Consider the following 57,671-nt stretch of genomic DNA (forward strand, 5'->3'; position numbering starts at 1 on the left):
AAGAAAAGCGCAAGGCGCCCGTTTATCGGCGACAGGCATAAGACGAGCCGACTTGAAGGTTGTTCTTTAACCTTCTAGACGGATTGGCTTATGACCCCGAGCCGATGGCGCCTGGAGCTAGACACTAAAACTGAGTTCGAATTTACTTATTTTTAAGGAAAAAAAGAAAACTCTAACCTAGCGGTTAGAGTTTTCAATGAATTAAGCTTCTTGAGCTGTTGGATATACACTCACTTGCTTACGGTCACGACCTAGACGCTCAAACTTAACAACACCGTCAACTTTAGCGAATAGAGTATCGTCACCACCACGGCCTACGTTCTCACCTGGATAAATTTTTGTACCGCGTTGACGGTAAAGAATTGATCCACCTGTAACGAATTGACCATCAGCACGTTTTGCACCAAGACGTTTCGAGATTGAATCACGACCGTTTTTAGTACTACCTACCCCTTTTTTAGAAGCGAAGAACTGAAGATCTAATCTTAACATGATATGCACCTCCTGCTATTTAGTAATTTTTATATACTGTCCATAATCTCTTTCAATTGTCTCTAATGATATGAGCATACCTTCAAGAAGCAATTGTACCTTCTCTGCAATCTCTTGTTCTAATCCTACTGGAATATCACAGCGGAGAAAGCCAGTTTTACCACCTTGCTCAATTCCTGGAACAACACCTGTGAGTGCTTCAATCGCATTGACTGTTCCAAACGAAACAGCTGATGCTCCGGCACAAACAATATCTTGACCACGCTTTGCAAAGTTGGCATGTCCACTCATCGTAAACGACTCAATCAAACCTTGAGGTGATCGTATAATCGTTACTTTAATCATCCATCAAACCTTAAGCGTTAATCTTTTCGATTACAACTTTAGTGTATGGTTGACGGTGACCTTGCTTTTTACGGTAGTTCTTTTTCGCTTTATATTTGAAAACAACGATCTTTTTTGCGCGACCTTGTTTTTCAACTTTAGCTGTTACAGTTGCACCTTCAACAGTTGGGCTTCCAACTTGAACGTTTTCGCCACCAACGAATAATACTTTGTCAAAAGTAACTGTTTCGCCTTGCTCTCCGTTTAATTTCTCAACGTAGATTGCTTGGCCTTCTTCAACCTTGATTTGTTTACCACCAGTTTCAATAATTGCGTACATAATTGCACCTCCTATATTTCTAAGACTCGCCATCGTCAGGTGCTTTAGAGAACATATGTAATCTAAAAACTTAATACCTAGTCTGTGCGGTTGTAGCATGGGTGCTACAAACAATAACATACAAATATTATCACATGGATACTAGAGTGTCAATATTAAATTATGATAGATACCTGTTCAATCGATCCTTTACCTCTTCTTCTGTCCCGATATGTCGAATAAGATAACTCCGATTCATTTCTTTGCCTTCTGTGAAATAAATTGAAAGCTTACTTCTTTCTTGTAACAATTTATGGTTTTCATCATCAATTAAAGCCTTTAAATCGGAGGAAATATCAACCCATACTGCTTCTGTATCTGTTCTTTCGTATTCCATCAGATCCCGCTCTAATTGGTAATATACACTCATTGCACTATTAACTAAGCCTGTTGCGTCACAATGAAGACATGGTGAAAGCAACGTCTCTGCCAGACTATGTCGCGTTCTTCTCCTTGTTACCTCTAAGATACCAAGTCTCGTAAATCCATGAACCATAGAAGGATAAAAGTCTGCTTTTACATTTTTCTTAAAAACCGAAATAACCTTTTCCTGATCTTTCGAACTCTTCATGTCAATAAAATCGATTAAAATCATCCCTGCAAGGTCGCGCAGCCTTATTTGTCGTGCAATTTCTTTCGCAGCTTCCATATTTATCTTCAGTACTGTTTCTTGTTGATTGGACTTTCCTTGAAATTTACCTGAATTTACATCAATCACCGTACACGCTTCCGTGTTCTCAATAACAAGATAAGCTCCATTATCTAAAGTGACTACTTTGTTTAATGTCTTCTCTATTTCTTGTTCAAGCTGATACCTATTGAATATATTCTCTTTCCCGTTATATCGCTTAACTGAACAAGTCAACTTTTCTGTTAAAATCTGAAAAGAATCAAAGTCATCAACAATTACTTCATCTGAGGTTTCTATACGAGTTTCCTGTAATAATTGATCAATCATCGTTTCTGCCTCAAATAAAAGTGACGGCTTTTTTGCACTCTTCTTTTTCTCTAAAATGGACTTATAGTCTTTTCTCTGTCTATTCAACTCAGCTAAAACCATTTCAACTGAATGTTCTTCACATAATGTTCGAAAAATCGCACCTTCTCCTGGGTGTGACACTTCCTGCCCAAACTCTCTCCATTTCTCTCTTTCCTCTTCATTTCTCATTTTTCGGCTAACAGCTACAGAAGCTTCTAGCGGCAAATACACAAGAAATTGACCAGGCAATTCAATGATCTCAGTTAATTTTGGGCCTTTGCTACCTATTCCTTCTTTTACAATCTGGACTAACACTTCCTGACCTTGATGAATAAAGCTTGAAATACTTTTAGATTCTTTTTGCTTGATGTCACTATTTTGATATGAGAGCAATTGATCTCTATGTAAATACCCACTTTTCTCAGTTCCAATATCAACGAAAGCCGCCTGGATTCCAGGTAGGACATCAGTAATTCGTCCAACATAAATATCTCCTACATGTTCACGTTTAGACGGCTGAACCATTTTTAATTGCACGACTTTTCCTTCTTCAATAACAGCCATTCGCTTTTCACTCGTTCTCACATTTAACACAATCTTCTTCAATTCATATAGCCTCACTTTGACGTCTTCTTTCTAGCAATTATACCCTACGTCCATGAGTAAAACACTTCTCCAATTGACTCTGTCGTCTTTTTTTCGGAAAAATAAGCATGTAGAAGTTCATTTTCGTCAATTTGAGGTTGCTTTCTTCCGTTCTTATGAATAATAATGGGGTGCTTGTAGCCTCTTTGAAACATCCAAAGCACCTCTTGGATTGTCACTGACTCATCGACCATCAGTGGTTTTAACATACTAATGCTACGATGTTTGCCATAATAGCGTTCTAAGAGGAAACGCATTAACACAAAATGCCTGTTTTTGAACTCAAGAGCAATCGAGTAAATTAAGAAAGTGACTATAATCCATAAGTTTAATTGTGTTGGATTAATCAGGATTAATCCTACTATAAATAAGAAAATAGCAATAATTGATGAGGTTAACATGAATTGATGTGATTTATAAAATGAGAAACGCCATGAAAAAAGAGTAAATAGAAGCTTGCCACCATCTAATGGCCAAATCGGCAATAAATTAAATCCTAGAATCATCAAATTTTGAAAAATAAATAGGTCCAGTGTTTCTTGTGATATTAATGAGATTGAAAATAAACCATATCCTAATCCAATCATCCATAGATGTTGAATTGGTCCTGCAAGTACAACTAGCACTTCCTCCTTCAATGGGCGATTACCGTGCTCTTCCATCTCTGCTACTCCACCAAACGGTAGAAGTAAGATTCTCCGAATTCTCCAAGAAAAAAAATGGGCACATAATGCGTGACCCATTTCATGGACAAAAACAATAACAAATAGCATTAGTAGTTCTCTAAAATGAGCAGTAATAATTGCTAGTCCAATTAATACCCATAATAATGGATGTATATGAATTTTTGATAAAAGTTTAATCAAATTTGATCACCTGTATTGGATCAATAAATGTCTCACCCTGCTTAATTGCAAAATAAAACATCCCTTTCTCATTTTCAGTATCGGTCACCTGACCAACTTCATCCCCTGTTTTGATAAAGGTATACAGAGGAACTTTGATTGATTCAAGATTCCCATACCAAGTCTGACTTCCATCACCGTGTTGAATAATCACTGTTTTCCCTAGATTATCTTTCGTACCAGCAAATGTTACAGTCCCACTGTTCATCGCCTCTACAGCCGAGTTACTGCCCGTTTCAACCATTACTCCTTGACCATTATCTTGAAAACTTTCAGTAACAGTACCTATCGCTGGGACGGCATAATGTGGACGATTCTCTACCTTAGCATCAGCTGTTTCAGTATCTTTATTATCTGATGTCGGGAAGAAAGCTAGTGGATTTCCGAACTGTTCCTCGTACCATGCGGATACAGCAGTAAATTGAAAGTCATTTTCCATTGTCTTCGTTACGAAGTTTCTCGCTGGATCGAGATCAGCGGATCCGTTTTTAAATAAGATGGCAACAACTAGGACAAGACAAACAGATAATAAAACTTTAAACATAAATACTTCTTTTCGAAATAGCGGATGTCCGTTTTCACCCGAACTGCCACCTTCATAGCTTGAAAAATGATCATATCCGTATTTTTCTTCATCTTTAACGAGAAAGGAGGATGGTTCTCTTTTCTTGTCTGGTAGATTAGTAGGTAGTCGTTCTCGTTTTCTTTTGGCGATTCTTCTTTTTATTTCATCTGCACGATGACTCATAGCTACACCATTCCCTTTAACGAAGTTTGTACAATTTTATGACTTGTCCGGGTGTGATATGACTATTATTGTTAATTTTATTGGATTTTGAAGGATGAATGCGTTTTTGCGGTTGGGGGTTGTTACCTTTTCACTGTGCTTCGGCTCGCTTTGGGGAACTTATCTTGGGTTTGGTTCCCTTGCCTTGGGCTTCGATTCGATTTGGGGAACCTTTCCCGGCTTTGGTTACCTTTTCCTTGGCTTCGGCTCGATTTGGGGAACCTATCTCTGCTTTAGTTACCTTTTCCTTGGCTTCGGATTGATTTGGGGAACTTATCTCGGCTTTAGTTACCTTTCCCTGGGCTTCAAACCTATCTCGGCTTTAGTTACCTTGACCTGGGCTTAACCTCACTTTGGGGAACCTATCTCGACTTTAGTTACCTTTCCCATCACATCACCTAGTTTTGACCATATAAAAAAGAGTTAAATCTCTGTTACTTTCAAAGATTTAACTCTTTTTTAGTTTGATCTATCAATCAAACATTATGAAACTATCTTCTAAACTACTAAAATTCGAGTCCGTCCAATTAACGTACTCCGAAGAATTTCTTTAGTTTGGTGAAAACACCTTTATCATCATCTTCTAGTGATTGAAGTGGAATGCTTTCGCCTAAGATTCGACGTGCGATATTACGGTATGCGATTCCTGATTTGCTATTACCATCTAATGCAATTGGTTCACCACTGTTTGATGCTTTAATGACGGAATCGTCATCAGCTACAATACCAATCAAGTCAATGGACAGATGTGTAACAATATCATCTACATCTAGCATATCTCCATTTTTCACCATATGATTACGAATACGATTGATGATTAATCGAGGTGGTTCGATATCTTCCTTCTCTAGTAGTCCGATAATACGGTCTGCATCTCGAACAGCAGATATTTCAGGAGTTGTCACAACTAATGCGCGATCTGCACCTGCAATTGCATTCTGAAATCCTTGTTCAATTCCCGCTGGGCAATCTATCACGATATAATCAAAGTCCTGTTTAAGCTCATCAATCAGCTTCTTCATTTGATCTGGCGTTACAGCTGTTTTGTCACTCGTCTGTGCAGCAGGAAGCAAATATAAATGATCATCAAAACGCTTGTCCTTCACAAGTGCTTGATGAAGCTTACAACGCTTTTGGACAACATCAACTAAATCATAAATGATTCGGTTTTCGAGGCCCATTACAACGTCTAAATTTCTTAGACCAATATCTGTATCCACTAAGCAGACTCGTTTACCTGCTAGCGCAAGAGCAGTCCCTACATTGGCTGATGTCGTTGTTTTCCCGACACCACCTTTTCCTGATGTGATAACTATTGCCTCTCCCACAGCTAGATTCCCCCTTCTAACCTCGTCAAATTCGGTCTCAAATGCATTAACTGTTGTAACCGATCAATAACAATCGTTTCATTTTCGTCAACATATGCACATTCCATCTCGTTTTGTTCGTCTTCTTTATGATTGTCAGGAGCTCTATTCATAATATTACTTATTCTTAATTGTGAAGGCTTCATTAATGATGCAGCAATAACAGCTTCGTTATTTCCATGAAATCCAGCATGTGCAATTCCTCTTAATGAACCAAGCACGAAGATATTTCCTTCGGCTATAACAGTTCCTCCAGGATTAACATCACCGATTAAAAGTAGATCTCCATCTACCTTAAGTACTTGCCCAGACCGAACAATTTTAGTAACAGAAACGATTTCATTTTTCTGTTTAATCTCTTTTGCTTCCTTTTTTGAAATCACATTACTTTCAATTGAATCAACGATCAAGTGCTTTTTACTTCTAATGATTGTTCGTAGCTCTTCTTCCTGTATCTTGGTCAAGTAACGATTACCTACTTTTAATCGTACAGCTAACAATGGACTATCTTCACCATGGCTATGATTTAAAGCTAACTTATCTGTTAATTCTCCGACAAGCTCTCGAAATGAACATTGATCATCGAGATGTAATGTTAATCCATCTTTTGTCCCTTTTATTGTAACAAGTTGTTGTTTTTGCCCCTTCACGATGTTCACCTCAATGCTTTATATTTCAACAAAAGACATGTATTATCCTCTTTTAAAGCGAAGTTTTTTACATTTGACACAATTAATCACTTATTCTACAACAGAAAGTTTGTCTATTAATTTCGCTAACGGGTATGACAGCAAAATAACAAAGATTCCATTCAAAATAGCCGTAGATATCAGTCTACGTTCAATAAATGTATTCATTGTGATCGTTGTATAACCGATTAAACTATTCACACCGAAAACAAAAAATTCTAAAATGACAACACTGACAATTGATAAAATCGAAATGATGACAATATGGTTTTGAAGAATACCGGCAAGCTTTGAAATAACATAAGCGATAAGTGGAAAGGAAAATAAATAAAGACCGAGTATTCCAGTATAAACAATATCAAACATTAGCCCATATATGGCACCAAGGAGCATACCTTCATTTCTATTGCCTCTAATCGAAATGAACACAATTGTCACAAAGAGAAAATGAGGCACTAATAAATGATCTTCCATGATAAAAGATGCAGGTAAGACGTCAACGAAAATACTTTCTAGTATAAATAAAAATAGTAGGATGATAGGAAGGATCAGACGTTTCATCATTCCTCTTCACCTTCACCTTCAACTTCTTCCACCACATCCATTTTTCGATCAACGATAATAACGTGATTGATTTCATAAAAATCGGCAGCAGGTTTGACATAAGCAGTTTTAGTTAACCCATAGTTGTCGGCAACAACTTCTGTCACCTCTCCTATAAGTAAATTCTTGGGAAACACCCCACCTAAACCTGATGTGAGCACAGACTGCCCTTCCTTAACTTCAACCTCAAACGGAATCTCTTTTAACAACAACGATTCTTCTTCCTGATCATAACCTTCAATCACAAAGAATTGATTTTGAACATCCTGAACATAAGCTGAAATTCGATTTTTCCGATCTGGAGAGCTTAATAATTGAATGGTTGAATGATAGGCAGACACGCTTTTCACCTTACCAATCAAGCCCTGTGAGGTAATGACTGCCATATTAGCTTTAACACCATGCTGACTCCCTCGGTTTACGGTTAAAAGATCATACCAAAGTGTTGGATCACGATTGATGACCGTTGCTTGAATACTATCATAATCATCCAAGCTCTCTGTCTTTTCGAGAACTGCCTTTAATTCTTCATTCTCTTTTTTTAGAATTTGGGCTTCTGTCTCAAGTATCACATATTGATCAAGCTTTTCTTTCAAGAGCTTGTTCTCTTCATATGTATTTTGTATATCATGTATATTGTTAAAAAAACCCGCTAAGGATTGGGAGGGCTTATGAAACAGGGATTGCACCCAGCCCACCGAATCCTTAACAAATTGTTCTGGCCATGTTAATTTATCTCGGTCTTGTAATGAAAAGCCAATCAATGCCACTAAGATGATAATACTAACAAGCAACAAGATAAGTCTTTTATTTAGAAAAAATTGTGGCACGACCTACACCTCTTATATCCTTATTTCCATTTGCTATTTTCGTTAATGGTTGCTAATTAAAACATAGTAGTCAATTCCACTCCAGGTGTAATCTTTCCGCGGGGTGGGCGATGAGCCTCCTCGTCGTTTTGCTCCTGTGGGGTCTCATCTGTCCCACAAATCCCGCAGGAGTCTCACACCTTCCGTTCCATCAACTTGTACCTATAAAAATGTTATATCTTATACACAACAATTTAACGATTAAAAACAGCCTTCCATATTAACGATGATCTCTTGACTTATTTTTAAATAAATCGATATGATCTAATGCTTTCCCAGTTCCAATTGCCACACAATCAAGTGGATCTTCTGCAATTAAGACTGGCATACTTGTTTCTTCACTAATCACTTTATCTAGGTTACGCAATAATGCGCCCCCACCTGTTAAAACGATCCCACGATCCATAATGTCCGCAGCCAGTTCTGGTGGCGTTTTTTCAAGCGTATTCTTCACCGATTCGACAATCGCATACACAGTATCATGAAGAGCTCCTGAAATTTCTTCAGCAGTTATTTCTATGGTTTTTGGAAGTCCAGTTAATAAATCACGGCCACGAATCTCCATGTTATCAACACCTTCAGGTGAACCAGCAGAACCAATTTCAACCTTAATAGCCTCTGATGTACGATCACCAATCATCAGGTTATAGGTTTTACGGATATACTGAATGATTGATTCATCCATTTCATCACCAGCAACACGGATGGATTGACTTGTCACAATACCTCCAAGAGAAATAATTGCTACCTCAGTCGTTCCACCACCAATATCAACAACCATACTTCCAGTTGGTTCCCAAACTGGTAAATTAGCTCCGATTGCAGCTGCAAATGGTTCTTCAATTGTATAAGCATCTCTTGCACCTGCTTGTCTAGTCGCATCAATGACCGCACGTTCTTCAACTGCTGTAATTCCTGATGGTACGCAGATCATCACATACGGCTTACGAGCAAAATAACCTTTTTTAACAGCTTGTCTTATGTAATATTTCATCATCGTTGCTGTTGTTTCATAGTCAGCGATTACGCCATCCTTCATCGGACGAAGAGCGACAACATTTCCTGGTGTACGACCAATCATATTTTTCGCATCATTTCCAACAGCGACAATATTTTTTGTGTCTGTTTGAAGAGCAACAACTGACGGCTCTCTTACAACAATACCTCTTCCTTTAACAAATACTAATGTGTTAGCAGTTCCTAAATCTATACCAAGGTCCTTTGTACCTATTCCAAACATAAAATGTATCTTCCTTTCTGATACGAAAATCCTAAAAAGTGATTTTTCATTCATTACATACTCTCAAAAACCCATAACCATTATTATATCGTAACCCTCTGAAAAAAAATAGGGGTTATAAATACCCTTTTTCTTTTAAGCTAACATATTTATGTTCACCGATGATGATATGATCTAATACTTCAATACCAATTATTTTACCACATTCAACAAGTCTTTTTGTCACATCAATATCTTCTCGGCTTGGGGTGGGATCCCCTGAGGGGTGGTTATGCAGTGCAATAATCGATGCAGCAGAGCGTTTAAAAGCTTCTTTGAACACCTCGCGCGGGTGTACTATGGAGGCATTTAAGCTACCTATAAAGATGGTCTGTTTAGCAAGCACTTGATTCTTTGTGTTTAAATATAAACAAACGAAATGCTCCTGTGTGAGAAATCGCATTTCTTCCATCAGATAGTTAGCACCGTCTTCTGGAGATCTAATCACATATCGATCTTCATACTGAAGTCGCCCAATCCTTCTGCCTAATTCAACCGAGGCCATAATTTGAATGGCCTTTGCTGGGCCAATCCCTTTAATGCTTGTAATTTCTTCAACAGTCGCTTCCTTAAGTAGTCTCAACCCTTCAAATTGATTTAATAATCGATTTGAAAGCTGTAGCACACTTTCCTCTTTCGTTCCTGTGCGAAGAATAATTGCAAGCAGTTCGTGATTTGATAGACTTTCTGGTCCTTCTGATAACAGTCTTTCCCGTGGTCGTTCATCAATAGGAAAATCGCGGATCATTAATGAAGATGAATTCAAGATTTGTTCCTCCCTTTTAAAAATAAAAAAGGTTAAGGAATTTGAGAAATTTCATGTATTGCAACAAACTAGATAATGTAGCCTGCTTTTTTTAATTCGCGAATGGTACGTGAAATAGGAAGTCCAACCACTGAGAAATAATCACCGTTGATGCCTTTAACGAGTACCGAGCCTAATTCTTGAATTCCGTATGAACCTGCTTTATCCTTCGGCTCACCACTACTAATATAAGCAGCTATTTCCGATTCTGATAACTCCCAAAACGTCACATCTGTTCGTTCAAAAAAAGTCACCCTGGATGTTCCAGTTAATATGGCAACCCCTGTATATACCTGATGTGTCTGATTTGAAAGCATTCTAAGCATTCGGAATGAGTCTTCTTCATTTTTAGGCTTTCCCAAAACCTCATTTTGAAAAACAACAACCGTGTCTGAACCTATGACAAAAGCATCACGATGATGTCTAGCAACATCCTCTGCTTTTTGTAGGGCCAAAGACATGACAATTTTTTCTGGAGTCATCGTGTTGTCTACGATTTCCTCAATTTCACTAACGATTACATCAAATTCAAGCTGAAGATTACTAAGAAGTTCTTTTCTTCGTGGAGAACCTGAGGCTAAGATGAGGCGTTGTTGCATTTAAATCACCCTTTATTATTTTTTTCGAAAGAATGGAAGATACTCCAATATCGTATCAAATTACGTGTAACTAGACAATTTTGGAAAACCCATTTTTCACAGATGTTTCTATTGTAAAACATTCACGAGTTTTTATCCGTAAAAAAGGAACTATTGCTAGTCCCTTTTTTATTTACTATTTAATTAAGACAGAGAAAGTTTCCATTCTTGATAAAACTGAAAAGCATTAAGTAGTTCTTGTTGTGATTTCATTAACGCAGCCTCATCATTTGATTTCTTATAAGCATTTAATTGATCATACGCATTGGTTAATGATGTTGAGAATGATTTCATACTAGCGCTCATGTCATCATTCACTTTTCCTTTCAACCCATCTTGAAGTTTGGAGATTGATGTCCATTGATCATCTGAAATGGACTTAGCTGTAAATGCAGTTGATGATAGTGCTGATAATTGTGTGAATAAGGCTTGGCCTTCTTTAATATAAGTAGCATCATTTTCATTGACCTTTGAATAACTTCCCCCCGCCACCTCTACAACCTTATGATAGGGTTCTTTCCCTGACTCAGCTTGATAAAGAGTACCAATCGGCTTAATAACTTCTTTATCAGTTCCAATCCCAACTACCACTGTATAAGAACCGTCTATTTCGACCGAAGAAGCTGGAAATCCGCTTTGCTTAATCTTAGCAACTAAATCATTTACGCCCTCTTTATTTTGGTAAACACCTTCTTGAGCATAAGCTATATTCAAAGGTGGAAGCTCAATGGCCGCATTTCCTGCTGTGTTACCATTCCCTTGTTCACCATCAGACGCTGAAGCATCACCACTATCAGCTGGTGCTACTGTAGGCGTTCCAATCGCTTGTTGATGTTCATCTCCTGACATAAGATTCAGAATCATCGCACCTAATCCTAAACCAACAATTACTGCTAGAAAGATGGATAATAATAGCGTTTTTATTGCAGAAGAAGGACCTCGATTAAAGCTAGATGTTTTCGGAGTTGCCTTTTTAAAATAAGGATTTCCTTTTTTTGATTTATTTCGAACATCTTCAATTTGCACAACCTTTATAGGATCAGCACTTTTTGAAGCTTGACTCTCATCTGGTAGTACCCATGAAAATTCGTCATTTTCTTCCTCTTCCTTCGCAGCTGCCGTTTCTTTCTTATAAGTAAATGGTCGAAGAATTTCCTCTTCAGTAGAATTACTAGAATCAACATCTTGCTTCATTCCACTGTCAGCTTCATCTCCAAATCTTCGTTCATTTCCATTAATCTTAATCGATATCCGATTATTCCCCTTGTCCATTTCTTCACCGCCCTTAAAATACTAGAACCCTCTAACACTTTCTATCATCCTAGCATACTCAGAAAAAAAAATAACAAGACATTTGTCGACTTAAGTGTGAAGGTTTTCGTCAAATTTTTTAAGAGGCACAAGAAAAGCGCAAGCGCCTTGTTCAGCCCCGACAGGCATAAGGCGAATCACGCAGGAAGTCTTGACTTCTGAAGTGATTTGACTTATGACCCCGAGGGGCTAGGCGCTGGAGCTAGACACAAAAACTAGTTCAAATTTGTTAAATATTCTTATCTATTAAAAAAAGAGACCCATATTTAGGGGTCTCCTGCAAGTGTATTTTATTCATCTTCTTCAGATGTATTAACGAACAATGGATTTTTCTTTTCACTTGGGTCCGGGTAGTTCACTTTTGGTGCTTCTACGGCAAGCTCTGGATATGCTGGCATATAGAAGGTTGATAGTGTAACCGTATAAGTTAATGGCTCATCAATGTCTTCTTGTGCGACCGAGACCACTTCGCTTTTACCCGTGAAATTAAGAGAATCCACTTTTGCAATTCTTGTTTGGTGTTCAATTAATGATAAGAACTTTTCTAATTCATAATAGCCAGGTGATTTGATCGCTATTGTGACTGTGACTTGTTTAAGTCCTTCTACTATCGTTGGATCAAACACTTCAACTTGTTCCTCGACTACTTCAGTTGTTGTTTCATTATTTTGAGGTTGTTCTTCAGTTGTTGCCTCTGCCTGTTCAGTTGTTGCAGTCGTTTGGTTTGGCTCTACTGGTGCTGGAAGTGAAAAGTCAGCTTCACTAAATGCCAAGTTTACAATCTCACTATTTGACACTGCTTCAGCTTGCTCTATATCCAGGATCAGCTGTTCTACTAGCGGAATAACTGGTATCTTTTTTTGGATTTCGGTAGAACTAACTACAGGAGTATCTGCATTAGATTGTTTTTGCTTTAATGTATCAATAAGTTTCTCCTGCATCACTACGTTTGATTCTAAACGATCAATTTCTAATTCAATAGGGTCAATTAATAGAATACTTGTTAAATAGGTCGCACCTACTATTATTACCATACTAAAAATAAGTGTTATAATGTGTTTCTTTGTAAATCGGAGAGTCACTTATTCCCCCTCCTTTTGTAATTTCTTTAACTCTTCTTCATTTAACTTTAATTCAAATTGAGCTAAATAACGTGGTAGAACAACTTCATCTGTTTCTTCAACAGGAATGATCGTAGTCATTAAGGTTTCTAAACCAGTAAAGGGATCAATGATTGTTTCCTCAGTAATAGTTGGAGCAGTATCCTGTAGCTCAGTTGACGTAATACTATTTACCTTTGAATCTTGCAAATAAGATGATTGGTTTAAAGTTGCTAAATAATGCGCAACTTCGGTTGTAGAATCAAACTGAACAATATAACTTACACTTGTACCACCTGTGTATGTAAATGATTGAATGAATCCACGTTCTGGTAAAAGGTTTGATAAGTGCTTAATTAATGGAACTGTTTCAACAAAATAATCATCTGCCCATTTAACAGTACGGTCTAATTTAATCACACTATTAGATTCTTCACCCTGTGAAATGGATTGCTCTAACTTAATTCTGTCAGCCTCTAGTGTTGCTATTGAAGTTGCTAATCGTTGCTTTTCTGCATTAAGTTTGTTTTGCTCTGAAAGAATAAATGTTGCACATCCAAAAGTAACTAAAATCGCAAGTAAGATGACAGCAAACATTGCACGATTCTTTATTTGTTTTTTGGGTAAAAGATTAATTTCGACTAACATTATTGCACCTCTTTTAGTGCCAAACCTAATGGTAAATAATAATTAGGTGGAAGTTTTTCAATTGAATCAATGGTTGATACAGGAATCTCATATCTCTCTATTACACGAGAAAACACATCATTACTATAAGGATGATCACCACTAAAAAGGATCTTAGTTACAGATTCTTTCCCCTTCATTAGAGAATATTGATAAAAATTTAACACATGATCAATTTCACGATAAATTTCCTCAATAATGCCTTCTAATGAGCGTTCAGAATTCCCCCATTTAATTTCAGCATTTGAACCTGCTCGATTTTGTTGTATCTCCCAATCCTCAATCGTTGTCTCCAGTGGTAAATGTCTCATAAAGATTGGAATATGCTGATAAAAAATACTTAAATTTACAGTTTGTAAATCAAATTGTATAAGAAGGATATGATCTTTCAAATTTGTTTTATCACTATAATCAAATAATCGATACATACATAGTGGTGAAATATCAGCCGCTATTGGTTTAAGTGAGACCTCTTGTAATAATGCTGAATAAGCATTAGCTAAATCTTCAGGAGCAGCAAAAAGAAGGATTTCTTTTTTGTCATCATTCTCCGATAATTTCTTTATATCAAGAACAGGCTCATCGAAAGGCAAGTGTATAGTGGATCCTAGTTCAGAATATAAATAACCGACAATCTCGTCATCCTTTATATCAATTGGAACCACAATTTTCCGGATAACTACAGAAGAATCCGGAATTGTAAAGCGAACCTGACGCTTAGAAATTCCCCATTCAGAAACACATTCCTCTAAAATCAATTTAAGTGTATCACGCTCAATAATTTTCCCCTCATCAATAATACCCGATGGTAAATAATGTTCACGGTATTTCTGAACAACTAGTGGTGAAGACTGTTTAACTCCGACATAACGGATTACATGGTCTTTGATGATGATGTTTGCAATTTGATTTGAAGTAAAAAGTTCAAAAGCCATTATGATAACCCCTTATAGTAAAATCATGAAACAACAATTGTTATATACCAGTTAATAATATCTTGTCCGAAATAATAGGCTAATAGAGTACCTAACACAATTGCTGGTCCAAAAGGCATTGGTTTTCCTCGTTTGACCTTCCCTGTCACCATTCCAATTAATCCTATTAAAGTACCGATAATAGTAGCTAAGAAAAATGAGAGGAGGGTTAACTTCCAGCCTAAAACTAGACCTAGAACTGCATAAAGTTTTATATCTCCACCACCCATACCACCTCTACTAACAAGTGCAATAATAAAAAGTAATGTGAAGCCCACCAAACTGCCTAAAAGCATATCCCACCATGGAGTTAAAGGGATAAATACTCTCTCAATTAAAAAGAGTGGTGCAAAAAACAATAAAACTTTATCTGGTATAATCATGTATTTAAGATCTGACACAAAAATGATCATTAACAATGAAACCAATGTCCATGAAACGATCAATTCCTTTGACCATCCCACCAACAATGGTGAAATCGTAAAAAGAATTGCTGTCACCATTTCAACAGAAGGATATAAAGGAGAAATACGTATAAAACATTTTTTACAAGAACCTTTTTGATATAAATATGATAATAAGGGAATTAGTTCCTTAACTGTAAGTTCGTGTCTACAATTCGGGCATGCTGAACGTGGAAAAACAATTGATTCAGCTTTTGGTATTCTTAAACCCACTACATTGTAAAATGATCCTAAAACTATACCTAGAATAAATATATATACATGATATAAATCTAATAAATCCATTGAAAAACCTCTCAGTTAAAATGATAACCCTCATTAGAGGGTTATCATTTTATTTTCTTTACGATTATCTTATTAAAGTTTCTATTTGAGTTTCTGAAAGTGCAGCACCTTTAACATGAGCAGGTGAAAGTCCAGGTTGAGCATAATCTTCTGTTGATGGATGTGCATCAATACTAAAAGTAAGTGCACCACCATTTTTAGTAATTGTTAATTCAAAAGCATCCGATTTATCAAGATAACCTTCAAAACCAGTATTTCCTGTTGGAAGATAGCTTAGTGAACCATCAGCAGCTTTAGTGATTTTTAAAGTGTTCGCAGAAGGGTCGAAAGTTGGGCCTTCAGATGCGATATATAACTTAGCTGAACCTATAATCTGAGATGCTTCAGTTAAATCAGCTTTTCTCTCAGAATTAGCAATAATGTTCCCAATTGCAGGCACTGCTATCGCAGCAATAATCCCCAAAATCACAATAACCGCTAGTAACTCGATTAATGTCAAACCTTTTTGATTTTTCAATATTTTCTTCATCATTCTCCCGTTCTCTCCTTTTATAAATAGGTATTAGTACTTAATTACTACTCTATTATAATGGTAAACTCCGTAAAATTCACCATATTTTTCATATATTTTTAATAATTTTTCCAAAACTGTCAAAAAGCGACATGAACACTGCTGCTTTTGCATGGTATAATAGACTCATTTTATTGGATATGGTTAAACATATCAAACATTGGTACCATAATTGCTAGTACGATTGTACCAACAATACCCGCTAAAAAGACGATCATTAATGGCTCGATTAATGATTTAAGTGAGTCAGTTGTATTCTCTACATCCTCTTCATAAAAATCTGCTACTTTTCCTAGCATTTCATCTAATGAACCAGTGCTTTCCCCGATCATAATCATTTGAGTAATTAATGGTGGAAACACCCAATGCTTTTTCATTGGCTCTGTTAGTGATTGACCTTCCTCTAATGAAGAACGAGCATCCTTAATAACAGCACTTATCACTTCGTTCCCAACAACATTTTCTACGATTGCCAATGCTTGTAAGATCGGAACAGAACTTGTCATTAATGAACTTAATGTTCTCGTCATCCTTGCCAACGCTGCTTTTTGAAGCAGTTTACCAAAAATCGGCATTTTCAAGACAATTAAATCCATATAATATCTAGACCTTTGCTGCTGTCTTAACAATGCTAAACCTAATATGACTCCAAATACAATTATTAAGATTAGCCACCAAAAAGTTTGCATAAACTCACTGGCTCCAAGGACAAACTTCGTAATAGCTGGAAGTTCAGCCCCGAAATCAGCAAACATCCCCACAAATGTTGGTACAACTCCAATTAGAAGAAAGATAACAACACCAATCGCAACAACACCAATAACAGCAGGATAAGCTAATGCAGATTTAACCTTAGATCTTGTCTTATGCTGTTTTTCAAAGTGGACAGCTAATCGCTCTAATGTCTCATCAAGACTTCCCCCAATTTCACCAACACGTACCATATTAATAAAAAGATTAGAAAAAATCTTTTTATGTTTACTTACTGCCGATGAAAGAGAGTTACCATCACGAATGTCTTCCTCTACTTCACCCAATACCTTGCTAAGGGCTTTACTATTCGTTTGACTTGCTAATATGTTTATAGAATCAACAACCGTAACCCCCGCCTTAATGAGGGTCGCAAATTGCCTTAAGAAGATAACAAAATCCTGGAGCTTCACAGGGTTTCCAATTGAAATATCCTTTGTGAGGAAGGTTTCTGGCACTTCCTCCATATTTAATACTCGAATTCCATCTTCACGAAGCTTTATGACAGCTTCTTTTTTCGTTTTACTAGTAATGACACCAGACTTTTTCCCAGTCTTATCCCGACCTTGATATTTATAACGTGGCATTATTCAATCTTCTCCTGTAAGAATGGTTGTGCTACCTCTTTTGAGATGACTCCTGCATGAACCATGTCTAAAATATTGCTTTCAAGCGTGTGCATACCTGCAGCACGACTTGTCTGCATAACATTATAAATCTGGTGAATCTTTTCACTACGAATTAAGTTAGCTACGGCAGATGTATTAATCAGTATTTCCGTTGCTGCACGACGACCAGTTTTATCAATTGTTGGAAAAAGACGCTGAGAAATAACTGACACTAACACTGATGCAAGCTGAACTCTAATTTGTGGTTGTTGTTCAGACGGAAACACGTCAATGATCCGGTCAACGGTTGAAGGTGCGCTGGATGTATGTAAGGTCCCAAGTACTAGATGCCCTGTTTCTGCTGCAGTAATGGCTGTATGTATTGTCTCAAGATCACGCATTTCTCCAACAAGAATAATATCTGGATCTTGACGAAGTGCTGCACGAAGTCCATTTGCAAAATTTTTCGTATCAAACCCTATTTCACGTTGATCAATAATACTTGCATTATGTTTATGTAAGTACTCGATTGGATCTTCTAATGTAATAATATGTTTACTCTTTGTTTGATTAATATAATTGATCATTGCTGCAAGTGATGAGGACTTCCCGCTACCTGTAGGTCCTGTAACAAGAACAAGGCCTTGGGGCTTTTCCATCACTTTCTTTAGAATTTGTGGTAATTCTAACCCGTCAACTGTAGGTATTTCAGTTGGGATTACACGAAAGGCCATCGCAACATTTGCACGTTGTCTAAATGCATTCACACGAAAACGGGAAATACCTGGTATTCCATGCGAAAAGTCTAGTTCTCCTTTTTCAAGAAAGGTTTCCCACATTGAATCAGGAATGATAGATTTTGCCATCCCTTCAATATCAGTTGGTAATAACATGTCTTTCCCATATCTTTTTAAATCTCCATGTATTCGAAAAATGGGTGGCACCCCAGCTGTTAAATGGATATCTGATGCCTTCAATTCATGTGCAGATCGTAATATAAAATTTAATTTTTCTTCCATCCCTTTTCACCTACTCAGCAATTGCTACACGGAGTACTTCTTCAGTTGTCGTAACTCCCTGCTTCACCTTTAACAATCCATCATCTATTAAGAAAATGGTTCTATTCTTAATCGCCATTTCTCTAAGCTTTGTTAATGATTCCCCATCCATAATGACACGGCGCATATCATCATTTAATTCAAGTAATTCATGAATGGCAATTCGACCACGATATCCGGTCATATTACAGGTACCACACCCAACTCCACGCTTCACTTTTTCAATTGTTATGCCTCGTTTAGCAAAAATCTCAAGTTCACGATTTGTTGGTAGATCATCCTTTGCACAATCCTTACACACCTTTCGAACTAGACGTTGTGCAACGACCCCAGAAAGTGATGAAGCGACAAGGAAAGGTTCGACTCCCATATCAATTAATCGTGAAATGGTCCCAAGTGAATCATTTGTATGGAGTGTACTGAACACTAAATGTCCAGTTAAAGAAGCTCGAATTGCGACATTGGCGGTTTCTTGATCACGAATTTCTCCAACCATAATGACATTGGGATCTTGTCTTAATATCGCACGTAATCCACTCGCAAACGTCATCCCTACATTACTGTTTACTTGAATTTGGTTAATGCCATCTAAACGATACTCAACAGGATCCTCAATCGTAATGATGTTTACGTCATCTGAATTCAAGCGATTAAGTGCAGCATAAAGTGTCGATGATTTTCCAGATCCAGTTGGTCCTGTAATAAGGACGATCCCTGTTGGACTCTCAATTAGTTTAACAAATCTCTCTAAGTTCACCTTATTAAAACCAAGTTGTGGTAGATCATTTAGAGCACCACTTAAATCAAGAACACGCATAACGATTTTTTCACCATAAACGGTTGGTAATGTTGAGACACGGAGATCAATGGCCTGAAAATCGAGATTCACTTTAATACGACCATCTTGTGGAATTCTATTTTCAGTGATATTTAAGTTTGCGATAATCTTGATTCTTGCTGTTAGTACACTTTGCATGCTTTTAGGTAACGCGCGCTCAGTACGTAGAACACCATCCACACGATATCTTAATACAACCTTTGTTTCTTGTGGGTCAATATGTATATCACTTGCTTTTTGTGCAACTGCATTTTGAAGTATTTGGTTTACAAGCTTCACCACAGGGGAATCATCACTTGCTACTCCACGTTCTTCCTGAACATCATTTGAAGACTCTGCAATGAAGTCTTTAACCCCTTCATCCAAATCATAGATTTTATTAATTGTTCGAACAATATCATCTTTTGACGCAATGGCTGTTTCAATCTGAAACCCAGTAGCAAGTCTAAGATCCTCGGTCGTATAGAAATCCATCGGATCTGCCATTGCAACAAATAGTTTGTCACCATCTTTTTTTAATGGAACTAATACATTTCTTTGGGCAACCTCTTTTGGTATAAGTGTCGTTAGACTAGTATCAATTGGATAGCGGAATAAACTAACATGAGGGATTCCTAATTGAAACTCAAGTACTTCGATTAACTGCTGCTCTGTGATATATCCACGCTGTAATAGCACATCTCCTAGTTTTTGTGACGGAGACTTTTCAGAGAGAGCATTCTGTAACTGTTCTTCTGAAATCAGTCCACCTTCAACTAGTAAATCTCCTAATCTTTTACGAGTGTTTCTCATATTCTCCCCCTACATTCTTAAGGTGTTATTTGAAATCAATTGTGTTATCCCAAAAGCCTTCATCATCACTTGTACTCTCATCAGAGTCTGAATTTGAGTCATTAGTTGTTGGTAAAGAACTACTGCCTGCTAAACTAAATGCCACAACTTTATGGATTGGGCGGTAGTAATCTTCAGACACTACTACCTTTTCGGTTTCTTTTCCTTTCGTAATAACACGGGTTACTTTTAACATACTTCCATTTTCCCCCGCTGTTTTAACTTTCTTTGAGCCGAAACTAAGTTTACTATCATATTGCTTTATTAGACGTGGTTTAATGACTGCCTCTTCACCTAATTCAACACGATATTTATAAGGAAGGTCAGGGCCAATCATTTCGACTTTTAAGTCTGAATTAGTCAAGGTAAAAGTAAGCTTATATTCAAATGGATTAGCATTGTATAACATCAAGTCTTTATGTTCTTTTTCAACTCGAGCTTCATACCCAAGTGTTGCATACCCTGGTAAGTTTTCACTAATATGTCTCTCAACGATCTCAATATTAGTTGGTAATATACTTTTATATATACTTGTCCCAATTACACTTAAGGTTTCATCGCTTGCTTCAAAAGCATTTTCACTAACAAAAGTTAGAAGTGAAAAAGATTGATGCGGAGCTAATGTGATCTCTTTTACATCTTTTCCCCATTTTGTTAATTCACTTGAAATGGTTTCAAGAGGAATCTGCGCAGATGATACAACCTTTTGTTCACCAATTAATAAGTAACTTAATAGGTTTAGAGTGAGTTGATCAGAAGCTAGTAGTGAAGATTTTTCTTGAAGCGATAGTTGAATCTGTTCTGCGTTAAATAGATCAATTTTCTTATTGGAAATTGTCTCGATACTTTGATTAAGTACATCTGGCTTAATCGTCACCATTAAAGGAGTTTGAACACCTTGTTTGGCTACTTTTACAGTTTCAGCTATTGCAAATATAAAACTATCAGATTTATTAATCAACATAGACTCATTACCAAATTCAATCCCGATTTGCCCAGAAGCTAACCAATTGTTTACTTCTGTCGTCACCTTTGCTTCTGCCTCTTCTACTGTCAACCCCTCTACATCAACCGAACCTATTAATGTACCAGCCTCAAACTTATCTCCAGAGGCAAAAGTATTATATGAAGTGACTCCAATTTGAGCAAAAGTAAAAATAAAGATAACGCATGATATTAGTATTAAAGCAGCTTTGACCTTCAGTTGGTTCCTCACACTTTTTACCCCTTCCATTTCATTAACAACTCACTATTATTTGTCATGTTTAACCTCAATTGTTTCAAATACAAATTCATCTAAAGGAGTTAATTCTTCAGCGAATTCATGTTTAGTGCTTTCTGACAAAGTCACCTCAGAATTAACATTTATTTTTTTCTCCACATTCACAAAATCCTCACTGACAGAATTCAGCCAATTATCATTCGTATTAGTTTCCTCAGAAGATGCCACTTCTTCAAGTGCTTGATTCACTTGAATTTGAGCTTCTAGGTTTTCTGGTTCATCATGTTCTTGTTCTTGATCGAAGATGTTTTCATCTTGATTTGTGATATAAGAGCCTTGCTCTACTTTATCTCCAATCTGATCCTGAACGATGATCTGATTATTCTTAGGCTTTGCTGAATAAACCTCAGATGTCATACCAGAAACAGTGACTGTAGATTCCTCGATACGCTTTTCTAACAAAAGTACTAGCATGATAGATAAACAGAGAAGTACAAGTGCTACCTTCCATATCCCTAGCAAAGGAACTGCCATTATACCTATAATCGATATTAAAAAAGCGCCTACAAGAATGATTATTTTAGAAGATGACTTTATACCTAGTGGTAATTTCATCATTACTGGTATAAGAATTAAAAATGCTATTACTGAAAATATGTATCCCATGAAGCTCTCACCTCTATTAGTTAGTAGTATAGTCCCGGTTAAAATGGGTTAATATCCATTTTATATGAAAAAGGATAATTATAAAAGACGAAATTTGAAGATATTTGTAAAAACAAGAAAAAATTCTCAATCTACTTTCCACAATAACTTTTGATGTCGTATAATAAAAGAAATAGGAAAAAAGAGGTGGAAAGATGCACCTGAAACAGGAAAAAGGATTTACACTTATCGAATTGCTAGTATCCATTGTTATAATTACCATTATTCTAACAGTGTTTATGAAGTTTTTTACACAGGTAGCTATTTTTGCAAATAAAAATGAGGAAATGCTAACAGCATCGAATGATGCAAGAGAGGTTCTATCATTACTTCAAGAGAACCATAGAATGATAGATTATCTTTCGCACTACAATATCATTGAACTAGAAACAACAACACATAAGGTATTATCTGTTGACAGCAACCCTGTTACTTCAACTACAACACATTATAAATACGATAATATTCAAACGGTTTCTGGGCAAAAGGTATTAGAGGATCTTCTTTACCCCGGGTCTACATCACCAGGAAATGTAGAAGATATTTCACTTTCGTTTTCTAATGGTTCAGATGATTTAATTGAAGTACATGTTGTGATCATTAATCAGAAGGATTCATCAACATTATCAGAAACATATGGATATATTCCAAAGCTTGCAAGCCCTAGTGATAATACCTTTTATTTAACAGATTTGCCTTTAACAAATGATACTGGAAAACTTATCCTAGGCTCACTTCAAGGAACAACAACGACAACTGATATTATTTATAAGTCCACCGCCCATAACGAAGCATTTCATATGATCAACCTAGCAAATTACACAGGTGATTACACATTAATGAGAATTAAACCTTTAATTGATGAATTCACAATTAATGGAAGTATTCGCTACCCGGTGTTAGGTAATGGTGGAGGCTACAGTATTTTAATTGATGGCAATGTCACACCTTCAGCTAATACATATTCCGGAAATATGCTTTATTTTTTACCAGATAGCAATACTCTTTGTTTAAAAGAGGTTGGTGACATGACCTGTGATGATAGTTATGTTATTGCAAATACGAATTTCAGTTGGACCAAAGATACTGAAATTGAAATCGTTGCTAGAAATAACTATGTAGTAGGTCAGTACATTGATCCACTTCAAACAACTCGTGCGTATGATATTACACTCACTCAAGGAAGTGTTGTGATTACAGAAACATTAAATTCTACCCTACCATCAGGATTTGACATTTATTCTAAATATATCGGGTTAGGACTTTGGAATACCTCCAATGAGGCTTCTAAGATAGATAATAAGATTATCGTTTTCAATACATTTAATATTTTTAAATAAGGGGCTGATAGATTGATACGTGTTTTAGATAACAATAAAGGATTTACACTTATTGAACTACTAGCATCCCTTGCTATACTTTCTATAATTATTGGCTTAGTCTCTAGTGTTTTAATCAATAGCATGAATTATTCGGAACGTAGTGAAAGTAAGTTATCTCTTGCATCAGAGGCTAACCTACTTCTTGCACAACTAACAAACTATCATCAATCTGGTGAAACTTACAAAGTTAGCTACAATTCCACTACTACAGAAATAAAAGTGAATGATACAGTCGTGGGTAAACCTGACCTACAGTATATTTTGGTAATTGATCAACAGAAATATCAGGGGCTACCGAGCTCTACTAGTTCCGCACAAAGCTTCCCAGACAGAAACATCGTTACTTATAGACCTTTATTTGTGGAACTTCGAATCATTGATGAGAAATCACAACAATATGAAGTGAAAACCGTGATTAACCGGAAATAAATGGAGGGATGAATTTGAGAAAGCTAAATGAAGATGGTAATACACTCGTGATGGTTTTATTAACCGCTACACTTATTATGATATCTGGAACTGCTTTAACATCACAAGCCTTAACTGGAACAAAACAAGTAAAACAAACAGAAGGACAACAAATTGCAACAGATGCTGCTGAAATGGGAATTGATCACTTTTATTCAGAAGTTAAGAAAGGTGCTATTGCTTTAGATTTGTCTACAAATACTTGTACTCAAGTTCAAAACGCTGCACTAGCAGTTCCTACACCTAAAGTGACGATTGTAAGTAACACAGCAACACCTATCGAATATACCGTTGATAGTACAACAGGTACTTCTTATGCAATTACAGTAGATTCAGTCCCATGTACTAAAGTAGATGAAACAAAATATACGTTTAGTTTCTATAGTACAGGAACAACGCTTGAAAATGGGAATAAGATTTCTAAAACATTAACAGCAACCTTTCCGATTCAATTAAACAACAAGTTTCCCGAAAAACCACCTGGGTTCACTGAATGTTATAATGACTCAAGCTGTTTAAATGTTTCTAAAGATAAAGATACATATACCTATTTAAAGGATACTTATTTTCCAACTGGATTAGAATTAACCGAAAAGGTAACTACTATTGCACAAAGTGTTTACATTGAAGGTGATCTACAAATCAAAGGGTACAACAATCTTGAAGGTGAGTTAATCATCAACAAGGATTTATTTGTTAATGGAGATTCAGAATTTAATAACTTCGCAAATACAATTGTTTATGGTGACTACTATTTAAGTGGTCAATTTGTAGGGACAAACCATGCTGAAGTAGTTGTTAAGGAAGATGCATTTTTTTATGATGATATTACCCAAAAGCCTCATACATTTGTATGTGTTGAGGATGATTTAACTGTTACACAAAAAACCTTGGATAGTAATGTTATAACCCTTTTCCCAGAGGGGATGACCACCTGTGAGCAGGTAGAGAGTCATTTTAGCAAAAAAGAGAATGGCGGCAATGGTACAGAAGCAAATGGTATTTTTGCCAAACGTGTTTCAGTGTTTAATAGCAGTTCAAATGTATCAATTAATGATAATGAATTAGAGATTATATATTAAAAGAAAAGACTCGGTAAGTTAAATCACAAACCGAGTCTTTCTTTGTAAAAATATCTATTTCACATACATCGCAACCTTATTCCTACCACCCTGCTTCGCTCCTGTATACATCGCACGATCCGCATGCCTTAAAATATCCAAGGGTCCTTCCGCATCTTCTGGAGCTGTGGCGAAACCGATGCTTGCTGTTATTCTCACCTTAATCTTTTGGCCACCACCGAGATCATCATGAATGGTAAATGGTCTGTTAGCTATCATTTGGCGGATGGTCTCTGCTATTTTGTGAGTTGTTAGTTTATCTGTATCTGGTAAGAGGATGACAAATTCTTCTCCCCCATAGCGTGCTACCGTGCCGATTTCTCCGATCATGTTCGTTAATCTCATGGCTAATTGGATAAGGATCTCATTTCCACTTTGATGACCATATGTATCATTTACTGTTTTGAAATGATCAATATCTAATAAGATAAGAGATAAAGGTTGAATTTCACTAGTGGATTGAAAATTAGCAAACTCTTTATCAAGTAATTCTTCTAGATAACGATAGTTGTATAACCCTGTTAGTGCACAAATCTCACTCTTTCTTTTAGCTTCCTCATGGTGTCTTGCATTTTCAGTTGCAACTCCAAGATAGGATGCCAAGATTTCAACAGTGGTCAATTGGTATTTCTCGAATGCCCTTCTTCTATTCGAAGCAAAAACAAGTACAGCAACCACCCGATTGTGTCGAATGACAGGTACACAAAGTACACTTTCTACTGATTCAGGAAGATAGGTTTCACCTAGATGCTCCCACTCTCTTCTAGTTTTATAAATCACCGATTTTCCACTTGCCAAGACATTTCCACTTATTCCATGATTCTTATAGATTGGATCAAACGTTGATGTTTGAATGGAGTCTTTTTTGACATGTCGGATCACTTCCAACTTTTCTTCAGTAATTCTATCTAGAATATATGAGTAATCAACAGAAAGCATTTCACCTGTTTTTTCATTAAATAAGTCTATAACACTAGAAACATCTAAACTTCCAGCAAGTTCATGCCCTAATTCACTCGTTTTCTGGAGGTAACCGTTAATTCTCTCACTTGAATAATAGAGTCTAAGGATAAGAGATAAACTAATAAGAGGAATACCAACATATAACACTGCGACAAGGCCTATTTCAATATAGAGGATGTATAATAAAAGGCCAATTGGAAAATGGAACAATTTTGAATATGCTTCCCAAATTAAATCTTTACTGAAGTATGGACCTTTTAAACGATAGACAGACCTTTTAATATAATAGAGAATCGAATGATTCCCCAAAAACTTCGATAATTCATAACCGATAATAGGAATCAGTACATGTCCAGATGACATATCTAGATCTCCATGTGTCCCAACAAGTAGATAATAAGTAATACCACCAATTAATGATACTCCAAGAAACATTAATGAGTTAATTGGAAAACGATAGAGGTCCTTCCAACCAATTCTTATTTTCATAAGAAGCGCAAGCATTGCTAGTTGGGAGAATATAATTTCTGCAAACAAACCAAAGTAAAGGAAAATGACAAGTGACACACCTTCGATGAAGAGAATTGGTGTACCATTTACAACAATAGGAAGGATGGAAAGGAATATGATCAATAATAAGAAGCTAATAAGGTCAAGCTCATAACCAGCAATTGTGAAGTCTGACTGGCTATAGATTGTCCACAATGAAATGGGAAACATAAGGATCCATGTGGACCAAAGAATATATTTACTCTTCTTACTAACATTCAATTGCCTCTCCCCCTTCCTACTTTTACAGGATTCTGACATTTACTAACAATATCTTACCAAATTATTAGAAAATTGTCACTCTAAATATAGGACTATTTACCTGTAATCCCAATAAATTGTGTCTAAAAATTTTTCACATAGGGGCGAACCTCTGATAAGAAGTACAATGATCCAGTTATAAGTAAAACCTCATTCTCATTAAGGTCTACTCTTTTTTGATCAATAGCTTCTTGCCATGATTCTTTATATTGCTTATTAGGATGACTTACATTTATCTCAAAGAGCTCCTTTGCACTTGAAACTCTAGGGAAATCAAAACTTGTAAAGGTAATCGAATCTGCGATTGTAACGAGCTTTCCAATCATTTCTTCGAGTTTTTTGTCTTTTAAGGCTGAAAAAATGATATGAACTTTGCGATCATTCAAATGTGATTTGACCGTTTGAATTAAACTTTCAACTCCTTCTGGATTGTGTGCACCATCAAGGATAATCGTTGGATTAGCTGCAACTTGTTCAAATCTCCCAATCCAAATAGCTTCCTTCAATCCAGCTCTAATCTCATCATTTGTAACTTCTATCAGTTTATTTTCTCTAAGATATTCAATCACCATCAGTGCCAATGAAGCATTCTTCACTTGATGAGCACCCTTCATCGTAATTCCCATTTCTTCATATAATTGTCTATTTGTTCTGACTGAGAATCTTTCACCTTGATCTGTTGAATGTTGACTCGTGATTAAATAATCAATCCCCATTACCATGAATTGAGAGGCTTGTTCTTTAGCTTTATCAACAATAACCTCTAATGCTTCAGGCTGCTCCACACTTGTAATTACTGGCACATTAGCCTTAATAATGCCTGCTTTTTCAGAAGAAATTTCTTTAAGCGTATTTCCTAAAAAGTCCATATGATCAAAGCCAATATTCGTAATGACTGAAACCATTGGCACAAAAATATTCGTTGAATCAAGTCTTCCACCAAGTCCTGTTTCAAAGACGACAACATCAACAGCACTATTTTCACTGCCAAAATAAATAAACGACATCGCTGTTATGACTTCAAATTCAGAAGGTGAACCTAATTCAGTTTTCTCTAATTCTTCTGCTAGTGGTTTTACAATATTCACAAGATCAATCAACTCTTGATTAGAGATTGGAACCCCGTTTACACTAATGCGCTCATTAAATAGTTCAAAATAAGGGGATGTAAAAGTACCAACAGTGTAACCCGCTTGCTGAAGTATGTTTCTTAAATAACAAACAGTCGACCCTTTCCCATTGGTTCCCGCAACATGGATTCCTTTAATTTTCTTTTCCGGGTTCCCAAGTCGGCTCATCATCCACTCCATTCGCAGTAAACCTGGCTTAATACCAAGCCTCAGCCTCGAATGAATCCAGAGTAAGGCATCCTCATATGTTTTAATCATAATTCTCTCTCCTTTTAAAAAACCGCCGAGCACTACTCGACGGCCTTTCATAAAAGTTACTATTTAATTACCCTCTTAATTCAGTAATACGACTGTGTACCACATTACGTTTTTCAATGTAATCCGCTTGTTTTGCTTTTTCTTCCTCAATTACTTTCGCTGGAGCTTTTTTCACAAAGCCTTCATTGCTCAACTTCTTCTCAACACGTTCTACTTCTTTGTCTAGCTTTTCTAGTTCTTTTTCAAGACGCTTGATTTCTTCGTCAATATTAATTAATCCTTGTAACGGAAGAATCAGTTCTGCTCCTGTTACAACAGCCGTCATTGCCTTGTCATCCGTTTGTACCTCTGTTGAGATCGTTAATTCACTAGGGTTACAGAAACGAACTAAGTAAGAACGATTCGTTTCTAATTGTTTAAGGATACTCTTGTCTTTTGCTTTAATTTTTAATTCAATTTGCTTGCTCATTGGTGTATTCACTTCAGCACGAATGTTACGTACTGTACGAATGATTTCAACCAATAATTTCATATCATTCGCTGCATCAGTATCAGATAGCTCTGGACGAACAACCGGCCAGCTTGCAACTGTGATTGATTCACCTTGATGCGGAAGGCTCTGCCAAATTTCTTCAGTAACAAACGGCATAAATGGATGTAATAATCTCATTGTATTGTCAAGCACATATGCAAGAATAGATCTCGTCGTTTTCTTTGCAGCTTCATCTTCCCCATAAAGTGGAAGCTTTGCCATTTCAATATACCAATCACAGAAGTCATCCCAGATAAAGTTATAAAGTAATCGACCCACCTCACCAAACTCATAGCGTTCAGCAAGCTTTGTTACACTTTCAATCGTTTCATTTAAGCGTGTTAAAATCCACTTGTCTGCAACTGACTTTTCACCAGTTAAATCAATTTCTTCATATTTGAGGCCATCCATATTCATTAATGCAAACCTGGATGCATTCCAAATCTTATTAATGAAGTTCCATGTTGACTCAACTTTTTCAATACTGAAACGTAAATCCTGACCTGGAGAACTTCCTGTTGATAAGAAGTAACGAAGTGCATCTGTACCATACTGTGCAATAACGTCCATCGGATCAACACCATTACCTAGTGATTTACTCATCTTACGACCTTGTGCATCACGAACAAGTCCATGAATCAATACGTCTTTAAATGGTCGCTTACCAGTAAATTCAAGACCTTGGAAGATCATTCTTGATACCCAAAAGCCGATAATATCATATCCGGTTACTAAAACGTTTGTTGGGTAGTAGCGCTTGTAATCTTCAGATTCGAGATTTGGCCAACCCATTGTAGAGAACGGCCATAATGCTGAACTAAACCATGTATCTAGTACATCAACGTCTTGCTCCCAGTTTTCAAGGTCTGCTGGTGGTTCCTGTTCTACATATATTTCTCCAGTTTCTTTATGATACCAAGCTGGAATACGATGTCCCCACCATAACTGACGCGAAATACACCAGTCACGGGTGTTTTCCATCCAACGCAAATAAGTATTTTCAAAGCGATCTGGGACAAAATTGACTTTATCTTCTTTTGTTTGTAACTCAACCGCTTCATCTGCTAGTGGTTGCATTTTCACAAACCATTGTGTCGATAAATATGGCTCTACAACCGCATTGCTTCGTTCACTATGTCCAACCGAATGTGAATACTCTTCAATTTTAAACAATACATCTTGCTTTTGAAGGTCTTTAACGATTTGCTTACGACACTCAAAACGGTCAAGTCCTTGGTACTTATCTGCGTTTTTATTCATTGTTCCGTCTTCATTCATTACCAAGATACGTTCTAAGTCATGACGGTTACCGATTTCAAAGTCATTTGGATCGTGTGCTGGCGTGATTTTAACCGCACCTGAACCAAATTCCATGTCTACATAATCATCCCCAACAATTGGTATTTCCCGGCCAATAATTGGCAGAATGACTGTTTTTCCAATTAAATGCTTATAGCGCTCATCTTCTGGGTGAACCGCAACAGCTGTATCACCAAGCATCGTTTCTGGACGTGTTGTCGCAATCTCGATAAAACCTGATCCATCTGAAAGTGGATAGCGCATATGATAGAAAGCACCTTGTACATCTTGATAAATAACCTCAATATCTGATAAGGCTGTTTTTGTTGCAGGATCCCAGTTAATAATGCGCTCCCCTCGGTAAATCAACCCTTTTTTATAAAGTGAAACAAACACCTCACGAACTGCATCTGATAGTCCTTCATCAAGTGTAAAGCGTTCACGAGAGTAGTCTAACCCTAGACCTACCTTTGACCATTGTTCACGGATATGACTTGCATACTCTTCTTTCCATTTCCATGATTCTTCAAGAAACTTCTCACGCCCTAAATCATAACGAGAAACTCCTTCTTCACGAAGCTTTGCTTCTACCTTTGCTTGTGTTGCGATACCCGCATGGTCCATTCCAGGAAGCCACAGTACATCATATCCTTGCATTCTCTTCATACGAGTAAGAATATCTTGTAAAGTTGTATCCCACGCATGACCAAGATGCAGTTTTCCAGTTACATTGGGTGGTGGAATAACGATTGTATAAGGCTCTTTCTTTGGATCACCTGTTGCTTCAAAGAATTTACCGTTTAACCAATATTCATAACGTCCTTCTTCCACTGTTTTTGGATCATATTTTGTCGGAAGGTTTATTTCGTTTCCTGCCATATTTATTCCTCCTACTTTCTTTTGTTAATACCTTGCATTGATAAAGCCCTTTTAAAACACAAAAAACTCCCTTTTATCCCTGTAAAAAAGGACGAAAAGGAGTTGATTTTCCGCGGTACCACCTTCATTCATAGCTTGTCATGGTAAATATGACAAAGTCTATGCTCTTAAAACCAGGTAACGGCTGCAACCGGCTTTTACTAATGAGCATAAAGGTTACGCTGTTCATAAAAGCTACTCAAGGGCGACCTTCCAACGTAATCTAACCTAAGAAATCTCACAGCTAACGATTTCTCTCTCTGAAGGTGTTACAGATGTACTCTTCCCTATCAATGTATGTATATATATTGTATTAGATTTTTAATCTATTCTCCTATAGTACAAAAAAAATGTTTTAGACGTCAACATCTTCTCCAACTTTTTATTAACTTATTCACTACATTCGGAAAGGGTTAGGCATTTTTCTTGGAGAATAGCACAATTATTGAAAACCAAGCATAATTTAATAGTAGACAATAAATAAAACGAAACAACGAGGGACATAATCTGTCCCGCTTGCGGTGCCTGGCACCGAGAAAGGGGAATAATGATGAGAAGGATTAATCCATATACGTATCCACCATGGTTACGTCAAACTAGAGCCGTTTGTGTTCAATTTACGTTGCCAATCACAATCGTACAAGGCATACGTACAATTTTTTTACCTACTACCTTTGATGTGATTCTACTCGCCATTTTTATTGTTTTAACTTGTGCATTAAAGTTGGATTGGTTTTAGTTTTAGTTCATGTTTTAAGGAATAGATGAGGCTTCCTTTCCTTTCTGTGCCAGCAAACCACTACTCAATTTCCGGATTGAGCATTGGGTGCTTGGCATAGATGAGTAGGACAGCCTCAATTTATTTTATTTAAACAGTGTTTGATGACTTTAAACTCTTAGTATGGAATGAGCGGAGAACCAATCAACTCCTGCGGGATACGCGGTACACGGGAGACCCCACAGGAGCCATTAGCGACGAGGAGGCTCCCGGACTGCCCCGCGGAAAGGGATTGGTTCGCAGCGAATGGAATTCTAAAAACGTAGTATTTCCAGAGTAACCTTATTCAAGCGTCTCTTCTTCCAACTCCTCAGCTAATTTTTGGTCCTTTTTTTGCTGCTCTTGCATCAAAATCTGTGAGGCAACAAACTCGATATTTTTGTTTAGCCAATAAGTTCTCACTAAGTTTGCAACCGACTGCTGTTCACTCATTTTAGAGTTCTTTGCATCGACATAATTAATAACCGCTCTATACATCGGTTCAGGGAAGGTTAAATAACTTAATAGCAATTGAACCTCTTCTTCTGCTAATGGATGATGCTCATTATATTCATTATAGTACCCCACACACTCTTCACTTTGAATAGGATATGTTCTTAGTGTTCGATAAAAAAATGAAACGATATCATTTACTGGTGAAGCTTTCCTAACTTTTTCAAGACTTGTAAAATATGCCCGGTCCTGATCATCATATAGCAGATGGTTAATTGATACTTTCCCATGTGTTAGAGATGTCCGGAACTTCTTCACTCCCTTTATTTGTCCATACCATTCTTCCAATCTAGCTTTTGCAAATTGACTAGCTTGCATCATCTCGTTAAAATATGTGGTAAATTGTAGTTCAAATGGTGACATATATAGTTTATTTTCACAACGGTCAATATACCCCTCAAGGTACTCCATTCTCTTTTCCCATTTTTCCTTTACAGCTTTATAATGCTGTGTAACATCCTCTTCATTGTATGTTAACTCTTCGCTTGTCACTGTATGGAAACGACCAAGCATTTTAAATAATTGCTGATATGCACTACTACGCTCATCAGGAGGTTCGTTTTTTAACCAGGGCATTAGATAATAGTATTTATTATGTTGATTTACTACAAATTCACCATCCATTGTCTTATAGAACGGAATAAATCTCGTAAATCCTTTATTATAAGCTTCACCAATATGATGAATGAAGCTCAAATCCTGAACATTTTCAATTGATTTCAAGGCAAATACACCTTTTTGTGTATATATTTTTACGACGTTCCTGCTTTTTTCCTCGATATAATTGACTGTTAAATTATACCTTTGTAGAATCGGCCCATAATCTATTTTTGTGATTACAGCCATAAGAGAACTTCACTTCCTTTTATAAAAGTTTATTAAAACTTTGTGTTCAAACAGAAAGAGCTTAAAATAAAAACAGGTGAGGGGGCTATCCCTCACTCACACTGTTTTTGTCCTATTTAGGAACTGGAATATAAAGCAATTGACCATCATTAATGTGATTATCCTCAGTTAACTGATTTACCCTAAGTAAAGATTGTACAGAAACCTCATATCGTTCTGAGATTGTCTCTAAAGAATCATTATGTTGGGCAATACAAATCTTCATTTTTGTAAAATCTTCTTCATGCTCACGTGTGAAGATTTTCGTTAAATATAAGGCATTTTCATTACGTTTCGCAGGTGCTTCCTCGCCTTGTTCTGCTTTCTCTTGTTCCTCAACAGCGGACCGTGCCCTGCGATTACTAACTGTACCGAAGTTGTAGTTTCCTTCTGGCCTTCCTTTTAACTCCACCTGTAATTGTGGTTGTTTAACTGGTTCTGGCTCTGGTTCTGGTTCTGGCTCAATTTCAGTAACAGGCTCTATTACTTCCTCAATTACTTCCTCTGGTTCCATATTATTAAGAACCTCTGGCACAGATTCATCCAGATTAGATTCCTCTGTCTGCAATACTTCGGTCTCTTGGTCCGCGGAGTAGATTTCTTTTCTAGCTTCTACCTCAAAAGGAGTATATAAGTCCTCTTCACTTTCTTCAATTGAATGGTCAGGCACTGCATAAAGATTCATATTTACTGTTTCTACCTCACCTGATTCACTATCTTGCTCATTCACAAGAGCTCTCGGAGAAAGATCATTCTCTTCCGGTGATTCAGCACTGTTAAAATTAATTTCAGGAGGAGATTCTAATTGATCTTCCTTACCCCCACGGAAAGCTAACTCAAGCTCTTGTTCCTGTTCCACTTCTTTTACAGGTTGTTCTTCTACTGCATTGACAACCTCTTCTTCTACTTCTTCTACAGGAGGCTCCTCAGTTACTGCCTCTACAACCTCTTCATCTCGTTCTGGTGAATAACTAGATGGATAGTTTAGCTCAATTGGTTCAATCTCTTCTTGTGAGTCCTCAACAGATGGAACACTTTGCTGACTACCATAAATACCACTAATTGATAGGTCTGCAACAAGCTCTAAGCATCCTCGCTTTGGCAACTCATAATCGAATGATTCAATGGCTACATACACATCATCCATGTTCTGAATTCGATTTTTGGGAATTGTAATATCTACTGGAAAGTTATGAGTAAGTTCACTTACCCCATCCTCACGAGTGATAACCTCATTAACAATCCTGACGGAAGTAAAATCACGCTCATCCTCCTCAGATGCAGTTTCATCTATACGATATTCTCCTGTTAGCTGTAGTGCACCACGAATAGAAACATATTGATCATGTTCTTGAATTACAATATTAGGATCTAACGCTATAGATACTAATTCAGAGACTTCCTGTCCTTTTTGAAACCAAACAGATTCTTCTACAGAAAATCGCAAATACGATTTGTTCTCTGACGTCAAAATCAATTCCTCCCTTCAATACCTACGGAAACTTTTACCTATGACAATACAGATTTATGTCCTGAGAGAGGGAATTATGATAACTACTTGTAGAATTTATTTAAGTTGCTGATTTTTTAAGCTTTTTGAAAAAATTGATAAAATCATGAATGTGGCGGGTAAACGAGTAAAAGTCGCGGATAAAAGCTTGAAAGTGGCGGATATTCGACAAAAAGTTGCAGATAAACTTTTCATAGACATATAAAAAAAGACGAAAATAGAAGTTTTAACTTCTATTTTCGCCCTTTTTTCTATTTTTAAGCCCTTAGTTTCGAAAACGCCACTTCTGCAGCAGCAATTGTTTTTTCTATATCTTCATTTGTATGAGCAGTCGATAGGAATAGTCCCTCGAACTGTGATGGTGGAAGGAAGATACCTTGGTCAGCCATTTCACGGTAGAAGGTTGCAAAGAACTCTAGATTCGATGTTTTTGCTCCTTCATAATTTATTACTTCTTCTGATGTAAAGAAGAATCCAACCATTGATCCTGCACGGTTAAGCTTATGAGGAATATCATATTTCGTTGCCGCTTGACCTAGCCCTTCTACTAAACGATCTGCTTTCTTACCAAACTCAACATAACTCTCAGGTGTTAACTGAATTAATGTTTCATATCCTGCTGTCATAGCAAGTGGATTTCCTGATAATGTACCAGCTTGATAAATTGGGCCACTTGGTGCGATTCTTTCCATGATTTCCGCTTTCCCACCATATGCTCCAACCGGAAGTCCACCACCAATTACTTTTCCTAAACAGGTTAAATCAGGTGTTACACCGTAAAAACCTTGAGCACAATTATAATCGACACGGAAACCTGTCATGACTTCATCAAAAATAAGTAATGCTCCATATTGTGACGTAATTTCACGTAAGCCTTCTAAGAAACCAGGTTGTGGTGGGACAACACCCATATTGCCTGCTACAGGCTCCACAATGATTGCTGCCAAATCATCACCGAATTGTTCAAATGCATATCTAACACTCTCTAAGTCATTGTAAGGTACTGTAATCGTGTTTTGAGCAACACTCTCAGGAACACCTGGGCTATCAGGTAAACCAAGCGTAGCAACCCCTGAGCCTGCTTTAATTAGCAATGAATCACCATGTCCATGATAACAGCCTTCAAACTTCATAATTTTGTTTCGTCCAGTATACCCTCGAGCAAGTCGTAACGCACTCATTGTTGCTTCTGTTCCTGAGCTAACCATTCGAACAACCTCAATAGACGGTACACGTTCTATCACTAACTGTGCTAGCTTTGTTTCAACAAGTGTAGGAGCTCCAAAGCTTGTCCCAGATTCTGTAACCTTCTTAATCGCTTCTACAACACGGTCATCTGCATGGCCGTGAATGAGTGGTCCCCATGATAACACATAATCGATATATTCGTTTCCGTCGATATCATAGATTTTAGACCCTTTTCCTCTTTCCATAAAAATCGGATCCATATTGACAGATTTAAAGGCACGAACTGGACTGTTCACTCCTCCAGGCATAATCTTCTTTGCTTCAACAAATGCTTCAGCTGACTTTTGATAACTTTTCATAAATGAACAATCCTTTCTTCATTTGAATTTTTAGTATGTATGTATTTACAGGATACTTTCGTAAACAATGTTGCTAATTATACATAGTAATTGATTTCCACTCCAGATGCGATCTTTCCGCGGGGCAGGCGATGAGCCTCCTCACAGCACAGCTCCTGTGGGGTCTCATCTGTCCTGCACATCCCGCAGGAGTCTCGCATCTTCCGTTCCAATCAAGGGATAGTATAAAGTATTTTTAAAAGAGCCACTCATAACGTTTTTTGCTAACTAAATAAACAGCCATGCACAAAAAGAAGTAATTGCATAGAAGAGTTGCTTACCACTTTAAGCTACCCAAAACCTATCTGCAAATTACTCCTTTCTACTGTATTATTTATCTTCCAATAACCAACGAGCTATATCTTTTGAGAAATATGTAATGATTAAATCAACGCCTGCACGCTTCATGCTTGTTAACATTTCCATGACAATGTCTTTCTCATTGATCCAACCGTTAGCTGCAGCAGCTTTGACCATAGAATATTCTCCACTTACATTATAAGCAACTACTGGTACATTATAGTTATTTTTCACGTCACGGATAATGTCTAAATAAGAAAGTGCTGGTTTCACAATAATAAAATCCGCACCCTCTTGCAGATCACTTTCTGCTTCTCTTAATGCTTCTAATCGATTGGCTGGATCCATTTGATATGTTTTACGATCACCAAATTGTGGTGTACTATGTGCTGCATCACGGAACGGTCCGTAGAATGCTGATGAATACTTCACTCCATAAGACATAATTGGAACATGGCCAAAGCCAGCTTCATCTAAACCAAAACGAATGGCTGCCACAAACCCATCCATCATATTTGAAGGAGCAATAATATCGGCACCTGCCTGCGCTTGGCTAACAGCTGTTTTAGCAAGTAAATCAAGGGTAGGATCATTCAGAATCTGACCTTCTTCAACGATTCCACAATGACCATGTGACGTATATTGGCAAAGACAAGTATCGGCAATAACAACAAGCTCAGGATAATGTTCTTTCACAAGGCGAGTTGCCTGTTGAACAATTCCATTATCATGATAGGCTTGAGTCCCAAGCTCATCCTTGTGATCTGGGACACCGAAGAGGATGACTGACTTGATACCAAGACCTACCACTTCATCCATTTCTTTAATTAGCAAATCTAATGATAAATGGTAAACACCTGGCATTGATGCTACTTCATTACGTTTATTTTCACCTTCAACCACAAAGATCGGATAAATAAGATCATTTACACTAAGATGTGTTTCACGGACTAAAGAACGTAAATTCGTGCTGTGACGAAGACGACGGTGACGATTAAATTGTAAATCTTGCATAGACTGTTCCTCCTTATTTTTTATAGTAAGAAATAAGCTCTGTTAACATACTATCTGTCGTATATTCACTTGGACAAACATGAACATCTATTTCAAACTGTTGTAATGCTTCTTTTGTAACTGGCCCAATACAAACAATATCAATCCTTCGCAACCATTCTCTCCATGGTAGTCCATCAACTAGCTTAACGAAATTTCTTACTGTTGAAGGGCTTGTGAAGGTGATTACATCAATTTGTTGTTGGCTTAAAAATTCCTGCAATCTATCTTTTTCACTTACATTTTCATCATTATCATAAATGACCAAATCATCGACAATTCCACCGAACTTTCTTAGCTCATTTGGTATATGTGATCGGGATAGATTTCCTCTTGCTAGTAGAAAACGATCACCATTCCTCATTAGAGGCTTCAGTGTTTCTGTTAATCCCTCTCCGATAAAGTCAGAAGGAAGTAGATCTGCCTGATAACCCTTTTGGATTAAAGCATCATTTGTTTTCGTTCCCACCACAGCAATTTTTGGTAATTTGCTAGGATGATTAGTTAAAGCATGAAAAAAGAAATCTACCCCGTTTTTACTAGTAAAAATAAGCCAATCATATGTATCTAGCTTTGAGATCTTTTCTTTAATTTCATCCTGATTTGATGAAAGTTTAAAAGAAATGAGAGGAACCTCAAGTGGTGTTCCTCCATACTGTTTTATTTTATCTGAAAAATCCTTAGCTTGCTCTTTAGCTCTAGTCACTAAAATTCGTTTTCCTAGAAGAGGAAGACGTTCTCCCATTACTGATCAAGCTCCTGTTTAACACGATCGATTAAATCCTTCGCACCTTGTGCTGAGAGCTTCCTAGCAGCCTCGTGACCAACTTCTAATGGGTCATTTCCGCGAACGACCTCTTTGTAGATTGTCTTCCCATCAGGCGACCCAACTAGAACAGTTAGAGCTATTTCATCTTGATCAAGCACTGCAAATCCTGCAATCGGCACTTGGCATCCACCTTCCATTTTGTGAAGGAAAGCACGTTCTGCTGTTACTGTTTTATTTGTAGTCAGATCATTGAATTTTGCTAACAAATCTAAAAGCTCTTTGTCGTCCTCACGACACTCAATAGATAATGCCCCTTGACCAACCGCTGGTAAACAAACCTCAGGCTCTAGGTAATCTGTCACAACGTCCTTAGACCAGCCCATACGAGCCAAACCAGCTGCAGCTAGGACGATTGCATCATATTCCTCATTTTGAAGCTTAGCAAGCCTTGTATCGATATTCCCACGTATCCATTTAATTTCTAAATCAGGCCTTTGTGCTAAAATTTGTGCACTTCTTCTTAAACTACTGGTTCCGACCACTGAACCACTTGGTAAATCACTGAAAGGGACATGGTCCTTAGAAATAATAACGTCTCGATGATCTTCACGATGTGGAATACAGCCAATCGTCAACCCTTTTGGAAGAACTGCTGGCATATCCTTCATACTATGAACAGCGATATCGATTTCTTTGTTAAGCATCGCTTGCTCAATTTCTTTCACAAACAATCCTTTTCCACCAACCTTTGATAAGGTTACATCAAGAATTTGATCTCCTTTTGTTACAATCTCTTTTACTTCAAACTCAAATGGTGCGCCTAAGCTTTTTAACTGATCGATTACCCAATTGGTTTGTGTAAGAGCAAGTTTACTTCTTCTTGAACCAACAATAATTTTTCGCATAGTAGCCTCCTGCTATAAATTCCAAAAATGAAAACGTGATAAGCTTCCAAATAGAAAGAAATTAATTAGTAAAATTAAAAATGAGCCTATATTCCATAATGCAATGGATTTCCCGTGAAGTCCAATGACAACTTTTTTATAAATATAATAACTATAAACAATAAGAACCATAAATGATCCTAATACTTTCGCATCAAACCAATGAAAAGTACCAAGTGAGATATATGCCCAAAGTATTCCTAAAAGCAAGGATAATAAAAGCATCGGTACTCCGATGATATTTAATACATATGACATATGATCTAATTTCGACAAATCATCCAACCTTAGTAAACGTTTACCCCACTTTTTCTTTTTCAATAGATTATGTTGAATCAAATATAACAAAGAAAAGACAAATGAAAGCGAGAAGGCACCATATGATAATATGGCCATCGTTACATGAATCATTAAAAGTTCTGATACAAGCTGACCAGCTTCAACAGACGACCCTCCATGTTGATCTGGTGCAAATGTATGGATTGACATGATTGAAAAACCAATTACATTCGTGAAAAAGATTGTGAAATCTACACGCAATACCCGATTTATAAACAAAGAGAGCGAAATTAATACCCAAGCAAAAAAGTATAGTCCCTCAATTAAATTAAGGACAGGGAAACGACCTGTATCGATAATTCTGAAGACTAAGAAACTTGTTTGTAAAACCCATACAAATGCAAGTAACCAGAAGGCAGCAGTGTTTGCCTTCCGGTTATTATGAAGAAAATCTATGAAATATAAAAGTACACTGAGTGCATATAAAATAACCGTTAATTCATGCAGCCTTGTAAGATTCATCTCCATCTTAGAATATCCTCTCCTATGACTGTAGAGAAGGCTCTTTGAATGGACCTAGCACAGATTGTTCAACAATGTCCTTACGTTGAGCTTGCGCCTCTCGTTCAGCTTCTACTGCATCTTCAATATCAAAAATCTTCATAAATAGCTCTAACGTTTCATCTGCATTTGTGTCTGCTGCAAGTTCTTTAACCTTTAGAATAGGATCACGTAATAATTGATTAATAATACTCTTTGTATGCTTGTTTAGAAGTTTTTTCTCGCGGTCAGTAAGGTTTGGCATTTTACGTTCAATGCTTTCCATCGTCTCCGCTTGGACACTTAAAGCCTTTTTACGTAGTGCGGAAATAACAGGAACAACACCTAGAGTTCCTAACCATTGCTTGAATTCAACAATTTCTGCTTCAATCATGATTTCGATCGTTTCAGCAGCTTTGCGTCGTTCTTGCATATTCGCTTCGACAATTCCCTCTAAATCGTCAATGTCATATAAGAAAACACTATCTAAATCAGTAAGTGCAGGATCTAAATCACGTGGTACCGCTATGTCTACCATAAACAACGGTCGACCCTTTCTCATACGTTCAATACCTGACATCATGTTTTTAGTGATTACATACCCTTGGGCACCTGTAGAACTAATCATAATATCTGCTTCGATTAATGCACATTGAAGCTCTTCTAATGGTTTAGCCGCTCCATCAAATTTCTTCGCTAGTTCTTGAGCCTTCTCAAACGTACGATTCATCACTGTTACTTTCTTCACACCACTACCGTGAAGATTTTGTGCAGCCAGTTCGCCCATCTTCCCTGCTCCAAGAATGAGAACATGTTTATTTTCAAGGTTACCAAATATCTTCTTAGCCAGTTCAACAGCCGCATAGCTTACTGATACTGCATTTGCACCAATATCGGTTTCAGCATGTGCACGCTTTGCTAATGTAATAGCTTGTTTGAATAGCTGGTTGAAGACAGTTCCAATTGTTTGTTCATCTTGTGCTAATAAGAAGCTAGAGCGAACCTGTCCGAGAATTTGCGTTTCTCCTACAACCATTGAGTTTAGTCCACATGTAACATTAAACAAGTGCTGGATCGCACCATCATTTTCATAAATGTTTAAGTAGGGAGTAAACTCTTCTTTGTTAATACCGAACCAATTAGATAAAAATGTTTTAATAAAATGACGTCCTGTATGCAACTGATCCACCACCGCATAAATCTCTGTGCGGTTACAAGTTGATATGATGATATTCTCTAATACGCTTTTTTGGGATTTGAGCTGTTTCATCGCATCTGCTAGATCAGTCGTATTAAAAGATAATCTTTCACGTATCTCTACAGGGGCAGTTTTATAATTTAATCCGACAACTATGACATGCATTCGATGACACCCCCAAATATTTATTAATAAGTTAACCAATGGCTATATAGTATAAAACCCTTATAGGGTCATTCTTTTCTCTTAAAAACCTACTGGTATTATAACATGTATACAATTTATCTTTCAAAAAAAATGTGAACAAGATGTGAATCTCTTATGGTAATATTTAAATAAAGTTCATTTAAAAAAGATAAATTAAAGCCCGTCTCCTGTTAAACTTACAATGAGTACAATACCAAAAAAAAGAATGATAATCAAGTATTCTTTACTACCTGTAATGGAGGTACACGTTTTTGAAAAAACATAGCATCTTTCCTGGTATCATCCTTATTGGAGTCGGTACCTACTTATTATTACAACAATTAAATATTTCTCTTTTTTCTGGGTTCTTTTCATGGACCACATTGATCATTATTATTGGGATAGCATTGCTTGTCCAAGCATACAGTGCTAATGATCATAGTCAAATATTGCCAGGCGTTATTCTCACTGGATTCGGGTTCCACTTCCATCCAATTAATACCTTTTCCTTCTGGCCTGATCATTTTGGAATGCTTGTCTTTATTGTTGCATTGGGGCTCATTCTTAAATCCTTAAAAACAAAATCAGATCATTCACAAGGCTTTTTGTTACTCGCATTTGCACTTTTACTATTAAACTATGATGCTTTTTTAAATAAGTTAGGTGCACTAGGTTCAGGGTTATCCTTCATCATTCGCTATTGGCCAGTAATTATTATTGCGGTTGGAATTTATTTATTGTTTATTAAGAAAAAATAAGACCGGGCACCACAAAAAAAAGAGACATAACGTCTCTTTTTTTGTTGCAAAACTACCTATTTAGTAAAATGGAATGATTACATAAAACTTTTTAATGCTGCCCAGGCTTTGTCTTTTCCTAATCCTGTTTCTGAAGAAAAAACAACAATTTGATCTGTTGGATCAAAGTTGAGTGTTTCTTTTACGACCTTTAGATGTTTTTCCCATTTCCCCTTAGGGATTTTATCAGCCTTTGTCGCAATAATAATTACAGGAATGTTGTGATGTTTGACAAACTCATACATCATCACATCATCGTTTGATGGTGCATGGCGTAAATCAACAATTTGAACAACCGCTCTTAGCTGATCTCTTCTTGTTAAATACGTTTCAATCATCTTTCCCCATGCAGCACGTTCTGTTTTCGATACTTTTGCGTATCCATAACCAGGTACATCTACAAAATGGAGTATTTCATTAATTAAATAGAAATTCAACGTTTGTGTCTTACCTGGTTTTGAAGACGTTCTTGCTAAAGCTTTTCGCGCAATCATTTTATTAATAAAGGAAGACTTCCCAACATTAGAGCGACCAGCTAAAGCGAATTCTGGTAGCTCTGTATCAGGATATTGTTCTGGTTTGACCGCACTGATTACAATTTCTGCTGTTGTTACTTTCATTTACTTTACACCTACTAATGCATGTACTAATACTTCATCTAAATGCGAAACTAGAACAAACTCTAAATCGTTTCGAACACTTTCAGGAATATCGTCTAAGTCTTTTTCATTATCTTTTGGAACAATCACTTTTGTTAAGCCTGCTCGATGAGCACTCAGTGATTTTTCTTTTAATCCACCAATCGGTAGCACGCGACCTCTTAACGTAATTTCTCCAGTCATTCCTACTTCTTTGCGTACCGGGCGACCTGTTAAGGCCGAAATTAAAGCAGTAGCAATCGTAATTCCTGCAGACGGACCGTCCTTAGGCACTGCACCTTCTGGAACGTGAATGTGGATATCGTTTTTCTCATGAAAATCAGGATCAATCTTCAGCTCATCCGCTTTTGAACGTATATAGCTAAATGCAGCCTGTGCAGATTCCTTCATCACGTCACCTAATTTCCCAGTCAGGACAAGTTTCCCTTTACCCGGCGCTAGAGCCACTTCAATTGATAAGGTATCTCCACCAAATGCTGTATAAGCTAAGCCTGTTGAAACTCCAATTTGATCTTCAACCTCTGCTTGACCATAACGAAACTTTCGTTTACCTAAGAATTCTTCAAGGTTTTTATCGGTTATTACAATGCTCTTTCTATCCTCTGACACGATGATTTTAGCAGCTTTTCTACAGATTGTTGCAAGCTGACGTTCCAGCCCACGAACTCCTGCTTCACGTGTATAGTAGCGAATAAGTGCCTGAATGGCATCGTCTTGCATCTGTAATTTACCTTCTTCTAAACCATGCTCACCAATTTGCTTCTGAAGAAGATGGTCCTTGGCAATATGAATTTTCTCAAGCTCAGTATAACCCGCGATCGTAATAATTTCCATTCGATCTAACAACGGTCCAGGAATCGTTCCAAGATTATTCGCAGTTGCAATAAACATAACCTTTGAAAGATCATAAGGCTCTTCAATGAAATGATCACTGAACGAATTGTTTTGTTCAGGATCTAAAACCTCCAGTAAGGCAGCTGATGGATCACCACGGAAATCATTTGACATTTTATCGATCTCATCTAAAAGAAACACTGGGTTAATTGTGTTTGCCTTTTTCATGCCTTGGATGATTCGACCTGGCATCGCTCCGACATAAGTTCGGCGGTGTCCTCTTATTTCGGATTCATCCCTAACCCCACCTAAGGAAATTCGGACAAAGTTACGGCCTAACGATTTAGCAATTGATTTTGCTAATGACGTTTTACCAACTCCAGGAGGTCCTGCTAGACAAAGTATCGGTCCTTTTAACGATTGGGTTAGTTGTTGAACCGCTAAGTATTCAAGAACACGTTCTTTTACTTTTTCTAAACCATAGTGATCTTTCTCTAATACTTCTTCAGCATGACCAATATCTAATTGATCTTCGGTCATATTACTCCATGGAAGCACTAATAACCATTCAATATAATTGCGAATTACTGCACTCTCAGCTGACGTCTGTGGAATTTTCTCATATCGATCTAATTCCTTTAAAGCAATCTTCTCCACATTTTCAGGCATTCCAGCGGCTTCAATCTTTTCTTTAAGAGTTGTGACTTCACCTGTTTTACCTTCTTTATCACCAAGCTCTTTTTGAATCGCCTTCATTTGCTCACGGAGATAATATTCCTTTTGTGTTCTTTCCATGGACCGCTTTACACGTTGACCAATCTTTTTCTCTAATGTTAGGACTTCTTTTTCATTATTAATAATCGAGATAATCTTATTAACACGTTCTTTAACATCCAGTGTTTCTAAGATCTCCTGCTTTTCTTTTAACTTGAGCGGTAGGTGTGAGGCGATAATGTCCGCCATTCTGCCAGGCTCTTCAATATCTGTAACACTTGAATATGTTTCAGTAGAAACTTTTTTCGAAATTTTTATGTACTGTTCAAAATACTCAAGCATCGTTCTCATTAATGCTTCACTTTCAACATCTTTAGATGGATCATCTTCAAATGTTTTCACTTTAACAGACACATATTTTTCTTGCTCCTGAAATTCAGTGATTTCAGCTCTTGATAGACCCTCTACTAATACTCGAATCGTTCCGTTTGGAAGCTTGAGCATTTGCTTCACCTTTGTTAATGTACCTATTGGATAAATATCATCTTCACCAGGGTCATCCACTGATAAATCAGTTTGCGTGGTCAAAAAGATGATATGGTCTTCAATCATCGCTTTTTCTAATGCTTGTACAGACTTGTCACGTCCCACATCCAAGTGCAAAACCATTGTTGGGTATACCAGTAAGCCTCTAAGCGGTAAGAGAGGAACAATGATTTCATTTTCCATTGCAAACACCTCAAAAATTATATTTTATGTAATAACGAAAAGCGCAAGCGCCCCGTTGTAATGGGGCGCTACAGCTAGACTCCAACGCTAAGTAAACAATTGTTCATACACTCTTATTTTTGATAGAATGTCTAAATTTATTCGCCTTTGTATCATTCTATCTTATTTGACTATACGTGTCTATTAGCGTGCATGTTTCGAAAAGACCAATAGAAGACTATACAGACTCTTTATGTGATAGTGTTGACGTAGATGTTGATATTACCTCATCTTCTGTAAGTGAAATACTTGATTTGGATAATGCAAGCTCAAATACTTCTTCTAAATGGGTAACTGGGATAATTTCGATCCCTTCGATTTCTCTCAAGATATTTTGCATATTTTCTTGAGGGATGATCACTTTTTCAACTCCAGCCTGTTTGGCTGCTTTTACTTTTGCAACAACCCCACCTATCGGTTTTACGCCTCCATGAATACTAATTTCACCTGTCATCGCTATTTTATTATTGACTGGTAATTTATGAATAGCAGAGTATATTCCAGTTGCCATCGCAATTCCAGCAGACGGTCCATCGATTGGAACTCCGCCAGGAAAATTAACATGAATATCATAATTGGATGCTGGGACACCCATTGACCTAAGGACAGTTATAACATTTTCAATCGATCCTTTTGCCATACTTTTTCTTCTAATTGATTTACTACGATCCCCTATACTTTCCTCTTCAACAATCCCAGTAATATTAATCGACCCTTTATCTTTTTCAGTAGCAATAACAGTAACCTCGATATCAAGTAATGAACCAGTATTAGGTCCATAAACAGCTAATCCATTAACAAGCCCTACCTTTGATTGATCAGCAATTTTCTTCTCATTTCTTGGTGTTAATTGACTTGAATGAATAACCCATTCAATGTCATCCTCTTTAATATCAATGCGGTCTTCCGAAATAGCTAACCCAGCTGCAATTTGCACCATATTCACAACTTCTCGGCCATTACGACAATAACCAGCTAAAGTTTTAATCCCTTTCTCTGTTGCTGTCATTCCAACCTTGTCAAGCGCATTTTCTACAACCTTTGTTAGTTCATCCTGATCAAGTTCCCTGAAGAATACTTCCAAACACCTTGATCTTATAGCAGGTGGAATTTCATTTGGTGTTCTTGTGGTTGCACCAATCAAACGGAAATCTGCTGGTAAACCATTTTTAAAAATATCATGGATATGTGATGGGATTTGTGTGTTTTCTTCGTTATAATACGCACTTTCTAAAAATACTTTTCGATCTTCTAATACTTTAAGCATTTTGTTCATTTGTATCGGATGGAGTTCACCAATTTCATCGATAAATAATACTCCACCATGAGCATGTGTTACTGCTCCTTGTTTTGGTTGAGGAATACCCGCCTGCCCCATAGCCCCTGCACCTTGGTAGATGGGATCATGGACCGAACCAATTAATGGATCAGCGATTCCTCTTTCATCAAACCTGGCAGTTGTTGCATCTAATTCAACGAAAACTGCTGAATTTTTAAAGGGTGATTTCCCATTTCTTTTTGCTTCCTCTAGAACTAATCTTGCAGCGGCTGTTTTCCCAACACCTGGTGGGCCATAAATAATCACATGCTGTGGGTTAGGTCCACACAAAGCAGCCTTCAATGATTTAATTCCATCCTCTTGACCTACAATATCGTTAAAACTTCTAGGTCTTACTTTTTCAGCGAGAGGTTCAGTTAACGAAATTGCCCTCATTTTTCGTAACTGATCCATTTCTTTCCTTGATTCCTTATCGATAGAAACCTTTTGTGTTCTTTGATTTTTAAGTAAATTCCAAAAATAGAGACCAATAATAATCCCGAAAAACAGTTGTACAAATAAAGCAATGCCTGTCCAACTCATATAATACCTCCTGCACTCTGGTTGTGATAAGATTTTGCTCCTAGCAGAGTGAACCCTCTACCCTTTGGGAAGCTTTTTCTCTCTTCCGCCTTCCATTTCACCTAAAGTATGTATTCCTTGAAATTTGTTAATTTGGAAGTTCTATTCTCCTAGTATCTCCTGCCATGAGATGGAATAAACAAAAAAATGGGATTAACATTAGAAAAGCGAAAGCGACTTGTTCACCCTCAGGCAGGCATAAGGCGAATCACGCAGGAAATCTTGATTCCTGAAATGAATTGACTTATGACCTCGGGGGTTAGGAGCTGGAGCTAGACACTAAAACCGAGTTCAGAACTTATACTTTTCTATAACAAAAAAAAGCCCGATAATGATGGAAATTCCAATCACTATCGGGCTTTTTATAATTCTGTATTAAGCTGACTTTTCTGAATCGTCATCGCCTTTAATAATAGTACCGTCTTCAAGAAGAAGCTTAGGAGAACTATTATCAGCTACTGTTTCGCCTGTAATAATACATTTTTTAATATCATCTCTTGATGGTAAGTCAAACATCACATCAAGCATAATTGTTTCAATAATTGAGCGTAAACCACGCGCTCCAGTTTTTCGTTCAATTGCTTTTTTCGCAATTTCTAAAAGAGCACCATCTTCGAATTCTAATTCTACTTCATCCAATTCAAGCATCTTTTGATACTGTTTAACTAGGGCATTTTTAGGTTTCGTTAAAATTTCTACTAGCGCTTCTTCATCAAGCGGCTCTAAGCTCGCAATGACTGGTAACCGCCCGATAAATTCAGGAATTAATCCGAATTTTAATAAATCTTCTGGCAATGCTTTGGAAAGTAACTCTTTTTGAGTTAAGTCCTCTTGCTTAAGATCAGACCCAAAACCAATGACCTTTTTACCAAGACGACGCTTAACAATTTGTTCAATGCCATCAAATGCTCCACCAACAACGAAAAGAATATTCGTTGTATCAATCTGAATAAATTCTTGATGTGGATGCTTACGACCGCCCTGTGGAGGTACACTTGCTACCGTTCCTTCAAGAATCTTAAGCAATGCCTGCTGTACACCTTCACCTGAAACATCACGAGTAATAGAAGGGTTCTCAGACTTACGAGCTACTTTATCGATCTCATCGATATAGATGATTCCTTTTTCCGCTTTTTCAACATCATAATCAGCAGCTTGAATCAACTTAAGGAGAATATTTTCGACATCTTCACCAACATAACCAGCTTCAGTTAATGAAGTTGCATCAGCAATCGCAAACGGAACATTAAGAATACGAGCTAAAGTTTGTGCAAGTAACGTTTTACCACTACCAGTAGGGCCAATCATGACGATATTACTTTTTGAAAGTTCAACATCATCAATCTTGCTATTTGAATTGATGCGCTTGTAATGATTATATACTGCTACAGATAGAGACTTCTTCGCAGATTCTTGACCAATTACATATTCATCTAAAATTTCTAAAATTTCTTTTGGTTTTGGAACATCCTTGAATTCAACTTCTTCTTCTGTTCCAAGTTCTTCTTCAACGATTTCTGTACAAAGTTCGATACACTCATCACATATGTAAACACCAGGCCCGGCAACTAATTTGCGGACTTGATCTTGTGTTTTACCACAGAATGAACATTTAAGCTGTCCTTTTTCATCGTTAAATTTAAACATTTTGTCACCCCTTATTCTATCTTCTCTTTCTACCTTCACTCTTTTAAAACTAAGTATTAATGATTGAGTCTCTCCCTGAACCAATAATCACTCAATAGTTATGTACTGAATTGTATCATAGATTGAATTTAAACTGGTAATGATAAACCTTTGGTCAAATATGTAAGTATTTCAGGGTAAAACGAAAACAGTTATGTACTATGTGAAAAAAATTGAACGAAAATGCGCCCTACCTCTATCATTCCCATTAAATCGAGATTAAAACTTATCAATTAAAATTGAAGTTCCTAAACAATTCGGTATCCTTTTACTAAATGCTGTGGATGAGATGTATTATTTAAAATATGTAAATCTTTCATACAATATGTATACGAATAGAATGATGCGAATATTAATTAAATTTTGGTACAAAACAAGGCACGATAAAATCGCGCCTTATTCTAACTACTTATATTATGCAATACTTTTGCTGTTTTCTACAAGGAAATCAATTGCTTTTCTTACTTTTAAATCTTCTTTCAGACCTTCAACTCCACCTAACATTGTTTTAAGTTGATCTACTGGAGTTTGGTACATTTCAGCCATTTTTTCAAGCTCAGCATTTACATCTTCTTCAGACGCTTCAAGATTTTCAGCAATCGCAATAGCTTCTAATGTAAGATTAATGCGAACACGCTTTGCAGCATCCTCTGCCATTTGAGCACGTAACGCAGACTCATCTTGACCTGAGAATTGGAAGTATAACTCAAGGTTCATACCTTGCATTTGTAAACGTTGCTCGAATTCTTTAAGCATACGATCTAATTCAGTATTAACCATTGATTGTGGAACATCAATTTCAGCATTTTCAGCTGCCTTTTCAATTAATGTATCTTTCAATTGATTTTCTGAATCAGTTTTCTTTGTTTCTTCTAGACGAGTTCTAGTTTTAGCTTTTAACTCTTCTAAAGTTTCAACTTCATCATCAACATCTTTAGCGAACTCATCATCTAATTGTGGAAGTTCTTTTGATTTGATTTCATGAATTTTCACTTTGAATGTTGCTGGCTTTCCTGCTAAGTTTTCAGCATGGTATTCTTCTGGGAATGATACTTCAACATCCTTCTCATCACCATTGCTTAATCCAACTAGTTGCTCTTCAAAGCCTGGAATGAACGAACCAGAACCAATCTCTAATGAATAGTTATCAGCTTGTCCACCTTCAAATGCTTCTCCATCAACAAAGCCTTCGAAATCAAGAACTACTGTATCACCATTCTCAACTGTTCCTTCTTCTTTCACAACTAATTCAGCATTACGCTCTTGAAGTTGCTTTAACTCACTGTCAACATCTTCATCAGTTACAGTTGCATCAAGAACTTCAACTTCTAAGTTCTTGTATTCGCCTAATTTTACTTCTGGCTTAACAGTAACTTTTGCAGTGAAGATTAAACTTTTTCCTTTTTCGATTTGTTCAACATCTACTTCAGGACGATCAACTGGCTCGATTCCAGTTTCTTCAATAGCTTTTGAATATGCTTCTGGAAGAAGAATATCTAAAGCATCTTGATATAGTGATTCAACACCGAAGCGTTGTTCGAACATTCCACGAGGTACCTTCCCTTTACGGAAACCTGGAATATTAACTTTAGTTACAACCTTTTTAAATGCAGCGTCAAGACCTTCATTGACCTTTTCTGCATCTACCTCTATTGTTAGAACACCTTGATTACCTTCTAACTTTTCCCATTTTGCAGACATGTATATTTCCCTCCAACATCAATTAATGTAGAAAATAACGATTATGTATTTTTCTACTTTTACTTATTAAGATAACGAAATGCTATGTATTTGTAAAATCAAACAACCTTGCGGTGATCATTGTCAATTATTAACAAGTCATTATCTAGTTATACTGTCATGTGTCATGCTTATGTAGGTATTGCTTTGTTTTGTTAATCCTTACAAGCATTTTACAACCACTACATTATAACACACAATATAAAGCTTTCAACAGCTAGAATTTGTAAAAAATCTTGAAATACCGTTCAAGAAACGTTGGTTTAATTGAATATTACAACGATTGGTAAAATGTACTATTCATATAAGTAAGAAATTTCTTCAAGTTTTTGTATTTTATCGATTGCCTGCTTTAGTTCAAATATAGTGACACCATATAATTCTTCTAACTCACTATTCTCAATCTCGATGCCATGCAATTCATAACCATACAAATGAAGTGCTGCTGACCAAATAGAACTATTTTCCTCTTCAGGTATAAATGGAAAAAGAATAAAAAGAACTCTCATCCAGATCTCTTTAGTTACCTCATATAGCGTTGGATTCTCGTTTCCTAGCTGGTCTTCTAAAGTTCTAAGAACCCTCATTGAGTAATCGTCTGTTAATATATCGCCCATCTTTGCGGGGACTACCTCTACTGTTTGCCCAAATTTTTCAACTACCATCGTATTATGTATATTTTGTTCCATCATCAGTTGTAAGAGTAAGGTTTTAATCATGGGGTCTTTTGAGGGATTACCCAGAAATTCGTTAAGTAACTCTAGGTCCTTATGTAAACTATATTCTTTAATCCCATGCACAAATACTGCTTGCTCATTCCGATCCCCGCGGTCAAGTAAGACATCTTGAATTCGCTCTGTAAGAGTATACTCAACGACGCTCTCTTCATCTTCCACATCTAATTCATATAACTCATCACCTGAAATGATCATCTTCTTGCTTAATTCTAACAGTTGGTAAAAGCTTTCTGCATATTTTGAAGGGACTTGATCCTCCTCAAGCACTGCCTCTATTGTTTCTTTAACCTCCTGATATTGTCTTAACTGGATGAGAATCGTCAGGTAGACTTGTAAGACATTAAAGTAATCTCCAATATCATGATGTAACATTAACTTACAACGATCCTTCGCTTCTTCAAGATCTCCCAGTTCCAATAAGCAGAGAACAATTCCTAAATCTATTTCATCATGTTCTCCTGCGAGTTCCTTTGCCTGGTACAATAATGAAAGAGCATCTTTGTAATTCTTACTTTTTAATGCTTCTAAGCCCTTTTCAATGAGTCTTTCTTTAAGCTTCGGAAACTGAATAACTGTTGCTTTATGGTTTTCTTCATTATTTTGGTTACTCATTAAGTCAAATCAGCTCCATACATCTGTCATTCTCTAAGTGTAGCAATCAATGTATGAGAATACAATACCCACAAGACTAACTGAATAAAATTGAATCTAATTTATCAATAGACTTTTTTTCATATAAAAAAGGTGAGTAATCTCACCTTAGGCACGTACAGTTTGCTTCTCATATTCTTCTATTTTATCTTCATATGCTAGCGTTAAATCAATCTCATCCCATCCATTTACGAGCATCTCTCTCCAGTGATGATCAATGACAAACGATCTTACAAAACCATTGTTATCTTGAATCGTTTGCTCTTTTAAGTTAACTGTGCATTCATAATCTGCTGATTTAGATTGTTCAAGTAGATATTCAATATCTGCCTTATCTAAATAAATGGGTAGCATCCCATTTTTTAAACAGTTATTGTAAAAAATATCAGCGAAATTAGGTGAAATTATAATTTTGAACCCATAATCCTGAAGCGCCCATGGAGCATGCTCCCTTGAAGATCCACATCCAAAGTTCTCATTTGCAACAAGAATTGACGTCCCACTATTCTCAGGTTTGTTTAACTCAAAATCTGGGTTTAATGTTTCATCATCAAGATAACGCCAATCATAAAATAGAAAACGTCCAAATCCTGTTCTCTCAATTCTTTTTAAAAATTGCTTTGGAATAATTTGATCTGTATCAACATTAACACGATCTAACCCTGCAACTTTACCCGTATGGATGATAAATGGTTCCATTCCTACTCACTCCTTTACTAGACAGAGGCTGTCTCTAATTTTCGAATATCAACAAATTTACCGTAAAGTGCTGCAGCTGCCGCCATGGCAGGACTTACAAGATGTGTTCTAGCACCCTTACCTTGTCTTCCTTCAAAATTACGGTTTGATGTAGAAGCACATCTCTCTCCAGCTGGGACAACGTCTGGATTCATACTCAAGCACATACTACAGCCAGCATCTCTCCACTCAAAACCAGCTTCAATAAAGACTGCAGATAATCCTTCTTCTTCAGCTTGCTTTTTAACCTGTTGTGAACCTGGTACAACCATCGCGCGTACATTAGCTGCTACCTTTTTCCCTTTAACGACCTCTGCAGCTTCTCTTAAATCACTAATACGGGAATTTGTACAGGAACCGATGAAAACATGTTGAACCTCAACCTCACTAATTGGAGTACCTGGTGTCAATCCCATATATTCATAGGCACGGTGTGCGGCTTTTTTATCAACTTCAGCCTCATAATCATCAGGTGTTGGAATCGTATCCTCAATAGTAATACTCATTGATGGATTTGTTCCCCAAGTAACCGTTGGTGCAATTTCTTCTGCTTTAAGATGAACGACTCTGTCATACTCTGCACCCTCATCTGTTGCAAGACCTTTCCAGAATTCAACTGCTTCATCAAATTGTCTACCCTGAGGGCTATATTTTCTTCCCTTTAAATAGGAGAAAGTTGTTTCATCAGGAGCAATTAATCCTGCTTTAGCACCAGCTTCGATTGACATATTACAAACAGTCATACGCTCTTCCATTGACATATTACGAATTACGCTACCTGTAAATTCAATAACATAACCTGTTCCAAAATTTATCCCATACTTACGAATGACAGAAAGGATCACATCCTTAGCTGAAACTCCCTTAGCCAATGTACCAGAAATATCAACTTGTAAAGTCTTCGGTCGTTGTTGCCATAAGGTTTGTGTAGCTAATACGTGCTCTACCTCACTTGTTCCGATACCGAAAGCTAGCGCACCAAAAGCACCGTGTGTAGAGGTATGACTATCCCCACAAACAATCGTTTTGCCAGGAGAAGTTAATCCTAACTCTGGTCCAATTACATGGACTATTCCCTGTTCAGGACTATTTAAATCTGCTAATGGAATCCCAAAGTTTTTACAATTCTGTTCAAGTGTTGTCATTTGCAATGAAGCAATTTCATCTTGAACCACAAATCGATTTATTGTTGGTACGTTATGATCCATCGTTGCGAAGGTTAAATCGGGTCTTCTGACTTTACGGTTTTTCAAACGTAACCCTTCAAAAGCTTGAGGTGATGTAACTTCATGAACTAAATGTAAATCAATATATAATAGATCTGGCTTACCCTCTTCTCTATTAATTACATGATTTTCCCATACTTTTTCAATAATTGTTTTTGCCATATCAATTCCCCCTTCCTTAAAGCTAAAAGTTAAGGCTGAAAAGAGTAAAAAAATAGATTCTAGAACAAACCTATTTTTTTATTAAACTCTTGTTCATTCCTTTCCTTTTTCTATTAATCAATCACTTATGCATATGCAGACATAATGCTAGAAATTGCTCCATCCTCAATTAATGCCGCTTTAATTTGATCAATTATTTCTGTTGTTTGAACAGGTGATTTGCCAGCCCTTTGTATATCAGCTGTACGATGTCCTGCGGAAATCACTTGATCTACTGCTCTCTCTATCGCTTTGGCTTCCTTTTCCATGCCAAACGATAATCTTAGCATCATTGCAGCTGATAGAATTGTAGCAATTGGATTCGCAATATTCTTCCCTGCAATATCCGGCGCAGAACCATGAATTGGCTCATATAATGAAGGACCATCACTTGATAGACTAGCAGAAGGTAACATTCCCATTGACCCAGTTAGCATGGATGCTTCATCACTTAAAATATCGCCAAACATATTCTCTGTTACAACTACATCAAATTGTTTTGGATATCGGATTAATTGCATGGCTGCGTTGTCAACTAACATATGCTCAAGTTCCACTTCAGGAAATTCTTTTGAAATTCCCTCTGCCACTTCACGCCACATACGACTTGACTCTAGTACATTTGCTTTATCGACTGAAGTGACTTTTTTCCTGCGGGTTTGAGCCATTTCAAATGCTTTATAGATGATACGCTCCATTTCTGAGCGCTTATACTGAAGTGTGTCAACAACCGTCTCTTCCCCATTTTCGTCGACTGAACGTCCACTCGGTTTTCCGAAATATAATCCCCCTGTTAATTCACGCACAATGACGAAATCAACACCCTCGATAATATCCTGTTTCAATGGTGATATATCTGTTAAGGCATTATAAGTAGTTACAGGACGAATATTAGCAAATAAATTTAATGCTTTGCGGATTTGTAGAAGGCCTTTTTCAGGGCGTAAATATGCTGGGTTTTGATCCCACTTCGGTCCCCCAACAGCGCCTAATAATACCGCATCGCTTTGTTTACAAACGTCAACAGTTTCTTGTGGCAATGGAGTGCCTTCTGTGTCTATCGCTTCTCCGCCAATTAATCCATATTGAAAATGAAATTCATGACCAAATTGCTGACCAATCGTCTTTAATACTTCAATTGCACCTTTACTTACTTCTTTACCGACACCATCACCACGAAGCACCGCAATATTCTTTTTCATTTTTACGCCCTCCTTCTTGAAATTTGTTTCGATTTGTTGAAATGTCCTTCGCAATACTCTTCTTAATAATGGTTAATAAAAGGTACCATTAGTAGAACAGTAATACGAAGGACATCCTTGACCTTTTAGATCTATTAAGAAATGCTTATTTTTTCTTGGTTACTATTTTTAATGTTATACACACGATTTACTGCATTTATATAAGCTTTAGCGGAGGCTTCTAGAACGTCTTGCGCAGTTCCACGTCCACTTGAAACAATACCATCCAATTCAACCTTTACATATACTTGTGCAAGTGCATCACGGCCCGCACCAACTGATTGGATGCGATAATCCTCTAGTACAATTGGTGCCGCAATACATCGTTCCAGTGTGTTATATAGTGCTTCTACACTACCAGCACCAGTTGCTGCCTCTTGGATCGTTTCGCCATCTGCATTTGTTAATGTAATTGTTGCTGTTGGAACTTGGTTTGTACCATATTGCACTTGAAGTGCTGTAAGCACAAAATAGTCTTCATCGTTTGTTAACTGTTGTTCTACTAGTAAAGCACTAATATCTTCTTCAGTAATTTCTTTCTTTTTATCAGCAAGTTCCTTGAATAAAACAAATAGACGGTTAACATCGTCTTCCTCTAGTTGATACCCTAATTCCACTAAATGAGTTCTAAAGGCATGACGTCCTGAATGCTTTCCAAGTACCATAGAATTTGATTTAACACCTACAAGATCAGGTGAAATAATTTCATATGTCGTCTTTTCTTTTAGTACACCATCTTGATGGATACCAGATTCATGTGCAAATGCGTTTTTACCGACTATAGCTTTATTAGGTGGAATAACCATGCCAGTTAGCTTACTTACCAAATCACTTGTTCTCTTGATCTCATCAAGCTTTAAACGTGTGTTAGCTTGATAATAATCCTGGCGAATATGAAGAGCGACAGCTACTTCCTCAAGGGAAGCATTACCTGCACGTTCACCGATTCCATTAATAGTACCTTCTATTTGAGTAACCCCGTTTTCAATCGCAGCTAAAGAGTTTGATACAGCCATTCCTAAATCATCATGACAGTGTGCTGAAAGAACCGCTTTATGAATATTAGGGACATGTTCTTGTATATATGCGAACATTTGACCATATTCCTTTGGGTTAATATAACCAACTGTATCTGGTAAATTAATGACCGATGCTCCAGCATCAATAACCTTCGTAATGATTTTCACTAGGAAATCATAATCTGAGCGACATGCATCCTCAGCAGACCATTGAATGGTTGGAAATAATTTAGCCGCATATTTAACAGAAGAAACGGCTGTTTCAATTACTTCCTCAGGTGTTTGTTTAAGCTTATATTTCATATGAACTGGTGAAGTTGCAATGAAGGTGTGTAGGCGAGGACTAACCCCACCTTTCACAGCTTCCCACACAGCATCTATATCACTTTGTTTAGAGCGTGCAAGCCCAACAACAGATGCATTTTTAATGATATTTGCTACTTGCTTAACTGATTCAAAATCGCCTTTAGATGCAGCAGGAAAACCAGCTTCAATAATATCTACGTTTAGACGTTCTAATTGTCTAGCGATTTCTAGCTTCTCATGTAGGTTAAGATTCACACCTGCAGACTGCTCACCATCTCGTAACGTCGTATCAAAGATATTAATTTTTCGCACTAGCACCCACCACTTCTTTCTTTTGCTTCGATTTAACAAATGGCATCATAGCACGAAGCTTTCTTCCAACTTCTTCAATTTGGTGTTCATTTTCACGGTTATTGATTGCCGTAAATTCTGGACGGTTTGCTTGGTTTTCTAAGATCCAACCTTTAGCAAATTTACCATCTTGGATATCTTTTAATACTTCCTTCATTTCAGCTTTCACGCGATCATCAACGATTCTTGGTCCTGTTACAAAATCTCCCCATTGTGCTGTGTCAGAGATTGAATAACGCATTTCAGCCATTCCACCTTCGTACATTAAATCAACAATTAGTTTCAACTCATGTAAGCACTCGAAGTATGCAACTTCTGGCTGGTAACCAGCTTCTACTAACGTTTCAAATCCAGCTTTTACTAAAGCAGTTAAACCTCCACAAAGGACTGCTTGCTCACCGAATAAATCTGTTTCTGTTTCTTCTTTGAAAGTAGTTTCTAAGATACCTGCACGACCTGATCCAATTGCTTTCCCATATGCTAATGCAACTTCTTTCGCATTACCACTTACGTCTTGATAGATTGCAAATAACGCTG

The 57,671-nt window shown here is 37.0% G+C and carries 52 protein-coding genes and 2 other annotated features (1 of these 54 running past the window's edge); of the genes, 6 read left to right on the forward strand and 46 right to left on the reverse strand.

Annotated elements, in window-relative coordinates; all coding sequences use genetic code 11:
- Positions 1 to 201: 201 nt before the first annotated feature.
- The 6 genes from rpmA to BLQ56_RS00030 all read right to left on the reverse strand — a co-directional run bounded on the left by rpmA (position 202) and on the right by BLQ56_RS00030 (position 4,472).
- Positions 202 to 492: a 50S ribosomal protein L27 gene (gene rpmA, locus BLQ56_RS00005; protein WP_090848919.1), complete on the reverse strand. Its 291-nt coding sequence runs from the start codon at positions 490 to 492 to the stop codon at positions 202 to 204.
- A gap of 15 nt (positions 493 to 507) precedes the next feature.
- A complete protein-coding gene (locus BLQ56_RS00010) occupies positions 508 to 837 on the reverse strand; it encodes a ribosomal-processing cysteine protease Prp (RefSeq protein ID WP_090848921.1) in 330 nt (109 codons plus the stop codon).
- A gap of 10 nt (positions 838 to 847) precedes the next feature.
- Entirely contained in the window at positions 848 to 1,156 is a 309-nt protein-coding gene (rplU, locus tag BLQ56_RS00015; RefSeq protein ID WP_090848923.1) for a 50S ribosomal protein L21, read from the reverse strand.
- Positions 1,157 to 1,168: 12 nt separating this feature from the next.
- Positions 1,169 to 1,258 (reverse strand) — a sequence feature (ribosomal protein L21 leader region).
- A 58-nt stretch (positions 1,259 to 1,316) separates the two neighbouring features.
- Positions 1,317 to 2,780: an Rne/Rng family ribonuclease gene (locus BLQ56_RS00020; RefSeq protein ID WP_139163049.1), complete on the reverse strand. Its 1,464-nt coding sequence runs from the start codon at positions 2,778 to 2,780 to the stop codon at positions 1,317 to 1,319.
- 44 nt (positions 2,781 to 2,824) lie between these two features.
- Positions 2,825 to 3,685 carry a M50 family metallopeptidase gene (locus BLQ56_RS00025; RefSeq protein ID WP_090848927.1) on the reverse strand — a complete coding sequence of 287 codons (861 nt, stop codon included), beginning with the start codon at positions 3,683 to 3,685 and terminating at the stop codon, positions 2,825 to 2,827.
- On the reverse strand, positions 3,678 to 4,472 hold the full coding sequence (locus tag BLQ56_RS00030; RefSeq protein ID WP_090848929.1) for a M23 family metallopeptidase: 795 nt from the start codon (positions 4,470 to 4,472) through the stop codon (positions 3,678 to 3,680). The genes BLQ56_RS00025 and BLQ56_RS00030 overlap by 8 nt, the downstream gene beginning before the upstream one ends.
- A 94-nt stretch (positions 4,473 to 4,566) precedes the next feature.
- Here BLQ56_RS00030 and BLQ56_RS23100 point away from each other — a divergent pair, with 94 nt between their 5' ends.
- Positions 4,567 to 4,857: a hypothetical protein gene (locus BLQ56_RS23100; RefSeq protein ID WP_139163050.1), complete on the forward strand. Its 291-nt coding sequence runs from the start codon at positions 4,567 to 4,569 to the stop codon at positions 4,855 to 4,857.
- A 181-nt stretch (positions 4,858 to 5,038) separates the two neighbouring features.
- Here BLQ56_RS23100 and minD read toward each other — a convergent pair whose 3' ends face one another.
- The 18 genes from minD to BLQ56_RS00120 form a co-directional block, all read right to left on the reverse strand.
- Positions 5,039 to 5,839, reverse strand: coding sequence for a septum site-determining protein MinD (gene minD, locus BLQ56_RS00035; protein WP_090848930.1), 801 nt, complete (start codon positions 5,837 to 5,839; stop codon positions 5,039 to 5,041).
- A 2-nt stretch (positions 5,840 to 5,841) separates the two neighbouring features.
- Positions 5,842 to 6,537 carry a septum site-determining protein MinC gene (gene minC / locus BLQ56_RS00040; protein ID WP_090848931.1) on the reverse strand — a complete coding sequence of 232 codons (696 nt, stop codon included), beginning with the start codon at positions 6,535 to 6,537 and terminating at the stop codon, positions 5,842 to 5,844.
- An 81-nt stretch (positions 6,538 to 6,618) separates the two neighbouring features.
- Positions 6,619 to 7,131 carry a rod shape-determining protein MreD gene (gene mreD, locus BLQ56_RS00045; RefSeq protein ID WP_090848933.1) on the reverse strand — a complete coding sequence of 171 codons (513 nt, stop codon included), beginning with the start codon at positions 7,129 to 7,131 and terminating at the stop codon, positions 6,619 to 6,621.
- Positions 7,128 to 8,000 (reverse strand): rod shape-determining protein MreC, encoded by an 873-nt coding sequence (gene mreC / locus BLQ56_RS00050; protein WP_090848935.1) that lies wholly within the window; start codon positions 7,998 to 8,000, stop codon positions 7,128 to 7,130. The genes mreD and mreC overlap by 4 nt, the downstream gene beginning before the upstream one ends.
- Before the next feature lie 259 nt (positions 8,001 to 8,259).
- Positions 8,260 to 9,279 (reverse strand): rod shape-determining protein, encoded by a 1,020-nt coding sequence (locus tag BLQ56_RS00055; protein ID WP_090848937.1) that lies wholly within the window; start codon positions 9,277 to 9,279, stop codon positions 8,260 to 8,262.
- A 115-nt stretch (positions 9,280 to 9,394) separates the two neighbouring features.
- Positions 9,395 to 10,066 carry a RadC family protein gene (gene radC, locus BLQ56_RS00060; protein WP_175490176.1) on the reverse strand — a complete coding sequence of 224 codons (672 nt, stop codon included), beginning with the start codon at positions 10,064 to 10,066 and terminating at the stop codon, positions 9,395 to 9,397.
- Positions 10,067 to 10,152: 86 nt separating this feature from the next.
- Positions 10,153 to 10,722 (reverse strand): Maf family protein, encoded by a 570-nt coding sequence (locus BLQ56_RS00065; protein WP_090848940.1) that lies wholly within the window; start codon positions 10,720 to 10,722, stop codon positions 10,153 to 10,155.
- A gap of 183 nt (positions 10,723 to 10,905) precedes the next feature.
- On the reverse strand, positions 10,906 to 12,033 hold the full coding sequence (locus BLQ56_RS00070) for a hypothetical protein (protein ID WP_090848942.1): 1,128 nt from the start codon (positions 12,031 to 12,033) through the stop codon (positions 10,906 to 10,908).
- Positions 12,034 to 12,362: 329 nt separating this feature from the next.
- Complete coding sequence (locus BLQ56_RS00075; protein ID WP_090848944.1) at positions 12,363 to 13,154, reverse strand: hypothetical protein; 792 nt, start codon at positions 13,152 to 13,154, stop codon at positions 12,363 to 12,365.
- On the reverse strand, positions 13,155 to 13,820 hold the full coding sequence (locus BLQ56_RS00080; RefSeq protein WP_090848946.1) for a PilN domain-containing protein: 666 nt from the start codon (positions 13,818 to 13,820) through the stop codon (positions 13,155 to 13,157).
- Positions 13,820 to 14,794 carry a type IV pilus biogenesis protein PilM gene (gene pilM, locus BLQ56_RS00085; RefSeq protein ID WP_090848948.1) on the reverse strand — a complete coding sequence of 325 codons (975 nt, stop codon included), beginning with the start codon at positions 14,792 to 14,794 and terminating at the stop codon, positions 13,820 to 13,822. Before pilM ends, BLQ56_RS00080 begins: the two co-directional genes overlap by 1 nt.
- Positions 14,795 to 14,817: 23 nt before the next feature.
- The gene (locus tag BLQ56_RS00090) at positions 14,818 to 15,582 is read right to left on the reverse strand and encodes a prepilin peptidase (protein WP_090848950.1); all 765 of its coding nucleotides are present in this window, start codon (positions 15,580 to 15,582) and stop codon (positions 14,818 to 14,820) included.
- A gap of 64 nt (positions 15,583 to 15,646) precedes the next feature.
- Entirely contained in the window at positions 15,647 to 16,114 is a 468-nt protein-coding gene (locus BLQ56_RS00095) for a type II secretion system protein (protein ID WP_090848952.1), read from the reverse strand.
- Positions 16,115 to 16,284: 170 nt separating this feature from the next.
- On the reverse strand, positions 16,285 to 17,490 hold the full coding sequence (locus BLQ56_RS00100; RefSeq protein ID WP_090848954.1) for a type II secretion system F family protein: 1,206 nt from the start codon (positions 17,488 to 17,490) through the stop codon (positions 16,285 to 16,287).
- On the reverse strand, positions 17,490 to 18,530 hold the full coding sequence (locus BLQ56_RS00105) for a type IV pilus twitching motility protein PilT (protein WP_090848956.1): 1,041 nt from the start codon (positions 18,528 to 18,530) through the stop codon (positions 17,490 to 17,492). The genes BLQ56_RS00100 and BLQ56_RS00105 overlap by 1 nt, the downstream gene beginning before the upstream one ends.
- Before the next feature lie 10 nt (positions 18,531 to 18,540).
- Positions 18,541 to 20,199: a GspE/PulE family protein gene (locus BLQ56_RS00110; RefSeq protein WP_090848958.1), complete on the reverse strand. Its 1,659-nt coding sequence runs from the start codon at positions 20,197 to 20,199 to the stop codon at positions 18,541 to 18,543.
- A 25-nt stretch (positions 20,200 to 20,224) separates the two neighbouring features.
- Positions 20,225 to 21,454, reverse strand: coding sequence for a G5 domain-containing protein (locus BLQ56_RS00115; RefSeq protein ID WP_175490134.1), 1,230 nt, complete (start codon positions 21,452 to 21,454; stop codon positions 20,225 to 20,227).
- A gap of 36 nt (positions 21,455 to 21,490) precedes the next feature.
- Complete coding sequence (locus tag BLQ56_RS00120; RefSeq protein ID WP_090848962.1) at positions 21,491 to 22,126, reverse strand: hypothetical protein; 636 nt, start codon at positions 22,124 to 22,126, stop codon at positions 21,491 to 21,493.
- Positions 22,127 to 22,320: 194 nt separating this feature from the next.
- Between BLQ56_RS00120 and BLQ56_RS00125 the strand changes: the two genes are divergently transcribed.
- Genes BLQ56_RS00125 through BLQ56_RS00135 form a run of 3 tightly spaced genes read left to right on the forward strand, consistent with a single transcriptional unit; the run spans position 22,321 to position 25,097 of the window.
- Positions 22,321 to 23,505, forward strand: coding sequence for a prepilin-type N-terminal cleavage/methylation domain-containing protein (locus BLQ56_RS00125; protein WP_090848964.1), 1,185 nt, complete (start codon positions 22,321 to 22,323; stop codon positions 23,503 to 23,505).
- A gap of 12 nt (positions 23,506 to 23,517) precedes the next feature.
- Positions 23,518 to 23,976, forward strand: coding sequence for a PulJ/GspJ family protein (locus tag BLQ56_RS00130; RefSeq protein ID WP_090848966.1), 459 nt, complete (start codon positions 23,518 to 23,520; stop codon positions 23,974 to 23,976).
- Between the two features lie 14 nt (positions 23,977 to 23,990).
- Complete coding sequence (locus tag BLQ56_RS00135) at positions 23,991 to 25,097, forward strand: hypothetical protein (RefSeq protein ID WP_090848968.1); 1,107 nt, start codon at positions 23,991 to 23,993, stop codon at positions 25,095 to 25,097.
- Between the two features lie 54 nt (positions 25,098 to 25,151).
- Here BLQ56_RS00135 and BLQ56_RS00140 read toward each other — a convergent pair whose 3' ends face one another.
- From BLQ56_RS00140 to BLQ56_RS00150, 3 genes are all read right to left on the reverse strand, one after another.
- Positions 25,152 to 26,870, reverse strand: coding sequence for a sensor domain-containing diguanylate cyclase (locus BLQ56_RS00140; protein WP_238457124.1), 1,719 nt, complete (start codon positions 26,868 to 26,870; stop codon positions 25,152 to 25,154).
- A gap of 122 nt (positions 26,871 to 26,992) precedes the next feature.
- Positions 26,993 to 28,297 (reverse strand): bifunctional folylpolyglutamate synthase/dihydrofolate synthase, encoded by a 1,305-nt coding sequence (locus BLQ56_RS00145; protein WP_090848972.1) that lies wholly within the window; start codon positions 28,295 to 28,297, stop codon positions 26,993 to 26,995.
- A gap of 67 nt (positions 28,298 to 28,364) precedes the next feature.
- Entirely contained in the window at positions 28,365 to 31,007 is a 2,643-nt protein-coding gene (locus BLQ56_RS00150) for a valine--tRNA ligase (protein ID WP_090848974.1), read from the reverse strand.
- Between the two features lie 84 nt (positions 31,008 to 31,091).
- Positions 31,092 to 31,349: a binding site (T-box leader), on the reverse strand.
- A 247-nt stretch (positions 31,350 to 31,596) separates the two neighbouring features.
- Here BLQ56_RS00150 and BLQ56_RS00155 point away from each other — a divergent pair.
- The gene (locus BLQ56_RS00155; protein WP_090848976.1) at positions 31,597 to 31,785 is read left to right on the forward strand and encodes a hypothetical protein; all 189 of its coding nucleotides are present in this window, start codon (positions 31,597 to 31,599) and stop codon (positions 31,783 to 31,785) included.
- Between the two features lie 321 nt (positions 31,786 to 32,106).
- On the opposite strand, the gene ysxE is transcribed toward BLQ56_RS00155, so the two are convergent.
- The 8 genes from ysxE to hemA all read right to left on the reverse strand — a co-directional run bounded on the left by ysxE (position 32,107) and on the right by hemA (position 41,545).
- Complete coding sequence (ysxE, locus tag BLQ56_RS00160) at positions 32,107 to 33,162, reverse strand: spore coat protein YsxE (protein WP_090848978.1); 1,056 nt, start codon at positions 33,160 to 33,162, stop codon at positions 32,107 to 32,109.
- A gap of 112 nt (positions 33,163 to 33,274) precedes the next feature.
- The gene (gene spoVID, locus BLQ56_RS00165) at positions 33,275 to 34,672 is read right to left on the reverse strand and encodes a stage VI sporulation protein D (protein WP_175490135.1); all 1,398 of its coding nucleotides are present in this window, start codon (positions 34,670 to 34,672) and stop codon (positions 33,275 to 33,277) included.
- A 296-nt stretch (positions 34,673 to 34,968) separates the two neighbouring features.
- Positions 34,969 to 36,258: a glutamate-1-semialdehyde 2,1-aminomutase gene (hemL, locus tag BLQ56_RS00170; protein ID WP_090848982.1), complete on the reverse strand. Its 1,290-nt coding sequence runs from the start codon at positions 36,256 to 36,258 to the stop codon at positions 34,969 to 34,971.
- 369 nt (positions 36,259 to 36,627) lie between these two features.
- Positions 36,628 to 37,611, reverse strand: coding sequence for a porphobilinogen synthase (gene hemB, locus BLQ56_RS00175; RefSeq protein ID WP_090848985.1), 984 nt, complete (start codon positions 37,609 to 37,611; stop codon positions 36,628 to 36,630).
- A 13-nt stretch (positions 37,612 to 37,624) separates the two neighbouring features.
- Positions 37,625 to 38,395: a uroporphyrinogen-III synthase gene (locus tag BLQ56_RS00180; RefSeq protein ID WP_090848987.1), complete on the reverse strand. Its 771-nt coding sequence runs from the start codon at positions 38,393 to 38,395 to the stop codon at positions 37,625 to 37,627.
- Entirely contained in the window at positions 38,395 to 39,324 is a 930-nt protein-coding gene (gene hemC, locus BLQ56_RS00185) for a hydroxymethylbilane synthase (RefSeq protein WP_090848989.1), read from the reverse strand. Before hemC ends, BLQ56_RS00180 begins: the two co-directional genes overlap by 1 nt.
- 12 nt (positions 39,325 to 39,336) lie before the next feature.
- Entirely contained in the window at positions 39,337 to 40,170 is an 834-nt protein-coding gene (locus BLQ56_RS00190; RefSeq protein WP_090848991.1) for a cytochrome C assembly family protein, read from the reverse strand.
- A gap of 16 nt (positions 40,171 to 40,186) precedes the next feature.
- Positions 40,187 to 41,545, reverse strand: a complete 1,359-nt coding sequence (gene hemA / locus BLQ56_RS00195; RefSeq protein ID WP_090848993.1) for a glutamyl-tRNA reductase — start codon at positions 41,543 to 41,545, stop codon at positions 40,187 to 40,189.
- Between the two features lie 293 nt (positions 41,546 to 41,838).
- Between hemA and BLQ56_RS00200 the strand changes: the two genes are divergently transcribed.
- The gene (locus BLQ56_RS00200; protein ID WP_090848995.1) at positions 41,839 to 42,324 is read left to right on the forward strand and encodes a LiaF transmembrane domain-containing protein; all 486 of its coding nucleotides are present in this window, start codon (positions 41,839 to 41,841) and stop codon (positions 42,322 to 42,324) included.
- Between the two features lie 77 nt (positions 42,325 to 42,401).
- On the opposite strand, the gene yihA is transcribed toward BLQ56_RS00200, so the two are convergent.
- The 11 genes from yihA to ilvC all read right to left on the reverse strand — a co-directional run.
- Positions 42,402 to 42,983 (reverse strand): ribosome biogenesis GTP-binding protein YihA/YsxC, encoded by a 582-nt coding sequence (yihA, locus tag BLQ56_RS00205; RefSeq protein ID WP_090848996.1) that lies wholly within the window; start codon positions 42,981 to 42,983, stop codon positions 42,402 to 42,404.
- A complete protein-coding gene (lon, locus tag BLQ56_RS00210; protein ID WP_090848998.1) occupies positions 42,984 to 45,299 on the reverse strand; it encodes an endopeptidase La in 2,316 nt (771 codons plus the stop codon). It abuts the gene before it with no gap.
- A 217-nt stretch (positions 45,300 to 45,516) separates the two neighbouring features.
- The gene (gene lonB / locus BLQ56_RS00215; RefSeq protein WP_090849000.1) at positions 45,517 to 47,199 is read right to left on the reverse strand and encodes an ATP-dependent protease LonB; all 1,683 of its coding nucleotides are present in this window, start codon (positions 47,197 to 47,199) and stop codon (positions 45,517 to 45,519) included.
- 414 nt (positions 47,200 to 47,613) lie between these two features.
- Entirely contained in the window at positions 47,614 to 48,885 is a 1,272-nt protein-coding gene (gene clpX, locus BLQ56_RS00220; RefSeq protein ID WP_090849002.1) for an ATP-dependent protease ATP-binding subunit ClpX, read from the reverse strand.
- Positions 48,886 to 49,338: 453 nt separating this feature from the next.
- A complete protein-coding gene (gene tig, locus BLQ56_RS00225) occupies positions 49,339 to 50,625 on the reverse strand; it encodes a trigger factor (RefSeq protein WP_090849004.1) in 1,287 nt (428 codons plus the stop codon).
- 335 nt (positions 50,626 to 50,960) lie between these two features.
- A complete protein-coding gene (locus BLQ56_RS00230; RefSeq protein ID WP_090849006.1) occupies positions 50,961 to 52,013 on the reverse strand; it encodes a tetratricopeptide repeat protein in 1,053 nt (350 codons plus the stop codon).
- A gap of 147 nt (positions 52,014 to 52,160) precedes the next feature.
- Entirely contained in the window at positions 52,161 to 52,751 is a 591-nt protein-coding gene (leuD, locus tag BLQ56_RS00235; RefSeq protein ID WP_090849008.1) for a 3-isopropylmalate dehydratase small subunit, read from the reverse strand.
- A 17-nt stretch (positions 52,752 to 52,768) separates the two neighbouring features.
- On the reverse strand, positions 52,769 to 54,178 hold the full coding sequence (gene leuC, locus BLQ56_RS00240; RefSeq protein ID WP_090849010.1) for a 3-isopropylmalate dehydratase large subunit: 1,410 nt from the start codon (positions 54,176 to 54,178) through the stop codon (positions 52,769 to 52,771).
- Positions 54,179 to 54,303: 125 nt separating this feature from the next.
- Positions 54,304 to 55,419, reverse strand: a complete 1,116-nt coding sequence (leuB, locus tag BLQ56_RS00245) for a 3-isopropylmalate dehydrogenase (protein WP_090849012.1) — start codon at positions 55,417 to 55,419, stop codon at positions 54,304 to 54,306.
- A gap of 134 nt (positions 55,420 to 55,553) precedes the next feature.
- A complete protein-coding gene (locus tag BLQ56_RS00250; RefSeq protein ID WP_090849014.1) occupies positions 55,554 to 57,095 on the reverse strand; it encodes a 2-isopropylmalate synthase in 1,542 nt (513 codons plus the stop codon).
- Positions 57,082 to 57,671: the 3' portion of a ketol-acid reductoisomerase gene (gene ilvC, locus BLQ56_RS00255; protein ID WP_090849016.1), read on the reverse strand. The gene runs 442 nt beyond the window's last position; the window shows 590 of its 1,032 coding nt (coding positions 443–1,032); the start codon falls outside the window, past its right edge; the stop codon is at positions 57,082 to 57,084. The genes BLQ56_RS00250 and ilvC overlap by 14 nt, the downstream gene beginning before the upstream one ends.

Origin of the sequence: Litchfieldia salsa, from assembly GCF_900104555.1 — a bacterium.
Taxonomy (GTDB): Bacteria; Bacillota; Bacilli; order Bacillales; family Bacillaceae_L; genus Litchfieldia; species Litchfieldia salsa.

Excerpts from the sequence above, each read along its gene's own strand:
- clpX (WP_090849002.1), bottom strand. The coding sequence starts at position 48,885 with ATGTTTAAATTTAACGATGAAAAAGGACAGCTTAAATGTTCATTCTGT.
- leuC (WP_090849010.1), bottom strand. The coding sequence starts at position 54,178 with ATGGCAAAAACAATTATTGAAAAAGTATGGGAAAATCATGTAATTAAT.
- BLQ56_RS00190 (WP_090848991.1), bottom strand. The coding sequence starts at position 40,170 with ATGGAGATGAATCTTACAAGGCTGCATGAATTAACGGTTATTTTATAT.
- BLQ56_RS00155 (WP_090848976.1), top strand. The coding sequence starts at position 31,597 with ATGAGAAGGATTAATCCATATACGTATCCACCATGGTTACGTCAAACT.
- leuB (WP_090849012.1), bottom strand. The coding sequence starts at position 55,419 with ATGAAAAAGAATATTGCGGTGCTTCGTGGTGATGGTGTCGGTAAAGAA.
- BLQ56_RS00180 (WP_090848987.1), bottom strand. The coding sequence starts at position 38,395 with ATGGGAGAACGTCTTCCTCTTCTAGGAAAACGAATTTTAGTGACTAGA.
- pilM (WP_090848948.1), bottom strand. The coding sequence starts at position 14,794 with ATGGCTTTTGAACTTTTTACTTCAAATCAAATTGCAAACATCATCATC.
- BLQ56_RS00090 (WP_090848950.1), bottom strand. The coding sequence starts at position 15,582 with ATGGATTTATTAGATTTATATCATGTATATATATTTATTCTAGGTATA.
- BLQ56_RS00120 (WP_090848962.1), bottom strand. The coding sequence starts at position 22,126 with ATGGGATACATATTTTCAGTAATAGCATTTTTAATTCTTATACCAGTA.
- rplU (WP_090848923.1), bottom strand. The coding sequence starts at position 1,156 with ATGTACGCAATTATTGAAACTGGTGGTAAACAAATCAAGGTTGAAGAA.
- BLQ56_RS00055 (WP_090848937.1), bottom strand. The coding sequence starts at position 9,279 with ATGTTTGGAATAGGTACAAAGGACCTTGGTATAGATTTAGGAACTGCT.
- yihA (WP_090848996.1), bottom strand. The coding sequence starts at position 42,983 with ATGAAAGTAACAACAGCAGAAATTGTAATCAGTGCGGTCAAACCAGAA.
- tig (WP_090849004.1), bottom strand. The coding sequence starts at position 50,625 with ATGTCTGCAAAATGGGAAAAGTTAGAAGGTAATCAAGGTGTTCTAACA.
- hemL (WP_090848982.1), bottom strand. The coding sequence starts at position 36,258 with ATGAAAAGTTATCAAAAGTCAGCTGAAGCATTTGTTGAAGCAAAGAAG.
- BLQ56_RS00230 (WP_090849006.1), bottom strand. The coding sequence starts at position 52,013 with ATGAGTAACCAAAATAATGAAGAAAACCATAAAGCAACAGTTATTCAG.
- rpmA (WP_090848919.1), bottom strand. The coding sequence starts at position 492 with ATGTTAAGATTAGATCTTCAGTTCTTCGCTTCTAAAAAAGGGGTAGGT.
- mreD (WP_090848933.1), bottom strand. The coding sequence starts at position 7,131 with ATGATGAAACGTCTGATCCTTCCTATCATCCTACTATTTTTATTTATA.
- BLQ56_RS00110 (WP_090848958.1), bottom strand. The coding sequence starts at position 20,199 with ATGAGAAACACTCGTAAAAGATTAGGAGATTTACTAGTTGAAGGTGGA.
- BLQ56_RS00010 (WP_090848921.1), bottom strand. The coding sequence starts at position 837 with ATGATTAAAGTAACGATTATACGATCACCTCAAGGTTTGATTGAGTCG.
- BLQ56_RS00080 (WP_090848946.1), bottom strand. The coding sequence starts at position 13,820 with ATGTTAGTCGAAATTAATCTTTTACCCAAAAAACAAATAAAGAATCGT.
- leuD (WP_090849008.1), bottom strand. The coding sequence starts at position 52,751 with ATGGAACCATTTATCATCCATACGGGTAAAGTTGCAGGGTTAGATCGT.
- BLQ56_RS00100 (WP_090848954.1), bottom strand. The coding sequence starts at position 17,490 with ATGCCACGTTATAAATATCAAGGTCGGGATAAGACTGGGAAAAAGTCT.
- BLQ56_RS23100 (WP_139163050.1), top strand. The coding sequence starts at position 4,567 with ATGAATGCGTTTTTGCGGTTGGGGGTTGTTACCTTTTCACTGTGCTTC.
- hemB (WP_090848985.1), bottom strand. The coding sequence starts at position 37,611 with ATGCAAGATTTACAATTTAATCGTCACCGTCGTCTTCGTCACAGCACG.
- BLQ56_RS00145 (WP_090848972.1), bottom strand. The coding sequence starts at position 28,297 with ATGATTAAAACATATGAGGATGCCTTACTCTGGATTCATTCGAGGCTG.
- BLQ56_RS00125 (WP_090848964.1), top strand. The coding sequence starts at position 22,321 with ATGCACCTGAAACAGGAAAAAGGATTTACACTTATCGAATTGCTAGTA.
- ysxE (WP_090848978.1), bottom strand. The coding sequence starts at position 33,162 with ATGGCTGTAATCACAAAAATAGATTATGGGCCGATTCTACAAAGGTAT.
- BLQ56_RS00030 (WP_090848929.1), bottom strand. The coding sequence starts at position 4,472 with ATGAGTCATCGTGCAGATGAAATAAAAAGAAGAATCGCCAAAAGAAAA.
- BLQ56_RS00070 (WP_090848942.1), bottom strand. The coding sequence starts at position 12,033 with ATGGACAAGGGGAATAATCGGATATCGATTAAGATTAATGGAAATGAA.
- BLQ56_RS00105 (WP_090848956.1), bottom strand. The coding sequence starts at position 18,530 with ATGGAAGAAAAATTAAATTTTATATTACGATCTGCACATGAATTGAAG.
- hemC (WP_090848989.1), bottom strand. The coding sequence starts at position 39,324 with ATGCGAAAAATTATTGTTGGTTCAAGAAGAAGTAAACTTGCTCTTACA.
- BLQ56_RS00150 (WP_090848974.1), bottom strand. The coding sequence starts at position 31,007 with ATGGCAGGAAACGAAATAAACCTTCCGACAAAATATGATCCAAAAACA.
- lonB (WP_090849000.1), bottom strand. The coding sequence starts at position 47,199 with ATGAGTTGGACAGGCATTGCTTTATTTGTACAACTGTTTTTCGGGATT.
- BLQ56_RS00065 (WP_090848940.1), bottom strand. The coding sequence starts at position 10,722 with ATGCAACAACGCCTCATCTTAGCCTCAGGTTCTCCACGAAGAAAAGAA.
- lon (WP_090848998.1), bottom strand. The coding sequence starts at position 45,299 with ATGGAAAATGAAATCATTGTTCCTCTCTTACCGCTTAGAGGCTTACTG.
- radC (WP_175490176.1), bottom strand. The coding sequence starts at position 10,066 with ATGATCCGCGATTTTCCTATTGATGAACGACCACGGGAAAGACTGTTA.
- hemA (WP_090848993.1), bottom strand. The coding sequence starts at position 41,545 with ATGCATGTCATAGTTGTCGGATTAAATTATAAAACTGCCCCTGTAGAG.
- BLQ56_RS00095 (WP_090848952.1), bottom strand. The coding sequence starts at position 16,114 with ATGATGAAGAAAATATTGAAAAATCAAAAAGGTTTGACATTAATCGAG.